The organism is Pseudomonas sp. dw_612 (assembly GCF_018449725.1).
Taxonomy (GTDB): Bacteria; Pseudomonadota; Gammaproteobacteria; order Pseudomonadales; family Pseudomonadaceae; genus Aquipseudomonas.
On record NZ_JAAVVC010000002.1, the window covers coordinates 401,686 to 458,188 of the forward strand.

Annotated in this window: 57 protein-coding genes (2 of these 57 running past the window's edge); 3 read left to right on the forward strand and 54 right to left on the reverse strand. The window is 59.6% G+C overall.

The annotated features are described in order from the left end of the window. The 30 genes from HB680_RS05035 to HB680_RS05180 all read right to left on the reverse strand — a co-directional run. Positions 1–492, reverse strand: partial view of a putative phage tail protein gene (locus HB680_RS05035; protein ID WP_213937500.1) — the 5' portion only. 108 nt of this gene lie to the left of the window's left edge; 492 of the gene's 600 nt are visible here — the first part of the coding sequence; the start codon lies at positions 490–492; its stop codon lies beyond the left edge, outside the window. Beyond that, positions 483–1,523: a baseplate J/gp47 family protein gene (locus HB680_RS05040; protein ID WP_213937501.1), complete on the reverse strand. Its 1,041-nt coding sequence runs from the start codon at positions 1,521–1,523 to the stop codon at positions 483–485. Before HB680_RS05040 ends, HB680_RS05035 begins: the two co-directional genes overlap by 10 nt. After that, on the reverse strand, positions 1,513–1,911 hold the full coding sequence (locus HB680_RS05045; protein WP_213937502.1) for a phage GP46 family protein: 399 nt from the start codon (positions 1,909–1,911) through the stop codon (positions 1,513–1,515). The genes HB680_RS05040 and HB680_RS05045 overlap by 11 nt, the downstream gene beginning before the upstream one ends. Beyond that, a complete protein-coding gene (locus tag HB680_RS05050) occupies positions 1,911–2,420 on the reverse strand; it encodes a phage baseplate assembly protein (protein ID WP_163908762.1) in 510 nt (169 codons plus the stop codon). The genes HB680_RS05045 and HB680_RS05050 overlap by 1 nt, the downstream gene beginning before the upstream one ends. Positions 2,421–2,841: 421 nt before the next feature. Next, positions 2,842–3,891 (reverse strand): phage baseplate assembly protein, encoded by a 1,050-nt coding sequence (locus HB680_RS05055; RefSeq protein ID WP_213937503.1) that lies wholly within the window; start codon positions 3,889–3,891, stop codon positions 2,842–2,844. Between the two features lie 3 nt (positions 3,892–3,894). Next, on the reverse strand, positions 3,895–5,130 hold the full coding sequence (locus HB680_RS05060) for a DNA circularization N-terminal domain-containing protein (RefSeq protein ID WP_213937504.1): 1,236 nt from the start codon (positions 5,128–5,130) through the stop codon (positions 3,895–3,897). Next, positions 5,117–6,889, reverse strand: a complete 1,773-nt coding sequence (locus HB680_RS05065; RefSeq protein ID WP_213937505.1) for a phage tail protein — start codon at positions 6,887–6,889, stop codon at positions 5,117–5,119. Before HB680_RS05065 ends, HB680_RS05060 begins: the two co-directional genes overlap by 14 nt. 130 nt (positions 6,890–7,019) lie before the next feature. Beyond that, entirely contained in the window at positions 7,020–7,316 is a 297-nt protein-coding gene (locus HB680_RS05070) for a phage tail assembly protein (RefSeq protein ID WP_213937506.1), read from the reverse strand. Then, a complete protein-coding gene (locus tag HB680_RS05075) occupies positions 7,313–7,660 on the reverse strand; it encodes a phage tail tube protein (RefSeq protein WP_123511965.1) in 348 nt (115 codons plus the stop codon). Before HB680_RS05075 ends, HB680_RS05070 begins: the two co-directional genes overlap by 4 nt. Before the next feature lie 67 nt (positions 7,661–7,727). Then, positions 7,728–9,224 carry a phage tail sheath subtilisin-like domain-containing protein gene (locus HB680_RS05080; protein ID WP_213937507.1) on the reverse strand — a complete coding sequence of 499 codons (1,497 nt, stop codon included), beginning with the start codon at positions 9,222–9,224 and terminating at the stop codon, positions 7,728–7,730. Beyond that, positions 9,224–9,406: a DUF2635 domain-containing protein gene (locus HB680_RS05085; protein ID WP_007907211.1), complete on the reverse strand. Its 183-nt coding sequence runs from the start codon at positions 9,404–9,406 to the stop codon at positions 9,224–9,226. Before HB680_RS05085 ends, HB680_RS05080 begins: the two co-directional genes overlap by 1 nt. Continuing rightward, the gene (locus HB680_RS05090; RefSeq protein ID WP_213937508.1) at positions 9,403–9,987 is read right to left on the reverse strand and encodes a hypothetical protein; all 585 of its coding nucleotides are present in this window, start codon (positions 9,985–9,987) and stop codon (positions 9,403–9,405) included. Before HB680_RS05090 ends, HB680_RS05085 begins: the two co-directional genes overlap by 4 nt. 429 nt (positions 9,988–10,416) lie before the next feature. Then, the gene (locus HB680_RS05095; RefSeq protein ID WP_213937509.1) at positions 10,417–11,445 is read right to left on the reverse strand and encodes a phage late control D family protein; all 1,029 of its coding nucleotides are present in this window, start codon (positions 11,443–11,445) and stop codon (positions 10,417–10,419) included. Positions 11,446–11,454: 9 nt separating this feature from the next. After that, on the reverse strand, positions 11,455–11,667 hold the full coding sequence (locus HB680_RS05100) for a tail protein X (protein ID WP_213937510.1): 213 nt from the start codon (positions 11,665–11,667) through the stop codon (positions 11,455–11,457). Further along, positions 11,660–12,043 carry a phage tail protein gene (locus tag HB680_RS05105; protein WP_213937511.1) on the reverse strand — a complete coding sequence of 128 codons (384 nt, stop codon included), beginning with the start codon at positions 12,041–12,043 and terminating at the stop codon, positions 11,660–11,662. The genes HB680_RS05100 and HB680_RS05105 overlap by 8 nt, the downstream gene beginning before the upstream one ends. Continuing rightward, positions 12,043–14,112: a phage tail tape measure protein gene (locus HB680_RS05110; protein WP_213937512.1), complete on the reverse strand. Its 2,070-nt coding sequence runs from the start codon at positions 14,110–14,112 to the stop codon at positions 12,043–12,045. The genes HB680_RS05105 and HB680_RS05110 overlap by 1 nt, the downstream gene beginning before the upstream one ends. A gap of 128 nt (positions 14,113–14,240) precedes the next feature. Next, on the reverse strand, positions 14,241–14,822 hold the full coding sequence (locus HB680_RS05115) for a phage tail assembly protein (RefSeq protein ID WP_213937513.1): 582 nt from the start codon (positions 14,820–14,822) through the stop codon (positions 14,241–14,243). A gap of 215 nt (positions 14,823–15,037) precedes the next feature. Continuing rightward, a complete protein-coding gene (locus HB680_RS05120) occupies positions 15,038–15,544 on the reverse strand; it encodes a phage major tail tube protein (protein WP_213937514.1) in 507 nt (168 codons plus the stop codon). Then, positions 15,544–16,710: a phage tail protein gene (locus HB680_RS05125; RefSeq protein ID WP_213937515.1), complete on the reverse strand. Its 1,167-nt coding sequence runs from the start codon at positions 16,708–16,710 to the stop codon at positions 15,544–15,546. Before HB680_RS05125 ends, HB680_RS05120 begins: the two co-directional genes overlap by 1 nt. 2 nt (positions 16,711–16,712) lie before the next feature. Then, positions 16,713–16,898, reverse strand: a complete 186-nt coding sequence (locus tag HB680_RS05130) for a hypothetical protein (RefSeq protein WP_213937516.1) — start codon at positions 16,896–16,898, stop codon at positions 16,713–16,715. A 98-nt stretch (positions 16,899–16,996) separates the two neighbouring features. Beyond that, positions 16,997–17,458 (reverse strand): phage tail assembly chaperone, encoded by a 462-nt coding sequence (locus tag HB680_RS05135; RefSeq protein ID WP_213937517.1) that lies wholly within the window; start codon positions 17,456–17,458, stop codon positions 16,997–16,999. 2 nt (positions 17,459–17,460) lie between these two features. Next, positions 17,461–19,389, reverse strand: a complete 1,929-nt coding sequence (locus HB680_RS05140) for a phage tail protein (RefSeq protein ID WP_213937518.1) — start codon at positions 19,387–19,389, stop codon at positions 17,461–17,463. Beyond that, positions 19,390–20,025 carry a phage tail protein I gene (locus tag HB680_RS05145; RefSeq protein WP_213937519.1) on the reverse strand — a complete coding sequence of 212 codons (636 nt, stop codon included), beginning with the start codon at positions 20,023–20,025 and terminating at the stop codon, positions 19,390–19,392. After that, a complete protein-coding gene (locus HB680_RS05150) occupies positions 20,022–21,017 on the reverse strand; it encodes a baseplate J/gp47 family protein (RefSeq protein WP_213937520.1) in 996 nt (331 codons plus the stop codon). Before HB680_RS05150 ends, HB680_RS05145 begins: the two co-directional genes overlap by 4 nt. Beyond that, positions 21,014–21,346 (reverse strand): phage baseplate protein, encoded by a 333-nt coding sequence (locus tag HB680_RS05155; RefSeq protein WP_213937521.1) that lies wholly within the window; start codon positions 21,344–21,346, stop codon positions 21,014–21,016. The genes HB680_RS05150 and HB680_RS05155 overlap by 4 nt, the downstream gene beginning before the upstream one ends. 10 nt (positions 21,347–21,356) lie before the next feature. Continuing rightward, positions 21,357–21,968 carry a phage baseplate assembly protein V gene (locus tag HB680_RS05160; RefSeq protein ID WP_213937522.1) on the reverse strand — a complete coding sequence of 204 codons (612 nt, stop codon included), beginning with the start codon at positions 21,966–21,968 and terminating at the stop codon, positions 21,357–21,359. Positions 21,969–21,971: 3 nt separating this feature from the next. Then, a complete protein-coding gene (locus tag HB680_RS05165) occupies positions 21,972–22,484 on the reverse strand; it encodes a hypothetical protein (RefSeq protein ID WP_213937523.1) in 513 nt (170 codons plus the stop codon). Between the two features lie 14 nt (positions 22,485–22,498). Next, entirely contained in the window at positions 22,499–22,849 is a 351-nt protein-coding gene (locus HB680_RS05170; protein ID WP_213937524.1) for a phage holin family protein, read from the reverse strand. Between the two features lie 153 nt (positions 22,850–23,002). Then, complete coding sequence (locus tag HB680_RS05175; protein WP_213937525.1) at positions 23,003–23,428, reverse strand: tail fiber assembly protein; 426 nt, start codon at positions 23,426–23,428, stop codon at positions 23,003–23,005. A 557-nt stretch (positions 23,429–23,985) separates the two neighbouring features. Beyond that, positions 23,986–24,720 carry an XRE family transcriptional regulator gene (locus tag HB680_RS05180; protein WP_213937600.1) on the reverse strand — a complete coding sequence of 245 codons (735 nt, stop codon included), beginning with the start codon at positions 24,718–24,720 and terminating at the stop codon, positions 23,986–23,988. A gap of 208 nt (positions 24,721–24,928) precedes the next feature. Here HB680_RS05180 and mutS point away from each other — a divergent pair, with 208 nt between their 5' ends. Further along, on the forward strand, positions 24,929–27,496 hold the full coding sequence (gene mutS, locus HB680_RS05185) for a DNA mismatch repair protein MutS (protein ID WP_213937601.1): 2,568 nt from the start codon (positions 24,929–24,931) through the stop codon (positions 27,494–27,496). 142 nt (positions 27,497–27,638) lie between these two features. Continuing rightward, a complete protein-coding gene (fdxA, locus tag HB680_RS05190; protein WP_054047139.1) occupies positions 27,639–27,962 on the forward strand; it encodes a ferredoxin FdxA in 324 nt (107 codons plus the stop codon). Between the two features lie 460 nt (positions 27,963–28,422). Here the strand turns inward: fdxA and rpoS are convergent, their stop codons facing one another. The 8 genes from rpoS to HB680_RS05230 form a co-directional block, all read right to left on the reverse strand. Then, on the reverse strand, positions 28,423–29,430 hold the full coding sequence (gene rpoS / locus HB680_RS05195; RefSeq protein ID WP_054047143.1) for an RNA polymerase sigma factor RpoS: 1,008 nt from the start codon (positions 29,428–29,430) through the stop codon (positions 28,423–28,425). A gap of 105 nt (positions 29,431–29,535) precedes the next feature. Further along, positions 29,536–30,393 carry a peptidoglycan DD-metalloendopeptidase family protein gene (locus HB680_RS05200; RefSeq protein ID WP_213937526.1) on the reverse strand — a complete coding sequence of 286 codons (858 nt, stop codon included), beginning with the start codon at positions 30,391–30,393 and terminating at the stop codon, positions 29,536–29,538. A gap of 211 nt (positions 30,394–30,604) precedes the next feature. Then, positions 30,605–31,240 (reverse strand): protein-L-isoaspartate(D-aspartate) O-methyltransferase, encoded by a 636-nt coding sequence (locus HB680_RS05205; RefSeq protein ID WP_173860469.1) that lies wholly within the window; start codon positions 31,238–31,240, stop codon positions 30,605–30,607. 41 nt (positions 31,241–31,281) lie between these two features. Then, positions 31,282–32,031 (reverse strand): 5'/3'-nucleotidase SurE, encoded by a 750-nt coding sequence (gene surE, locus HB680_RS05210; RefSeq protein ID WP_213937527.1) that lies wholly within the window; start codon positions 32,029–32,031, stop codon positions 31,282–31,284. After that, positions 32,019–33,077 (reverse strand): tRNA pseudouridine(13) synthase TruD, encoded by a 1,059-nt coding sequence (truD, locus tag HB680_RS05215; protein ID WP_213937528.1) that lies wholly within the window; start codon positions 33,075–33,077, stop codon positions 32,019–32,021. The genes surE and truD overlap by 13 nt, the downstream gene beginning before the upstream one ends. Continuing rightward, the gene (ispF, locus tag HB680_RS05220) at positions 33,074–33,547 is read right to left on the reverse strand and encodes a 2-C-methyl-D-erythritol 2,4-cyclodiphosphate synthase (RefSeq protein WP_010462780.1); all 474 of its coding nucleotides are present in this window, start codon (positions 33,545–33,547) and stop codon (positions 33,074–33,076) included. The genes truD and ispF overlap by 4 nt, the downstream gene beginning before the upstream one ends. A 43-nt stretch (positions 33,548–33,590) precedes the next feature. Then, on the reverse strand, positions 33,591–34,436 hold the full coding sequence (fghA, locus tag HB680_RS05225; RefSeq protein WP_213937529.1) for an S-formylglutathione hydrolase: 846 nt from the start codon (positions 34,434–34,436) through the stop codon (positions 33,591–33,593). Between the two features lie 8 nt (positions 34,437–34,444). Beyond that, on the reverse strand, positions 34,445–35,557 hold the full coding sequence (locus HB680_RS05230) for an S-(hydroxymethyl)glutathione dehydrogenase/class III alcohol dehydrogenase (protein ID WP_213937530.1): 1,113 nt from the start codon (positions 35,555–35,557) through the stop codon (positions 34,445–34,447). Positions 35,558–35,664: 107 nt separating this feature from the next. On the opposite strand from HB680_RS05230, the gene HB680_RS05235 reads away from it, so the two are divergent. Beyond that, positions 35,665–36,561, forward strand: coding sequence for a LysR substrate-binding domain-containing protein (locus HB680_RS05235; protein WP_213937531.1), 897 nt, complete (start codon positions 35,665–35,667; stop codon positions 36,559–36,561). A 112-nt stretch (positions 36,562–36,673) separates the two neighbouring features. Here the strand turns inward: HB680_RS05235 and ispD are convergent, their stop codons facing one another. The 16 genes from ispD to rseP form a co-directional block, all read right to left on the reverse strand. Then, positions 36,674–37,381, reverse strand: a complete 708-nt coding sequence (ispD, locus tag HB680_RS05240; RefSeq protein WP_213937532.1) for a 2-C-methyl-D-erythritol 4-phosphate cytidylyltransferase — start codon at positions 37,379–37,381, stop codon at positions 36,674–36,676. Further along, entirely contained in the window at positions 37,378–37,656 is a 279-nt protein-coding gene (gene ftsB, locus HB680_RS05245; RefSeq protein WP_008028992.1) for a cell division protein FtsB, read from the reverse strand. Before ftsB ends, ispD begins: the two co-directional genes overlap by 4 nt. A gap of 172 nt (positions 37,657–37,828) precedes the next feature. Next, positions 37,829–39,118: a phosphopyruvate hydratase gene (gene eno, locus HB680_RS05250; RefSeq protein ID WP_213937533.1), complete on the reverse strand. Its 1,290-nt coding sequence runs from the start codon at positions 39,116–39,118 to the stop codon at positions 37,829–37,831. A 156-nt stretch (positions 39,119–39,274) separates the two neighbouring features. Next, positions 39,275–40,120 carry a 3-deoxy-8-phosphooctulonate synthase gene (gene kdsA, locus HB680_RS05255; RefSeq protein WP_054047163.1) on the reverse strand — a complete coding sequence of 282 codons (846 nt, stop codon included), beginning with the start codon at positions 40,118–40,120 and terminating at the stop codon, positions 39,275–39,277. A gap of 5 nt (positions 40,121–40,125) precedes the next feature. Next, positions 40,126–41,757, reverse strand: a complete 1,632-nt coding sequence (locus HB680_RS05260; RefSeq protein WP_092272412.1) for a CTP synthase — start codon at positions 41,755–41,757, stop codon at positions 40,126–40,128. A 274-nt stretch (positions 41,758–42,031) separates the two neighbouring features. Next, the gene (gene tilS / locus HB680_RS05265) at positions 42,032–43,360 is read right to left on the reverse strand and encodes a tRNA lysidine(34) synthetase TilS (protein ID WP_213937534.1); all 1,329 of its coding nucleotides are present in this window, start codon (positions 43,358–43,360) and stop codon (positions 42,032–42,034) included. Between the two features lie 131 nt (positions 43,361–43,491). Further along, a complete protein-coding gene (locus HB680_RS05270; protein ID WP_213937535.1) occupies positions 43,492–44,439 on the reverse strand; it encodes an acetyl-CoA carboxylase carboxyltransferase subunit alpha in 948 nt (315 codons plus the stop codon). Between the two features lie 140 nt (positions 44,440–44,579). Next, positions 44,580–48,101, reverse strand: a complete 3,522-nt coding sequence (dnaE, locus tag HB680_RS05275; RefSeq protein ID WP_213937536.1) for a DNA polymerase III subunit alpha — start codon at positions 48,099–48,101, stop codon at positions 44,580–44,582. Between the two features lie 76 nt (positions 48,102–48,177). Next, positions 48,178–48,804 carry a ribonuclease HII gene (gene rnhB / locus HB680_RS05280; protein WP_054047172.1) on the reverse strand — a complete coding sequence of 209 codons (627 nt, stop codon included), beginning with the start codon at positions 48,802–48,804 and terminating at the stop codon, positions 48,178–48,180. 11 nt (positions 48,805–48,815) lie between these two features. Then, positions 48,816–49,946, reverse strand: a complete 1,131-nt coding sequence (gene lpxB, locus HB680_RS05285; RefSeq protein ID WP_213937537.1) for a lipid-A-disaccharide synthase — start codon at positions 49,944–49,946, stop codon at positions 48,816–48,818. Positions 49,947–49,948: 2 nt separating this feature from the next. Continuing rightward, a complete protein-coding gene (gene lpxA, locus HB680_RS05290; protein WP_213937538.1) occupies positions 49,949–50,725 on the reverse strand; it encodes an acyl-ACP--UDP-N-acetylglucosamine O-acyltransferase in 777 nt (258 codons plus the stop codon). Further along, complete coding sequence (gene fabZ / locus HB680_RS05295; protein WP_008154051.1) at positions 50,722–51,162, reverse strand: 3-hydroxyacyl-ACP dehydratase FabZ; 441 nt, start codon at positions 51,160–51,162, stop codon at positions 50,722–50,724. The genes lpxA and fabZ overlap by 4 nt, the downstream gene beginning before the upstream one ends. Before the next feature lie 108 nt (positions 51,163–51,270). Next, on the reverse strand, positions 51,271–52,326 hold the full coding sequence (gene lpxD, locus HB680_RS05300; RefSeq protein ID WP_213937539.1) for a UDP-3-O-(3-hydroxymyristoyl)glucosamine N-acyltransferase: 1,056 nt from the start codon (positions 52,324–52,326) through the stop codon (positions 51,271–51,273). 3 nt (positions 52,327–52,329) lie between these two features. Then, positions 52,330–52,833, reverse strand: a complete 504-nt coding sequence (locus HB680_RS05305; RefSeq protein ID WP_054047181.1) for an OmpH family outer membrane protein — start codon at positions 52,831–52,833, stop codon at positions 52,330–52,332. A 45-nt stretch (positions 52,834–52,878) separates the two neighbouring features. Continuing rightward, positions 52,879–55,254, reverse strand: coding sequence for an outer membrane protein assembly factor BamA (gene bamA, locus HB680_RS05310; protein ID WP_213937540.1), 2,376 nt, complete (start codon positions 55,252–55,254; stop codon positions 52,879–52,881). 74 nt (positions 55,255–55,328) lie between these two features. Continuing rightward, positions 55,329–56,503: the 3' portion of a sigma E protease regulator RseP gene (rseP, locus tag HB680_RS05315; RefSeq protein WP_213937541.1), read on the reverse strand. The gene runs 178 nt beyond the window's last position; 1,175 of the gene's 1,353 nt are visible here — the last part of the coding sequence; its start codon lies off the right edge, out of view — the gene reads right to left on this strand; its stop codon occupies positions 55,329–55,331.

Below are 56,503 nucleotides of genomic sequence, written 5' to 3' on the forward strand. Positions count from 1 at the left end.
GCCGAAACGCCGGCCCAGCAGCAATCGGCCGCCGGTGTTGAGCGTCCACATGAACTGCGCTTCCCAGGTGCCCCAGTGCGCCGCACCGAAACGCGAGCGGCCCATGCGCGGGGCTTCGAGTTCGATGATGGTGGCGTTCGGGTAGCCCTGGCTTTTGGCGATCTCAAGGTAGTAGCCGACCGCCTGGCTGCCGACCGCGAGCAAGCGACGGCGCACGGCGAGGCGGCGGTCATCGAATAGTGGTGTGGCGCCCAGGCATGGGTCGGGCAGGTCCATCACCCGCTCCCAGTCGGGCACCAATTCGCTGACGCCGGCCGGGTCCATTTCGTTGAGCAGGTCGGCGGCGCGGGCATCGAGGCGCGCCAGTTCCACGGCGATGCCTTGCAGCACGTCCTCCAGCTCCGGTACCCGCTCCGGGTCCCATGCGGGTCCGCTCGGTAGCAGGCTGCGCAACTGCGCGTGGTATTGCTCGGCGGTTCTGATCACCCCCATACGCAACCTCCGAAGGTCAGCAATTCACTTTTGTCGGCCGGCACATCGGCCAGGGGCGACTTGAGCGTGTGGTCATATTCACCGCCGGCGCTGCTGATGGCTTCGCGGATATGACTGACCAACAAAGCAACGCCCAGGTCGGCTTCACGGTTATGCAGATCACGCAGTTGCGCTTCTACGGCCGCGCGGACTGCCGTGGTGTCCGGGTTCACACTGAGGCGATAGACGACCGGCACCTGAATCGGCCGCTGCACATGCACCTCGGCAGTGACCGGGCGCAGCGGTTCGATGTAGGCCTGGACTTGCGCCAGTTGCTCGTCGTTCGGCACCGGTGGCAGATCGTCGTCGCGCATGATGAACACACTGACCGTCCCCGGCCCCAACAGGCCACCGCGGCACCAGGCACGGGTGACGCCCGGACATTCCAGCGCCCAGGTTTCATAGTCCTGCGCCGAACCGCCGTGTGGGATGACCCGATAGGAGCGGATCACCCGCGAGCGCAGCGACTCAAGGCTTTCGCGCGCCACGCCGCCACTGAGTCCCGGCGCCAGTACGACGAAGCTGTTGCCGACGATGCCGACAATCGGTTGCACCGGCGTCAACGCCAGCCCGGCCTCGGCATTGCCCAGGCTGCCGGCATCGAGCGCGACGATGGTGGTGCTGTTGAGGCCGCTAAGGGTGGTGCGTGAAGCGGTCACTTTGTAGCTGCGACCGTCGCTCGATTGCAGCAAGGTGTCGACGTCGAGCACCGCGCCGGCGCTGGCGTTAAAGCTGACGCTACCGCTGGCGGCTTGCGCGGTTTTGCGCGGCTGGTTCAGGCGCAGTGCGGCGATCCGTTCCAGGGTCGATTCGTCGGCCTTGTCCGGGAGGATCTGCTCGGCGATCCAGTCGAGGTAGCCATACAAGCCATACGCGGCGCCGCCGAGGGCGCGGGCCAGCACTTGCGCATCGGACTGGCGCAGCGAATCGCTGGCCAGGTCGCTTTGGGTGCGCTTGATCAGCACCGGCAGCGAAGGGGTTTCAAACGGCATAGATCACCTGCCAACTGTTATCAGGGTTAATGTCCAGACGTTCGCCGTCGGCCAGGGCCAGGACCGTGCGCAGGTTCAGGCGCTGGGCGTCGAGGCGTTCGCTGATAATGTCGATGGCGCTGCAGTGGCCGTCGTCGATCAGCCATTGCAGGGCTTCGCGGGCATAGAATTCGGCGTCCATCTGGGTTTGCCGGGTCAACTTGACCCGGCGCAGCAGCCACAGCCGCGAGCCGATGCGGTCGTCGGCGACGGTGGGAAACGTGTCGCCCCACCAGCCGAAACGTTCCTCGTCATCAAGGGCATCGTCATCGGCGGCGCGACGCCAGGTGAACAGGCTGATCAGCACCGAGCGGATCAGCGCGGCGTGGAGGTTCTGGCTGATAAACATCACTGACCTCCCGCCGGCACACCGGTCTGCCCGTTGCCGGCCTGAACGCCGACGTGCACGTGTTTGATCTGGCTGATGCCGCCGGCGATTTGATCGCCAGTGGAGACGATTTTTCCGGTCTGGTTGATGACGGGTGTATCGATGTTCACGGCGGTGCTGGCGCGGATGTTCAGGGTCGCGGTCTGGATGTCGATGATCCGCCCGCGTTTGAAGTGAATCTTGTCGCCTTCGTCGGTGTAGATCGCCACTTCGCCAGCGGCCAGAGACTGGAGACGATAGCGGCGGTCGGCGACCACCAGGACGATAGCGTGGGAACGATCACCGCCCAGAAACGTGGCGATCCCTTCCGCGCCGGCCAGCGGATTGCTGGTGAAACCGTAGGGTTCGAAGTGTTCCATGTCATCGTTCACTTCACCGGCGGTGAGGCGCATTTGCAGCGATTGCAGCTTGGATGCCGAGTTGGCGAGCACGACAGTGCCGCGCGCCAGGAGGCGTGTCAGTAGGCTCATTGGGTTTCCTTCAAGGATCAGGCTGAATGCGATCAAGTGTGAGAGCGGCGGTGCGACGACTCGACTTGCTCGCGAAAGCGGTGGGTCAGGCGACATCAATGGTGAATGTGAGGCCGTCTTCGCGAGCAAGCTCGCTCCCACAGTTGATCGGTGTCGTTCACAGCAGCTGCGTACGCAGGAGATTCCCTGTGGGAGCGGGCTTGCTCGCGAAAGCGGTGGGTCAGGCGACATCGATGGTGAATGTGAGGACTTCTTCGCGAGCAAGCCCGCTCCCACAGTTGATCGGTGTCGTTCACAGCAACTGCGTACGCAGGAGATTCCCTGTGGGAGCGAGCCTGCTCGCGAAAGCGGTGGGTCAGGCGACATCGATGGTGAATGTGAGGCCGTCTTCGCGAGCAAGCCCGCTCCCACAGGTTCGGCGTCAGGCGGAAGGTTTTTTTGGGGGGTGGGGATTGGCGTCGAAGGTGTGCGGTGGGGCGACTTGCAGGGTGGTGATCGAGCCTTGGGCCGACAGCGAGTACGTCACTTTGGAGATCAACATGTCGTCATCAAACCCGAGCACTGGATCCTTGACCCGCACCAGGGTGTTGTGACGCCACAAATCACCATTGGACTGCCGCCAGCCTTGCACTTGATAAGTGGTGCTCTGCGCCCTGCCCATCCGGGTGGCGCTTTCCCAGGTGGCCCGTTGTTGCGCCAGTTCGAACGTCAACTGCGTGCCTTCGTTGATCACAGTGGTACGCCGACGCTTGAAGCCAAGATCCGCCGCGACGGCTTCCACTTCGCTGACGGCCGTCCCGCTCTTCGTGTCCGTCCCTTTGTGCTGACCGATCACCCGATACTCGGAAAACACCTGGCTGTAATCCATCGGCGCGTTGGCCGACAGAATGTTCTTGCCCAGTTCCAGCACATCGCTGGCCCGTCCACCGCTGCCCGGCCGGGCCAGCACCAACCGCCCCTGGGCGTCATCGGTGGAAAACACCCGGAACAACGACAGCAAGCGGTCAATGGATTGAAACACCGTTTCCCCGGGAACGATGGTGTGACTGCTGAGCCGGGAGGTCTCGGGAATCTCACTGACCACGTACACGCTGTAGTTCATCGCCAGCGCTTCGACGATGCTCAGCAACGACTGTCCGTGCCACTGGTTCGGGCGGTTGGTTGCGGCGCAATCCACCAGGTCCTGAGTGTTGGAGCTGCCTTCGATGCTCAGGCTGATCTGTCGCCCGTCATAACTGATCGGCGCCTTGAACACATAACCGGTGAGCACCAGATCCTTGCCGATTCGCACCTCGCAACTGTCCCCGGCCTTGATCCGCTGATCCACAGTCTGCCCCGGCCATTGCCAGGTGATGTTGAGTTTAAACATGCGGAACTGGCGCTCCAGATCCGCCGTGATGTCCACGCTTTTCCAGCCACCGTAGTCCATCCCGCCGACGGTCAGCGTGACACGGCTATCCATCTCGTTCATGGCTCACTCCCCGGAGACTTTCACTTCGTTCGGCAAGAACCCCGGATGGGCAATACCGTTGCGCTGGGTCACTTCGGTCACCCGGGTCGCATCGGCAAACTGCTTGTAGGCCACGACCAGCGCCGGAAGGCTTTCCTGGAACGACTTGTTGACCTGTCGCACACCGGACGACGCCACGGCTTTGAGGTGCGCAATCAGCGCCTGCTTCACATCGTCGATGGCCTGGTAATGCGCGGGCCCGGCCTTGTCCAGCATCGGGTTGATTGCCTCGGCCAGAGCCTTTTGCAGCACTTGCAGATCGTTGGTGACCGGCACTTCCTGGCGGGTGACCGGTTGCATCGCCTGATGATCCAGCGACGGTGTCGACGGCGTCTTCACCGGGGCCGACGCCACCGGCATCGACGCCACCCATTGCGCCACTTTGACCAACAGCGTGTCCTGCACCAGATCGGCCATGGCTTGTGCCGCGGCGGTGGTGTCTTTACCCGTGGTGAGCTTTGGCGCATCGGCCTTGCGAATGGCTTCGAGCTGTTGGGAGACGTCGGCAATCACGCCACGATAACCTTCCTTCGCGAAGTCCTTGAGCGACTTGATGTCGCCGAGCAACCCCTTGAATTCCGCCGCCACTTCCTTGGGCAACTCCTTGACCGCTTTGACCAGCTCGGTGATCTGCCGGTACTGCTCGATCAACGGTTTGAGCTGCTCCTTGATCACCTCAAAAACGCCGGTCAGGCTGTTGCGCAGATTGGCGATGCCGATCCGCGCAGCCTTGATCAGCGTCATCGCCTGCTCGAAACGCGCCACCGCCGAGCCCAGCAACGTATCGGCTTTCGCCAGCAGCACCTTTTGCGTACTGACCGTCGCGGTCGGAAACGGCAGTGGCTGATCGGGATAAAACTTCAGGGCGAACGTCACCAGCCCGCCGTCCTGGCGGGTGTGGGTCATGTCGCATTCGCCGACCTTGACCTGCAACCGCCCCAGCCACGGATGCACCAGTTCACCACTACCCTGCTCCAGCGCCTTGAGCAGTTTGTCGCGCTGCTCCAGGCAATCCGGACCGACGATGAACGCCGTCAGATCGTGGGTCTTGGCCTGCTGGCCCAGGTCCTCGAAAAACGGCAGGTCACGTTGCGGGTATTCGTGCAACTGACCTTTACGACCGACCGGGGTTTTCGCCTGGTCGACCCAAAAACCGACACCCCGAAACGATGCCGGCAACAAGCGGTCACGCCAGTTCATTGGAACCTCCCACAGACAGCGAGCGATAGCCGATGCGCGACGAGAGCGCCAGGCCCGGTTGATTGGTTTGCGGCTGATCGGTACGCAGGCCGGCCGGCGCGTTTTCGAAGCGCACGGTCAGGCCGCCCTCGAGTTGCGTGCGGTTGTTGGCGGCGCTTTGCTGAATCAGGGCGCTGGAGTTTTGCGTCAACGAACCGCCCTGCAACGCACTGCTCGCCGCTGGCGCCGGGCTTGCACCAAAGAACGCTGGCGCCAGTTCACCTTTGCCTTCGGCATTGGTCTGGCGTTGCGCCTCGGCCAGGCCTTCGACTTTGCCGGTGACCTTCGCGACCAGCCCGGCGAAGCCGCCGTCGAACAATTCCTTGATCGGCGCAATCACGGTTTGCAGCTTCTGCCACAGCTCGCCGAACCACTCGGTGATCGGCTCCCAGTTCTTGATGATTTGCCCCAGCGGCGACCATTCGAACATCCCGTGCAGAAACTCCAGCACCGGCGCGGCCAAGGCTTGCACCACACCCCACAGCGCCGAAAACACTTCGCTGATCGGTTGCCAGTTCGCCGCAATCTGCGCCATCGGCGACCACTCGAACACACTGGCGAAGAAATCCTTGGCCACTTGCGCGGCGGCTTGCAGACCGGCCCACAACGGATCGAAAAACGCGCTGATGGCGCCCCAATTGTTGATGATCATCCCCAACGGCGAGTAGTCGAACACCGTGCCGAAGAAATCCTTGATGACCTGGGCGGCCGGTTGCAGGGCGGTCCAGATCGAACCGAAGAAACCGGTGATGGCCCCCCAGTTGTTGATGATCATGCCCAGCGGCGTCCAGTCGAACAGGCCTTTGAGGAAATCGATCACCGGCACCGTCAGGGCCTTGAGCAATTCCCAGATCGCCGAGAACAGACCGGTCAACCCGGCCCAGTTGTCGATGATCATCCCGTACGGTGTCCACGAAAAAGCCGTTTTCAGGAAGTCCACCACCGTCGCGGTCATGGCTTGGATGCCATCCCAGAGACCGGAGAAAAACCCGGTAATCGGCCCCCAATTGGCAATCAGCATGCCGAGCGGTGTCCAGCTAAAGACCGTGCTCAACACCGTCATGGCCTTCGCGGCGACATTCTTGATGCCGTCCCAAAGGTTGACGAAAAACGCTGAAATCGGCGTCCAGTTGGCAATGATCAAACCGGCGGCCAGCGCCACGCCCATCGCAATCAACATGATCGGATTGACCTTGAGCACCGAGCTCATCAGGTCAAAAACCTGAGTCGCCCCGGTGACCGCAGTTTGCATGGCCGAGAACGCGATGGCGGCCGTCGCCAGCGTCTCGACCAGTTTCGGGTTGTCGGCGACCAGGCGCCCTACCCCCGTCAACAAGGGTTCCAGCCCCACCACCAGCGTGGCGACCGCCGGTGCCAACGCGGCGTCGATGGAGGTCGACACCTTGGCCATCGACGCGCTGAAAATATTCATGCTTTGTGCGGCACTCTCGGGTGCGCTCGGCAAATCGACAGCCTTGGCCGATTCACTGACCTCGGCCAATTTGCCCTTGAACGCATCGGACGCCTTGATCCCGTCCACGAACGGCGTGATCACGCTACCGCCCTTGAACAGACCGCTGATATCCAGCTTGCCGAGGCCAGCCTGTTCGAGGTTTTTCCTGAAGCTGTCGACCTTGGAAACCAGGCCGGCCAGCTTGGGAGACAGTTCATCGATGCCGGTCAACAGCACCGATTTTTTGAGCGTTTCTGTGTCTGCCATCACTGCACCTGCTGCATCGCATTGATCCGTTGCGCGTGCTCCAGGGATTCCCGGAGCACATCCAGTGGCCTGGCCATCATCTGTTCGGGGTCAACCTTCCAGAACCAGGCCAGGTCATAGGCGACTGCGATCAGGTCGGTGATGGCTCCGACGCCGCACTCATGAAAAAACTCGCGACGGCCCAGCTCAGCGCGTTGAGGTCAGCCAGGTCCAACTGGTTGACCGACGACGGTGGAATGCCGGCGCAAACCGCGATGTATTTGGCCGCGACGTCCATGTCCAGGCTGACTTCTTCGCTCTTGTCGATCTTGTACGGCAGCGCCTTGATCGCCCGCACTTCCTGCACCGTCGGACGGCGCAGGGTGAGTTCGGTCAGAGGCTCGCCGTGGGCTTCGATCGCAACCTGAAGCTTCACGGCGCCGCTCATTGCCAGGTCCCCTTGACGCCGTTGAACACCAGCGAGATCGAGGCGTCATCGCCCTTGGACGCCGGCTCATCGACCAGGTAGGCGCCGGCCAGCACGTAGACTTTGCCGTTGCTGAATTCGCAGGTGACGGTCATGTCCACGCCCGCCACCAATTGCTTGAGCGGGAAATCCGGGGTGTGCAGCGCCGTCACTTTGAACGACGGCGCAATGTCGGTTTCCTTGTAGAAACCCGGTACGACGGTTTCGCGTTTGGTGGACATCAGTGGCGCTTCGCAGCCGCCATTGATGGTCAGTTGAGCGCCGTCCACTTTGACGTAGCAGGTGCCCGCAATCAGTTGACCCATGGTGTTTCTCCCTTCAAATAAAAAGCCCACGCGAGGTGGGCTGAAATCACACGTTCAAGCGCGGCTTTTAAGCGGCGTCGTCGTACTGCAAGCGGAACTGGTTGAGCAGTGCGAACACGCGCAGGCCGTTGATGTAATCCGGCGGGAACAGCACGTTGACCCGGCTCGGGTCCTGCACGTCGCGCTCGACAATCAGGTGCTCGGCGAACAGCTCGGCGTTTTCCACGTGGCCTTCGAGTTCGAGCTTGGCGTACTGGGCAATCAGCTCGCCGCGAATGGTGCTCGGGGTCACGATCGGCTGGCCGGCGCCGAAACGGGTGCCGTCGGAGGCCAGTTTGTGGCGCCCGTATTTGCTGGTGATCACGCTTTGCAGACGACGCACGATGAACGCCGACTGGTGCATGGTTTCGCTGTCCAGGTAGGAGTTGTCGGCCTGGCCGTAAGCGTTTTTCTGGTAGGTGGTGATCGAACGCTGGATGCGCACGTAGCCGCCTTCGTAGTACGCAGTGGCGATGCCGTAGTTGAGCAGCGACTGACGCTCGGTCAGGGTGAAACGCTCGCTGGCCGGCGCCGGGTCGAGACCTGGCAGGCTGCCGCTTTGGGTCGGACGGCTGGCGTCGGCGGAGATGAACACCGACGTGCGTGCGGCCAGTGCAGCGGCCTGGACCCAGAACGGTTGCGGTACGCCCGGTTCCAGGGCCTGGATGGTCATGTGTTGATCATTACGCGCCTGACCCGCAGCCACCAAGGTGCCGATGGTGCCGCGCTTGGCGCTGTAGACGTGACCGAACAATTGCTTGGCCCAGGACCAACGACCGGTGCTGTCATCCATGACGGCTTGCCAAGTGTTGAGGGTGCTCAGATCCGAAAACGGCATGCAGATGAACTCGAACGGTTCATCGCCCAGCGCTGCCACGGCAGCCACTTGATCCGGCACACCGGCGCCGCCGGTCATGGCGGTGACAGCAGCGGTCAGGCCGGCAGGGGTTTCTTCGCCGTTGCTCTTGCCCAGGCGATTGAATTGCAGGCTGATGTCGTTGCCGCTGTCGCCGGTCCATTTGGCGCTCAGGGTCACGATGCCTTCGACTGCGGCAGCGCTGACCGGCAGGTCCGCAGCGGCATTGATTTTCAGTGCCAGTGCAGTGGCGGCTTGAGCAGCGGTGGCGCCGTTGACGATGGCCGCTTGAACACGAACGCCGCCGACGTAGAGGTTGAGCACGCCGCTCTGGGTCGCGGTGCCGGTGAGGGTCAACACGCCTTTGGCAATGCTGCCTTCGGTGTTGTGCAACGGCAGGCACCAGAGCTCGCCGATCGGGTCGGTCTTGCGCCAGGTTTCGTACATCGAGGCCAGCATCGAACCTTGGCCGCCAATGCTTTTGGCCAGCGCAACGCTGGACACCAGCACCAGTTTGCCGGCGTCGGCCGGGGCGATGTTGTCGTTGACCTGAGCGACGATCAAACGGCGCATGGCCGACGACGCGCTATTGGCCGCCGAATTGTCCATCTCGGCGTAGAACAGCGGAACACGAATGTCCGCGGGGATGTTGCTGAATCCGATCGCCATTATTTGGCTCCCTGTGGTTTGGCCGCTTTCACGGCTTTGGTAGTGATATCGCCATCGGCCAGACGACGACGCCACCAGGCGTTGTCCGGCACTTCACGGCCCTCGAGGGGCAACAGATCGCCCGCTTCCGGGTCCGGCACGACACGGCCTGGGGCCGGCAGCACGGTGATGCGTTTGCTCATGGGGTTACATCTCCAGAGAAAGTCAGTTCCAGGCGCCCGTCGGGGCCTGGGCGTTGCAGGTTGGGGTCCGCCGGATCAATCGCATCGACCCGCACGGTGACCCCGGTAAAGGACGACAAACCGTCCAGTTCACGCTCGTGCCAGCTCTCTGCCGGTTGAGTGGGCAGATTGCGGCCGAGCTGGAATTCGGCGAAAAAGCGCAGGCGATACAACGCGCGGCTGGCGTTGATGGACAGCAACTCACCGCCGTCGTATTCAATGGCGTCGTAGTCCGCGCCAGGCTTGAAACCCACCAGCGCGCGCCAGAGTTCGGCACGCAGGTCGTGCAACAGATCCAGCGCTTTTGTCGCGTCCGTGGTGTCGAGCACCAGGGTCACTTCGAAGGTGTCGCGGATGGGTTGCAGGGCCAGGTTTTGCGCGAGGCTTTTGCTCGCCACATCCGTGAGGGGGACGACGTAGGCGCACGGGGTGGTGAGTGGGGTGTTGGCTTGTAACGTGGTGAGGTCGATGCCCGCCGCGATGCGATTGGCCAGGGTTGGGCATTGGTCACGCAGTTGCGTGAGGATCGGAGTGATCTTCATGAGGGCGCTCCAGGATTTATGAAAGACACGCCCCAGGTAGGAGCCGAGCTTGCTCGCGAAAGCGGTGGGTCAGGTGACATTGATGTTGAATGGGCCGCCGTCTTCGCGAGCAGGCTCGCTCCCACAGGGCATCTCGGTTGTGCGCAAGTGCTGTGCATGGCGCAGAGCAAACTGTGGGAGCGAGCCTGCTCGCGAAAGCGGTGGGTCAGGTGACATTGATGTTGAATGGGCCGCCGTCTTCGCGAGCAAGCCCGCTCCCACAGGGGATCTCGGTTGTGCGCAAGTGCTGTGCATGGCGCAGAGCAAACTGTGGGAGCGAGCCTGCTCGCGATAGCGGTGGGTCAGGTGACATCGATGGTGAATGTGAGGCCGTCTTCGCGAGCAGGCTCGTCCCACAGGGATCTACTGTGTACTCGCGACAGGTTTGGGTCAGACGATGGCTTCAGCGCCGGGATCGATGCAGGTCGCGTCGATCATGCAGCGATAGCTGCTGGTGCGATCGCCGCTGGCGGTGACTTTGTCGATCGACCAGCGACCGCGCATGAAATCCGGCCAGGTGTCATCCAGCAGGACCAGACCTTCAGCCGAGAAGTCGGGATTGCCCGGGCAGCTGATTTTCACCTTGAGCTTTTCACGGGCCATTTTGCGCACTTCACCTTCACCGACCGCCTGCGCTTCTTCGGCGTTCTGGCAGCTCAGGCGCAGGGTCTTGAACGGCGCGAACCCGGCTTCAATCACCTGCAGCAAACCGGTTGCAGCATCACTCCAACTGATCTTGCAGCCCTGGGTTTTGGCCTTGGCGCTGTCATCAAGGGTCGCGGTGATAAACCCATGGTCGCCGGGGCGGTTGTTGTGGGTAACCGACAGTCTGACGTCCGCCAATACCTTGCCCGACAACGATTTGAGTTGACCCGGCCGCGCCAGCACATACAGTTCATTAAACGGTTTGGCGATACCGCCGTACCGGGTCGCCACGCGTGAGATAAAACCCATGTCAGTTTCATTCGACTGGTCGATGTGCGCGATTTTTATCAACGACAATGACGGGTCCACCCTCGGCGAAAAACCGTATTTGGCCGTCAGTTCGCGAAACAAGGCGCCGAGGGTCGTCGGGCCATGACTGGCCGAGCGGCGCTGCTGGAATCCAATCTCGTCCGCCGCACTGAATGGCGCAGCGGTCGCCACCAGCGACACGCGAAACGGGAACAGCGTCGGCGTACGCCGTGCCACCACAAACTGGCCTTTATCCACCAGCCCGGATTCCAGATACCCCACGCACAAACCGATTTTTCCACCCAGGCTCGGCAGCCCTTCAAGACCTTCAAGGTCGAGCACCAACGTCAGTTGATCGGACTCGATACCGGCGGTATCGATGTGCTCCCAACTGATCAGGCGCTGATTGATCAGGGCCGCGTTGGCCCCGTAGATTTGTATCGCTGGCGTGAACCCGATGGCCATGTAGCCTCCTTAATCCCAAGCCGTGACCGGCGTTTTCGCTGCGGGCCTGGATTCAAGTTCCGGCAGCACCACCCAGACACCTGCGGGCAGTACCGGACCTTGCTCGGCCAGCGTCGGGTTGAGGCGCCACAACGCTTCTTCGGCTGCGTCGTCACAACGCTCGGTTTCGCGGTAGAGCAACAGATTCACCGAGTCACCGGCAATCGTTCGTACCTTACGCATTGACGTATTCCCCCAAGTTAATCGACCAATTGATCAACATCGCCGTGCCGTCATCAATCACACAGCTTTGGGTTTCCGTCACATCGTCGACCCGCCACAACCCCCAGTTGCGACCAATGCCATCAACCAGCGGCAGCGGGATTCGCAGCGCCTGCAAAGCGCGCAATTCATCGAGCCGGTCCATGGCCACCGCGTACATCGCCTTGCCGGTAATCGTCAGGGTTTGCAGGCCTTGGCCGGTCTGGCTGGACTTGGGCTTGCTGGTCAGGATATCGATCTTCACCCAGCCACCGTCGGACTTGCGCACCAGGCCGTCATAGGCGAAGTTGCTCGACAAGCCAAAAATGAACGTGCCGAGTGCCATTTGCTGCCTCATCAAGCCACCCCATCGGTCAGGGCCGTGTCACGTCGCACGGCGAGTTGATTGGTCGTTGTCATCAGGCCGAATTGCCCGGAAATATGCTGCACCACCAGGTTGGCCAGTTGAGCGGCGCTGGTTTGATCCTGACCGTTGATGTAGATATTGGCGGTGAGTGCGTTTTGCTGGCTGGTTGTCTGAGTGTTGGTCAGGTCTTTGCTGACCTGTTCCGGTGACAAGAGTCGATCAGCCCCGGTGTAAACAGACTCTCCCAGCGCTTCACCGCCCTTGCTGCCGAAGTAGGAACCCACCAGGCCACCCACCAAAGCCCCCACCGCAGTGCCCAGGACTGGCACGGGAATGAAGCTGCCAATCAAGGCGCCAGTTGCAGCGCCGGCATAACCTCCGGCGACTCCGCCAACACCCGAACCGACAGCGCCGGCAGCAGCTTTGTAATCGCCGACCATCAGAGCTTTAACCCCGTCATAACCTGCATTGGCCAACACCAGAGGCGCACCTAACCGGCCGGTGAAGGTCTTGGCCCTGGCCATGGTCGTGGCCAGTCGATTACGTATCGTAGGACTCGGAGGTGGCGGACCAGAAGCCCCCGGCGGCAGAAAGCCGGGGTCCGGTTTGAACAGTTCTGTGGCGGTGGAAGAGACCACCGATGTCAGTTTGTTCAGGATGGGTCCGCGCAACGGCGTTGCGACCGCAACGCCCAGCAAGGTCAACGCGGCGGTGGCTTTCGGCAAGGCCTCCACCACGGAGCTCACACCACTGATTACCGTGTCGGCGCCGAGCATCGCGAGCTCGGTAAACGGCGCCACTGCGTTTCCGATCGCCGTATCAAGTCGGGTCAAACTCGCGTCCAGCGCATTCCCGCGCCCTTGCGAGGTGTTCCCTCGGGCTTCGGCGGTTTGCGCCATCGAGCCCTTGTCACCGTCGCCCTTGTCGGAGGCCACTGACAAGGCAGTCTTCAGTTCCTGGGGCGACTTCAGCAATTTGCCGATGCCCTCGTCGCCCTCGAACAGCGTCTTGATCAACGAAGTCTGTTGCTCAGCCGGCTTGCTCTTCAGGGCCGCCAGCACATCGCTGATCGCCCCCGGTGCATCCGTGCGCATTCGGCTGGCGAGAGCCCCGGGTTCGATATCCAGTTGAACCCAGGCAGCACGTTGCTCTGGCGTGGCGTTGTCACCTTTGCCGAACGCGGTGCCAAGGGTTTTCAACGAGGCGCCAGCTTCTTCCTTGCCTACGGAAGCACTCAGCAGGGCCGCGGCGATCGCCGCCGCTTGTTCAGGTGCCATGCCGGCGGCCAAACCTGGCTCGCCGCCGCTCAGTACGACCGAACCAATATCTGCTGCTGACGCTTTCAAATCGAGACTGGCGCCGAGGCGGTTGGCCGCGTTGCCCAGGTCGAGGCTTTTCGCTCGATCAAGGTGTAACGATGTGCGCCAACCCGTCATGAGTGCGCCGGCGTCCTTGATATCGAGCTTGTACGCCGAGGCCATGATGGCGCTGTCGCGTGTGAGATCCGTCAGCGTCTGTTTTCGGTCCTGCGGTTGTACGTCCTTGAGGACCCGGGCATCAACCGCCGCCTGTTGCACCTGCACCAGTTGCACCCCTGTTGCGCCACTGGGGGCGGTGCGCTTTTCACCCGCTATCTTCTGGGTCTCATTGCCCAGTTCCTGAAGCTGATCCGGGGGCAACTGTAATTTTTGATTCAGGTCGACGAGGGCCGACTGCGCCGCCATTGCGGGCCTCAATTCCTCTGGCGGCGCACGCTGGTCAACTTCAGCCTTGAGCTTTGACTTTGTCTCACTGGCTGGTGCAGGCGCCGATGCATTGGCCTTGAGCAATGACTGCTGCGATGACAGTGCACCGTTCAACGACGCCAGGGTTTCACGGAGCTTTTCCTGCTCGACCACCAACAGACGGATATCGAGGCTGGCCATTGTCAGTGCCTGGTTCAGCCCCGCCAACGGGTCGTCGAAGCCGACAAGCCCCGGCGTTTCAGAGGCGCTGCCCAGTTGCGGCAGCTCAATGCGATTGAGGTCCGCACCGTGCAGCGAATAGTCACTCTCTGCCATCCCGCTCTACTCCTGTTTCACGCCAAGGCGAGTGATCGCGATGTCGTAGCGGCGCAATGCCTTGCCGGCGTCCCACTCCAGAATTTCCGCTTCACTTACGTGGTAAATGAGCGGCACGACATCGAGGATTACTTCGATGTCGCGCTCCGAAAGAAGTCCGCCGGTTTGTTTAAAAAATCGTCGATGCGTACCTGAAGCTGTGTCCAGTCGGGCACGGTCAGCAGGTCCAGATCGGGCAGCATCAGCCCGGTGCAATGGGCGGTGATGAACTCGGCGCGCTCCTTGGCGGTTTTCAGTTTTTTCATCGCCTTGGTGGCGCGCAGTACCGGCATTTCCAGGGTCAGCGCAGTCATGCTGCGGCCCGCTGCGGTGAGCGGTTGCAGCAGGTGCACTTGATCGGGGTCTGCCGATGGGGCGCCCTGCTCGTCCTGCTCCAGAAAGTACGAAGCCGGACGGGTCGACATTTCGTGCACGTACTGGGCGATGCTCACGTAGTCCGGGCGTTTGAGTTGGTCGAGTTCCTTGACCGACAACCCGGTGGCCAATTTCGCCAGTTCGAAAAACTGATCGTCCTCGTCGTCACCGGCACGGGCCAGGGCCTCTTTCTGTGCGGCGTAAAACAAGGGTTTGAGCTGAATCTGCTCGATCTGCGCCTGATTGTCGGCGGTGATCGGCGACAGCAAGACGTGAACAGGAGGCGTCCAGGACATGAATGAATTCCTTGGTGGATCGTGGGGAGGTGTTGCGTAATGCAGATTGGTGAATGCGAATATCAAGGCCAGTGAGCCTCCCCTGTGGGAGCGGGCTTGCTCGCGAAAGCGGTGGGTCAGCCAACGTTGATCTCGAAGCTGACGGCCTCTTCGCGAGCAAGCCCGCTCCCACAGGGACTGCATTCAACCGAGTGGCATAAGGGATGTTGCGGGGTTTACGGCAGCAACACCGCGCGGCGAGCGTCGCCGAGAATGTCGACGCCGTTAAGCATGAACTTCTGGGTGCGCACGTCGATGTCGATCACCGGGATGCCGTTTTCGAGGCGGTTGTAGGTGCGGCAAGTGAACTCAAGCGCGGTGGTCGGCTTATCCGGCATCTTGAGTGTTGTTTCAGTGAGGGACTTCAGCTTGCCGCCGATCGTGTGATAGGTGAACCAGGTGTTGCCGTCCTGATCCTGACCGGCTTCACGCACATTCAGCAGAATGTCCTCACCCAGCGTCACGCCGAGGGCCAGCATGACTTCCGGGCCCATGCCTTGCAGGGTCAGCGTAGCCGTCAGCACGGTGGCGCTTTTGGCCATGTCTTCACCGATAAAGCGCCCGCCCGTCATGGTTTCCATGTTGAAGTCGATCTTCGGCGGGGCGAAACTTTCCACAGTCGCCGACAACGGCAGGCCTTGCAGGGTGGCCGCGATGGCCTGTCTTACGCGGTTGGTAAACATTAGAGAACATCCTCCAGGAACTGCTCGATGATTTCATCGCGGGCGTTGAGTTGGTAAATCATGTGTTCGTTCGGCGCGTAGCGGCCGTAGTCGATGACGATGAACCAAGTGCCGTTCTTGTACTTCTCGACGCTGTTCAATTCCGGGTGCAGGTACACGCTGCCGCCGGGAATGGTTTCGTCGGCGACCAGGGTTTGCAGCCAGTCGTTGATGCGCTTGACCTCTTGGTCCATGAAGGACTTGGTCAGATTCTTGGCCATGGCTTTCTGGCCGGCCTTCACCAGCTTGCGGCTGATGGCATCTTCCAGGCCGACGTAGCTGATGAACTTGCCGGTGATCGAACGGTTACCCAGCAGCGAGAAGCCGCCGAGCACGGTGCGGGCGTAGTAGCTGATGCCGTAGCGGTTGAGCAGATCGCCTTCGGTGGAGGTGTCGAGGATGTTGTATTCCACGACCCGGGAAACGTCTTCGGCGTAGGTCACCTGGTTGCCCGGGCTTTCCCATTGCTTGACCTTGGCCAGTGCGGCAATTGCCAGGCTAGACGGCGAGAGGAACACGTTCTTCTTCGCCGCTTTGGAATAAACGGCCGGCATGTTGTGCACCACCAGGCAGCGGTCGAAACCGAGGTCCGCGCCGCCCAATTCCTGGCTGTAGGTCACTTGATCAGCGACTGCGGCGTCCTTGCCGTCGAGCACTACGCGGGCCTTGATGCGCTTGCCGAACGAAGCGAATTCGCTGGCCACAGCTTTGGTGCCGGTGAAGCCTGGGGCACCGATGATGGTCAGGTCTTCCGGCACACCGCTCAGCGCGGCAAGGCCCAGTTTGCGACCGGTCACCGGCTCGATGCCGCCGATCACATTGTTGATGGTGTCTGCCGGGGCGGTGCCCTCTTCGACGATCACCACGTAGACCGGCACCTTCACCACTTTGAGGATCTGGTACACCGCTTGAAACAGCGTGCCCGACTCGGTGCCGGTCGGATCGAGCAGCGCTTGAGTGGTGAAGCTGTTGATGCGAAACGGGGAGTTACGCGGAATCAGCGGATCGGCTTTCGGCGCGGTGCCGACCAGACCAATGACGTTGTCACCCAAGCCACCCATGGCCTCGGGGGATTCGGTGGCATTGACGGTAATGCCGTTGTGCTCGAAGTTCAAAACCTCAGCCATGGTTATTCAGCCTTCTTGGCAGCGGCCTTCAAGGCCTTGGTGGATGTGGATTTCAGCTCCAGGCGACCGGCGCTGAGCAGTGCATTGGCTTCGACGTCGAGCAGGTCGAGTTCCTGGCCGGCGGTCGACCAGTGACCACGCCCGACGGGGAACGGGACGAGGACGGTGTAGGTTTGGCGTTCTGCCATTTGGGTTTCTCCAGAGACGAAAAAGCCCCATTCGATTGGGGCTTTCGGGTTGTGTTGGGGTGTAGCGGATAAGAAAACGCCCCGGCGGTGCGGGGCGTTTATTGGAGCTGGCCTGAGAGCCAGGTGGGCGCAACGGGACGGTGATCCGCCAAGGGAAATTCTGTCCCTTGCGGCCAGTTGCGCAGCCCGCGCCGGTAGATTTGCAGCTCGGCATACTGCTCAGCCGCGAGAGTGGTCGCGACTCCCTCCCCCAGTTCGTCGCGATGGCGGGTTACCAAGCTGTCCGTTTCAGATAGACGCTGATCCCGCCAAGCCCGTTCAGTAGCAGCCACCTCATCATTGGTCGGCGGCAGCGGTTCAATCGCCATCGGATAACCGTCAGGGTCAGGAATAATCAACTTCCCGCCACTTTGAGCGGCCACTAACTCGGCGTGTTGTTCCTCCGTGATTTCCTTTGCGCCCTCTGGAATGGTGCAGCCAGGACTTCCAATTTCGCCATGGACGGCAGGATCAAAAAAGCCACCCCGAACATCATCGATACGACTGTAAAACTTGCTCATGCTTAATACCCGATAGCAATGTAATCAAAATAAAATGCGGCATTCGCCCCCCTGGAAACTGTGGCGCCGGACTTATCCCGCCCGTTATGTGAAAAGACAGCCCCAGAAGTTGACCACGGCGTAAACACTAAACCGACACAGGCATTCGGAAACGACACCGGAAATGTCAACGGGATGGTTGCTGCAGTCGAAGCGTTAGCGATATTCCCTACTTTGATCATCAGACCCGGCAGTTGCTGGCTGGCCGCAGCTGTTCCGACAACGGCGGCAAACTCGGAAGAGTATTTCAGCGAGGACATCCCGCCTTCCACGACCCATTGCCCGTTGCCTGCTGTAATAACGATGTTAGACACGGACTGGAGAGTCACCGACGCCAACCCCCAGCTGACGAAAGAGCTAATAATATCGGCACCTTGCCGAACAATGGTAATCACACCGGGGGACGCGTTGTAGATATAGAAATTGGCTCCGCTTGGCACAGAATTAATAGGTGGCAGGGTAAGAATCCCTGTGGCGTTGATTACGATACGGCTCCCGGCGGACGAAACATTCAGCGTCGCGGGCAGCGCCAGGATATCTACGCGACCAGCGAAGTTTCCTTGTGCACGTTGCACAAACTCCGTAGTTGCAAATGACTTGCCGTTATCGAATTGAGGCGGCGTAACCCAATAGGGTCCAGTCAATACGGGCGAGTACTTCAGCGAAGCATCTCCGCCCTCAAAACTCCATCCGCCGCCCAGCAGCAATCGACGAAACACCCCACGAGATCCCGCGAGCAATACAAACGGCCCGGGCGCCCCGAGTTGTGCATTTAGCGTTTCTAAGGCTTTGGCCTTGACCGTCACACCAGCAGTGCTGGTTATCGTGACCAACCCTCCGGGCGGAACGCTATCCCACGCCGGAAGTGTCGCAGTCAAAGACGCCTCGGTAAAAATCAACAGTTTCCCGACATCCGCAACCGTCAGTTCAGTGCTTACCGCGTAGTTCGTCTGCCCTGCATAATTGCCTAGAGCGCGTTGAACAAACTGAGTCGTCGCCACTGCATTATCATTGCTGAACACGTTCGCCGTCGGAGCAGTAGGATTACCCGAGAACACCGGGGAGTTGAGCGGTGCAAAACCTTGGGTGATGTTCTGAAACATCAACAGCGTCGTATCGAGGACTATCGCCCCGTCTGTCACCAGTTGCCAGATCGTGTCGGCCAGCGTCGTACCTTGTTCGACAGAAACGATTAGCCCGGGAGATACCCTCAAGCTGGAGTTAGCGTCTCTCGCTCGCAGCCAGGCACCGTTAGCCACCACGTACAATCCATTGTCCTTCGCCAGCGTCTGGTTTTTAACCAGCACTCGGTCACCCGCAACGACCGCGACACCATCAAGGGTTTGCGCAGAACTTAAAACGATATTGGCCGTAGTCGCGGCTCGTACAGATTGCTTTACATCGAGCTTCGACAGTTCGTCGGCAACATAACTCGTCACCCACGCACGCGTCGCCTTGACCACGGTGTCGTCAATCAGAAGCGTCACCAACGCCGCATTACCGGTCTCGAAAATCGAGCGAATGTAGAACTCTTTGCCCGACCCCGACGTCGCCAATACCGGTTTGAACGACTCCGGGTATTTAACGATGGCGTACAAAATCCCGGTATCAGTCCAGATCCCGGCCTCGCGCACATACCAACCGCCAACCTCAGGCGGGATGGTCACTTCTGCAAGCAACCAGCTTGGATTTTTCTCGTCCTGGAACAGAGCATTGAGCGGCCCGCGCCAGACTTCGCGCTTGAGCGCGGTGTCGGTGGCGGCCGGGTTGTAAACCGCGCCGCCGCCGTCACCGACGGACAGTTGAGACAACTTGATCGGCAGGCCCGCCGCTTTGCAGGCAGTTTCGTAGGCGATCCCCGCGTTGGTAAGCAGGGTGTAATAGTCGGCCATTTAGGACCCCTGAGGATAAATAGTGGAGGTTTCGACGGTGTAGAGCCCGGCGGCCATAAAGGCCTGGCCCGAGGCCTCGAGCCCTTCGATGACAATCGGATAAACCGTGGTCAGCTCGCCGCACACAGTGGCGGCGGCGATGACGTGATTGCCGAAGGCACTCAGGCCGACGGAGACCTTTAAGGTGTCACGCTCGCTTTTGGCATCCGCCAGGCGTCGATCAAGGCGCGCATCGATTGCTTCGCTGTAGGGCTGCTCGGAAAAAGCCCGGACGGAAAAACTGTAGGGTTGGCCGGGCGGCGATTGCTCGTACCAGGCGCGCACTACGGGTTGCAGTTGCAAGCCTTTGGCGGCGTTTTCCAGCGCTTTTCGAGTGCCGGCCTGCCGTGCGGTGGGCCAGGCGAGTTCGACTGTTAAACGCTTTTCCGCTTCGGGCGCTGCGGAGCTCCACTCGCTGACCCCGCGATCCGCGCCGAGGTAGGGCAAGAACGCCAGCGGTGTTTCGGTGGGGTTCATCAACTCCGGAAACGGCGGCGTGATGCGCTCGAGCAATCGGCCAAAACCTAGATCAAGCGCCCTTTCCAGCGGTGAACTGTTGGCCGGTAACAGGCTCGGCCGAGGTATGTCGTCACTCATAGCGTGTCCACCTCGACCTCGACACCCGTGCAATACGGGGCTTGGAACGCCGTCGTCACGATCGGCGCCAGCGGTTCGAGGATTTGCAGTTGAACCGCGCCGGCGCTGTGCAGCGTGTAGTCGATCCAGCTCGGGTCAACCCGCCCTTCGAGGCGATGACAGGAGTCGGCATACGCTTGTAACTGCTGTTGCGCGGCGACCTTGGTCAGCCCCGAATCAGGACCGGCGTTGATCTTCGCCACGACGCGAATTTTGTAGGTTTTGATCTGCGCGCCTTGCACGGTGACGAGGTCGGTTTCGGGGCGTACATCAGGCCGGGCGAAATGCTGGCGAACACCGTTGAGCAGGTCAGCGGACGCCGTGCCATCGCCCTCACGGGCCAGCACGGTGACCATCACTTCGCCAGGCGCGGTACGGCGTCCGTTGCCGTCCTTGACCTGCGCGGCATAACCGTCCGGGTCGAAGGTGTAAGTGACCGTCACCACACCCGCCGCCGCGGTTTCGACCTTCACCGCCGGCCGCTCACCCAGAGTGAACACCTCCCGGCGATACTGCATTCGTGAACCCGCCGCCGGGGCATGGGGCGCCAGGTAATAACGCAACCGGGCATCATCGTCGCTTTCAAACACCGGCGGGATCGGCGGGAACGCCGCCGGGTCGCCCGGGTCCAGCAACTGACGCTCAAGGCCCATGTCTGCCAGTCGCGCATCGAGGTTGCTGCCCGTCGCCCACCACGCCAGCATCTGTTTGATGCGGGCGTTGTATCTGCGCTCGTGGGTTTGCAGCCGCACACAAAAGGCCTCGAGGGCCAGGGTCAGCAGTTCGCTTTCATTGTCCAGACTGACTTTCAGCTTCGCCGCGCTCTCGGGAGAGCGGGCACCGACGTATTCAACGACAAAGGTCTTGAACTCGGCGAGCAAGTCCTCGAACGCTTCGACGGTGACAATCGCCGGCTCGGCCAATTGGTTCTGGCCGGGGATCAACATGCTCATGTCACCACCTCGAAGGTCTGTTGACGGTTTTTCCAGGTGCCGGCAAAACGCAGCAACAACCCCGCCCCTTGCCGGCTGGCCACAATGATCTGCGGCTCAAAATCGTCGATGCCGTTCTGCTTGTTGTAAAACGCCTGCGCTGCATGGCTCTGGGCCAGAATCAGCACATCGTCGCCGAGGTTCTGCCCCAACAATTCGGGGAGTGTGCTGCCATACAAAGGACGCTTCTGGCGGGTGCCCAACGGCGTGGTCAGCGCCCGGGTGGCGCGCTGCACAAACTGCAGCCAGTCGTCGACGGTGGCTCCGGTGTTTCTATCGATTCCGATCATGGGAAGCTCTTTATGCGGTACTGATGACGCGACCCTGGTGATCCACCAACGGGCCGCTCAGGTGCACACCGGCAGCGTCGATCAGCAAACCGACCGCCCCCAGTTGCAAGGTGATTGCCTGGGGTGTCATCGACAGCCGGGCCGCGCCGATACTCAATTCGAGCGACTCTCGGGAACCGATGAAGGCCGCCGGGCCGTTCTTCCAGTGCAGGACATGACTGGCATCGTCGTAGCCGTTTTCCGTTCCATCCTGATAGAGGCGACGGGTCAGCGACGCCAGTGTCGAGGCCGGCGGAAACCGGTCACCGTTAAGACCAAACAGCGCGACCGACTGGCTGCCACCTTCGCCGCCGCCATGATTGAGCAACAGGCATTGCTCGCCGACGGAGGGGATCCGCGACTCGCTCTGAGCCCCGGCGCTCGGGTTGAAAAAGCGGATGGCCGGGGTCAGCAATTCACCGTGGCGGACCTTGCAGGTATTGCTGGCGGCATCGACTTCCTGGCACACACCGATCCGACAAAAGCTGTCGGCGCGTCGATACAGGTCTTCAAGCTCGGTTTCCATCTGCGCCAGTCGTTCGATGATCGGACTCAGTTGCATCCGTAGCAGCGCATCAAACATGGGCTAGTCCTCAAGGGCGGTGTATTGATCCGGGTCGTCGATGTTCGACACCTCCCAGGTCCGGGCAAATTTCGGAATGCCTGTCGGGTCTTCCAACAGCAGCGGCCCGAGGTACAGGGTTTGGGTGAATGAAACCGTCCAGGCGTTGTATTCCCGTGTACCGCTGGGGGATAGGACCGGTAGACCATCGATGTCTTGCGGCAGGTCGCATTGCTCGGCTGGCAGTTTCCAGCGGTTGTCGGTGACGAGGTTTTTCAACTCGCTGGCCAGGTCGCATACTTCGGGGCCCGGTGCCGGCAACACGACTTGCAACGACACTGTCAGGACATGTGCGATGCGTCCGTTATTCGCACGGTTGCCCGGCGCATCATGGTCGATCGCAATCAGCACCCAAGTCGAATCGCCGAGGCTGTCGACGTCTTGATGGCTGCCGACCCTCAGGCCGGGCATGGCGATGTGCAACGCCTCGGTAATGGCGGTCACCAGTTGCGAAGGCTTTTCGAGAATGGCGGGCATTAATGGCCTCCGGTTTATTGTTGATCCGGGTGAGAGTCACGGGCCGGGACATCGCAGACGCCGATGCGCTTGGCTGCCCAGCGCTCGTACAGCCCAATCGCCACGTCCGCTCCAGCCATCGCCGTGAGGCAGCCAAACGCACACGCCGTCCAGATCGATACGCCAGCGGCGTACAGCAACATGATCGCGGAGACCCCGCAGATCACGCAGGCCCCGGAACGCAACGCCAGGCGCCGCAACAGCGCCCAGCCTCGGGCGCCTTCCTTGTCGGCGCGCCACATTTCGCCGGACACCCCGCCCACCAGGGCGAGGACGATGACAAGCCAGATCGGCATGTCCAGCAACGCTTGTTGCTCGTTTGTCATGTCACGCCTCCTGGGGTGATTGATAAGTAGTGTGTGTAGTTCAAACGATGTCTCTTGAAGTGCCTGACGTTAGGTAGGCATTCCAAAAAGCCCGGCACTTGCCGGGCTTTTCAGTAATGCGGTCCCGGTGTCGGGTCGGACTAGCGTGGTGAATTAAAAGGGAGCCACCGGCCAGTTGATCGTTTGTGGGTAGCCGGATTGGTTTTTCACTTCGCTGATAGCAACGTAGTACTGCTTATAAGCAAGCAGTGCAGCTTCATCAGCAGGCGTGGCGACACCCAGATCGACTTTGTATTGCAAGGGATTGAACATCAGCCAACTATTAGCAGCACTAAAGAGCTGATTCGTATTCCGTACGGCCAAATTGAGATAGTCCTGATAGGTCAGCTCAGAGAAGACCCACCCACCCACGTAATCAGCCTTCCATCCCACTTGAACGGTGGTATTGCCTGTTACATCAATCCATTGACCAAATAGGCCATCCGGGTAGGTAGTGGGCATTTCTTCAGCGTCCAGAATATGACTGACTCTGGGAAACGGACTTTGATATTCCGTTGGAACAAACACATAACGATTCATTAATTCGTCCTTATTGCTGGTGCTCTGCGAGAGCTGTTTTGATGTCTGCACGCCTGCCACTGCGCACGATTATTTTGTGCGCGGTAATGACTTCAGGTAGGCATTCCAAAAAGCCCGGCACTCGCCGGGCTTTTCAGTAATGCGGTCCTTCGCCTTCCTTTAATCCTGTGTGCAAAAAAGGAAGCTGACTTTTCGGCGCTACTGGCGCGGTACGAGTCCATTCAAATTGTTTTTCCGACCGCGGTCCCTGCCCGCCGGATAACTGCTTCTGGTGCTTTACGCTGCACACCCGGGTCAGTTGCCAACCCTCTGAACCGTTGAGGCCGGTTCATCGCTGCCTTTGTGGTGGAACTAAAGAGCTTGGTTTCGAGCCGCTTTGTTGAGCGGCTTGAGACAAAGAATATGCATGGATGCATATACAGTCAATGCGTAAATGCATTTATTTATGCACGACAAATGCACAGACGCATGAAAGCCCCGCCAGCAAAGGCATTGGTGGTTTTCGGCAGGCGAAAAAAAACCCGCTGGGTGGCGGGTTTTATCTGACAGGGTTGAGGTTAACGGGCGTACATGCCCCACCAGAAAACGTGGCCGAGGATGACGATCTGCTCTTCCTGGATTTCCTGGAAGGTGTAGTCCTCGTCCGGGTGTTCATCGCGATTGAAGCTGCGCAGGCGGATACCGGTCGGCAGGCGATAAAGCTGTTTCACCCGCAACTGACCGTTATGGTTGATCGCGTACAGATCACCGTCGACGATGTCGCCAATCCCGCATTTGCCGGCATTCACGCCAACGGTGGCACCATCGCGCAGGACCGGCAACATGCTGTTGCCGCGCACTGTCACGCACTTGGCCTGGTCGAACTGCACGCCGTTGTGACGCAGGCTGCGCTTGCCGAAGCGCAAGCTGGAGCGCTCGCTTTCTTCGATGACGAATCTTCCTGATCCAGCAGCCAATTCAACCTCGCGAAGAAAGGGGACCGACACCTCGTCGTCATCGACAGGAGTATCGTCGTCCCACAAGCTTATGTCCTTGAGTTCGGAATGTATGGGCTCGCGCCCGGCACCCGCGACTGGCGCAACATCCACGCGCCCGCGCAACTGATCGGTGCTCACGGCGAAGTACTCGGCGATCTTCGAGATGTGCTTATCCGAAGGATCGACGATCTTCCCGCTGAGAATGCGCGAGAGTGTGGATTGAGGCACGCCGGTGCGACGGTGAAGCTCCGTGGGGGAGATCCCGTGCTGATCGAGCAGCGCTCTTAAGACTGAAGAAACATTGCGTTTTTGCATAACGCGAATAGTGCTTGATCTTTTTGCGGAAAACAAATGCAGATATGCATAAAACGCAAAAAAGTTGCCATCAGCCACCAGCCCCAGAGGCCTGCGTCCGGCAGACCGCTCATGTTAACCTTGCGCCCATCGCGGAAAAGCCGGGCCGATGCCCCTCCTTTGCCCTACACCTTTCAACGAGTTTTCCTGATTTCCGATGAATAAAGCTATCTCCGATCTGTCCTCGCACACGCCGATGATGCAGCAATACTGGCGCCTGAAGAACCAGCACCCTGACCAGCTGATGTTCTACCGCATGGGTGACTTCTACGAGATCTTCTATGAAGACGCGAAGAAGGCCGCCAAGTTGCTGGACATCACCCTGACCGCCCGTGGGCAGTCGGCGGGCCAGGCGATTCCGATGTGTGGGATTCCTTACCACGCCGCGGAAGGTTACCTGGCGAAGCTGGTCAAGCTTGGCGAGTCGGTGGTGATCTGTGAGCAGGTCGGCGACCCGGCGACCAGCAAGGGGCCGGTGGACCGTCAGGTGGTACGGATCATCACGCCGGGGACGGTCAGTGATGAAGCGTTGCTGGATGAGCGTCGGGACAACCTGATCGCGGCGGTATTGGGCGACGAACGTCTGTTCGGTCTGGCGGTGCTGGACATCACCAGCGGCAACTTCACCGTGCTGGAAATCAAAGGCTGGGAGAACCTGCTGGCGGAACTGGAGCGGGTCAATCCGGTAGAGCTGATGATCCCGGACGATTGGCCGAAGGACCTGCCGGCGGAAAAACGCCGTGGGGTTCGTCGCCGTGCGCCGTGGGATTTCGAGCGCGATACCGCGCTGAAAAGTCTCTGCCAGCAGTTTTCCACCCAAGACCTTAAAGGCTTCGGCTGCGAGAACCTGACCCTGGCCATCGGTGCCGCCGGTTGCCTGCTCAGCTACGCCAAGGAAACCCAGCGCACTGCCCTGCCGCACTTGCGCAGCCTGCGTCATGAGCGCCTGGACGACACCGTGGTGCTGGATGGCGCGAGCCGTCGCAACCTGGAACTCGATACCAATCTGGCCGGCGGTCGCGAGAACACTCTGCAATCGGTGGTCGATCGCTGCCAGACCGCCATGGGCAGCCGTTTGCTGACCCGTTGGCTGAACCGTCCGCTGCGGGATTTGACCGTGTTGCTCGCGCGTCAGTCCTCGATCACTTGCCTGCTCGACGGCTACCGTTTCGAAAAGCTGCAACCGCAACTCAAGGAAATCGGCGACATCGAGCGGATTCTGGCGCGGATCGGCCTGCGTAACGCCCGTCCTCGTGACTTGGCCCGCCTGCGCGACGCTCTCGGCGCACTGCCCGAGCTGCAAGTGGCAATGACCGAGCTCGACGCTCCGCACATCATTCAACTGGCCGCGACCACCAGCACCTACCCGGAACTGGCGGCGCTGCTGGAAAAAGCCATTATCGACAACCCGCCCGCCGTCATCCGTGACGGCGGCGTGTTGAAAACCGGTTACGACGCCGAGCTGGATGATTTGCAATCGCTCAGCGAAAACGCCGGTCAGTTCCTGATCGACCTCGAAGCCCGAGAGAAAGCGCGCACCGGCCTGTCGCACCTGAAAGTCGGTTACAACCGCATTCACGGTTACTTCATCGAGTTGCCGAGCAAACAAGCCGAGTCGGCGCCAGCGGACTATATCCGCCGCCAGACACTCAAAGGCGCCGAGCGCTTTATCACGCCGGAGCTGAAAGCGTTCGAAGACAAGGCATTGTCGGCCAAGAGCCGGGCCCTGGCTCGCGAGAAGATGCTCTACGAAGCGCTGCTTGAAGACTTGATCGCCCAGTTGCCGCCGTTGCAGGACACCGCCGCCGCCCTGGCCGAACTCGACGTATTGAGCAACCTCGCGGAACGGGCGCTGAACCTTGACCTGAATTGCCCGCGTTTCGTCAGCGAGCCGTGCATGCGCATCAACCAGGGGCGTCACCCGGTGGTCGAGCAAGTGCTGAGCACGCCGTTCGTGGCCAACGACCTGAGCCTCGACGACAACACGCGCATGCTGGTGATTACCGGTCCGAACATGGGCGGTAAATCCACCTACATGCGTCAGACCGCGTTGATCGTGTTGTTGGCGCATATCGGCAGTTTTGTGCCGGCAGCTAGTTGCGAACTGTCCCTCGTGGACCGGATCTTCACCCGGATCGGTTCCAGCGATGACTTGGCCGGTGGCCGTTCGACCTTTATGGTCGAGATGAGCGAAACCGCGAACATCCTGCACAACGCCACCGAACGCAGCCTGGTGCTGATGGACGAAGTCGGTCGCGGCACCAGCACCTTCGACGGTCTGTCCCTGGCCTGGGCGGCGGCCGAGCGCCTGGCGCATCTGCGCGCCTACACGCTGTTCGCCACCCACTACTTCGAACTGACCGTGTTGCCGGAGGCCCAGCCGCTGGTGGCCAACGTGCATCTCAACGCGACCGAGCACAACGAACGCATCGTGTTCCTGCACCACGTATTGCCGGGGCCTGCCAGCCAGAGCTACGGCCTGGCCGTTGCGCAGTTGGCCGGTGTGCCGAGCGAAGTGATCGTGCGTGCCCGTGAGCACTTGGCCCGACTGGAAGCCACCGCCCTGCCCCACGAAGTTCCGAAGCCATCCAAAGGCAAACCGGCCGCGCCGCAGCAGAGCGATATGTTCGCCAGCCTGCCGCATCCGGTGCTGGATGAACTGGCCAAACTCGACCTGGACGATATGAGCCCGCGTCGCGCACTGGAAATGCTCTATACACTAAAGACACGGATCTAACGCACTTGCCTGCAAGCTGTTAGAATCTCGCGCGGTTTGGGATGCTGCTGGCTCATAGCCTGGCCAGCAGACTATCGCTCTCGAACCTGGCGACCCCAATGTTAAGGGGCTTCGCTGCCGCCGCCTGAGGAGAAAATTAGAAATGACCTTCGTCGTCACCGACAACTGCATCAAGTGCAAGTACACCGACTGCGTAGAAGTCTGTCCGGTGGACTGCTTTTACGAAGGCCCGAACTTCCTGGTGATTCACCCGGATGAGTGCATCGACTGCGCACTGTGCGAACCAGAATGCCCGGCCGTGGCCATCTTCTCCGAAGATGAAGTCCCGGAAGAGATGCAGGAATTCATTCAGCTGAACGTTGAGCTGGCCGAAATCTGGCCGAACATCACCGAGAAGAAAGAATCGATGCCCGATGCCGAAGAGTGGGATGGCGTCAAAGGCAAGATCAAAGACCTCGAACGCTGATTGACCCCGCGTTCTCGAAAAGGCCCCTTGCGGGCCTTTTTGCTTTTCTACAGGCAAAAAAAGGGGCGGTTTGACCCGCCCACATTTTTTCCCTATTCCCTGTATTCCTTTTCATCGTCCTGATGAACCGCGTCCTGCGATGTCCTTTCCCCTCTTCCTTGAAGGGCGTGTCGATCCGTCGGCACAACCCAGATACTAGAGAGTTCCCCGGCATGAGCAACCGCACTTCGCTGGCGAAACGCCCTGTCATATCTACTTAATAAAACAAAATATCCATATAAGTCAGCCACTTAATATGGAAACGTTTTGAAAATGGGCAACCACCAACCTGTAAAAATAACGAACACTTACGAAAGAGTAAGCAAAGTCTTACAACGCGAGACTACGAACCTGAGATTTCTCCCAGGCAACAAAAAGCCCCGAACCAGTCGAGGCTTTTTGCTGCCATTGAATGAATGCTTTATTGAAACAGCGACTCACTCGACAGGCCGTTCTTCTCGAGAATTTCTCGAAGGCGCTTAAGCCCTTCCACCTGGATTTGCCTGACCCGCTCCCGGGTAAGGCCGATTTCCAGGCCTACATCTTCAAGCGTGCTGCTCTCGTGACCGCGCAGGCCGAAGCGGCGTATGACCACCTCGCGTTGCTTGTCGGTCAGCTCCGAGAGCCACTGATCGATGCTCTGGGACAGGTCATCGTCCTGCAGCAGTTCGCATGGATCGGTTGGACGATCGTCGGTAAGGGTGTCCAGCAGGGTTTTATCCGAATCCGGACCCAGCGAGACGTCGACCGAAGAAACCCGTTCATTCAGGCCCAGCATGCGCTTGACCTCACCTACCGGTTTTTCCAGCAGGTTAGCGATTTCTTCGGGTGAAGGTTCGTGATCGAGCTTTTGAGTCAGCTCCCGTGCGGCCCTCAGGTACACGTTGAGCTCTTTGACCACATGGATCGGCAACCGGATGGTCCGGGTCTGATTCATGATCGCGCGCTCGATGGTCTGACGAATCCACCAGGTTGCGTAGGTCGAAAAGCGGAAGCCGCGCTCGGGGTCGAACTTTTCCACTGCCCGGATCAATCCGAGGTTGCCCTCTTCGATCAGGTCCAGCAGCGACAAACCACGATTGACGTAACGTCGGGCGATTTTCACCACCAGCCGCAGGTTGCTTTCAATCATGCGTTTGCGCCCGGCCGGATCGCCACTTTGCGACAAGCGCGCAAAATGAACTTCTTCTTCCGGAGAGAGCAGCGGGGAAAAGCCGATTTCATTGAGATACAACTGCGTGGCATCAAGTGCCCGCGTGTAGTCGATGTACTTGTGTTGCTTTAACGAAGCGGAGTGTTTGGATTTGGCACGAACGGAAGGTGGTGCTGCCCCTTCATCATTCGACATCGAATCCGTAGCGATGCCGGTCTCCATAAGGAGAACCTCATCGTCGATGTCAAACTCCGGCACTTCTTTACTGAGAGCCATTGTTATAGTCCTTTGGTGAGTTCGACCTCAAGCTCAAGCGGCGCCTTTATCCTTGGCAACGCTGGAGCCTGTTCCCTCTACGTGACGGAACAGGCTGACAACAAATCAACGACGTGGCAGGAATTGCAGCGGATCTACAGGCTTACCTTGTCGGCGAATCTCAAAATGCAGTTTCACCCGGTCTGTACCCGTTGACCCCATTTCGGCAATTGTCTGTCCGACTTTGACCTGCTGCCCCTCCCGAACCAACAGCCTGCGGTTATGTCCGTAGGCACTGACGTAGGTATCGCTGTGTTTGATGATGACTAATTCGCCGTAGCCCCTTAAGCCACTCCCGGCGTATACCACCGTCCCATCAGACGCAGCTAAAACAGGCTGTCCCAAATCTCCGGCGATATCAATTCCTTTATTCAAACTACCGTTTGAAGAGAATTTTCCAATTAATATGCCATTAGAAGGCCATCCCCAGCCGGTCGGGGCCGGACCTGCTGGAGGCAGTGGTGCGGGTGCTGGCTTGTTGGCGACGGACGGTGCAACCACCGCTGTGCTCGTGGTTGCGCCATTCGGTTGGCGCCGAATTACCGTTGTTTTCAGCGTCGAAGAAGGCGTTGAATTCGGTGCACTGGCGACCGCCGTCGGCGTTGAACCGGTGCGACCATCAAAGCGAATTGTCTGACCCGGATGGATCGTATACGGCGTAGGAATATTGTTCCGTGCTGCGAGGGCTTTGTAGTCCCAACCGTAGCGAAACGCGATCGAGAACAAGGTGTCTTTAGGTCGAACGACATATTGACCCGTGGTCACCGCCGGGCGCTGGGCGACGGCATTGTTGCGGTCCACCACGCCCACGGTGCTCGACTTGGTGCTGGAGCAACCGACCAGCAACGTGCTCAAGACAAGGCCAGTCACCAGGCGCTGAAAGCTTGTTGTACCCATACGCTGCGCAATGACTGTGAGACTCACCCGCCGCTCCCTTTGTGGTGGCTGAAAATGTGGTTTGCCGTGTTCCGGCACGAAATGTCGCAAGTATAACGGGCCGTACAGCCTTTACCTTTAATGAAGCGAATTCGCTCGGCGCACACGTTTGCTGCCTGACGATGAATACCGTTTAACCGATCGACGCCGCTGTAAGACATGGGCAATCGAAGAGAATTCAGCGCGCGAAAACAAATGCTCAGGCCAGTGGCCCGTTGAGCAATGGCACGAAGCGCACCGCCCCCAGAACGCGCCGGGAAAAGCCCTGTTCTTCACGGATGATCAGCATCAATTGCTGGACCTCGCCGGAGCCAACCGGAATCACCAGACGCCCGCCCGGCGCCAACTGATCGAGCAATGCCTGGGGCACATCGGTGGCGACAGCCGTGACAATAATGCCGTTATACGGAGCCAGGGCCGGCCAGCCTTCCCAACCATCGCCCCAGCGGAACACAACGTTGCGCAGGTTCAGCTCGACCAGGCGCTCCTTGGCCCGGTCCTGCAACACCTTGATGCGCTCCACCGAGAACACCCGTTCCACCAGTTGCGACAGCACGGCGGTCTGGTAGCCCGAGCCGGTGCCGATCTCCATCACCTTGTCCAGCGGACCGGCCTCCAACAGCAGCTCGCTCATGCGAGCCACCATATAAGGCTGGGAGATGGTCTGGTTATTACCGATCGGCAGCGCGGTATCTTCGTAGGCCCGGTGCGCCAGCGCCTCGTCGACAAACAGGTGACGCGGTGTACGGCGGATCACTTCCAGCACCTTGGCGTTGGAAATGCCCTCTTCATACAGCCGCTGAATGAGCCGCTCGCGGGTTCGCTGAGAGGTCATGCCGATGCCGCGACGCAGCATATCGTCTTGTTCACGAGACATTAACGCAGCCCCTCCAGCCAGCCATCGAGACTTCTGAAGGCATCATTGAAGGTGCGATCCAGTTGTAGTGGAGTGATTGAGACATAGCCCTGCATCACCGCATGAAAGTCAGTCCCCGGCCCGCCGTCCTCGGCGTCCCCGGAGGCCGCAATCCAGTAACCGGACTTGCCGCGCGGATCGACTACTTTTATCGGCGCCGCGGCGCGGGCGCGATGCCCGAGGCGGGTCAACTGAATACCGCGGATGTGGTCCAGCGGCAGGTTGGGAATATTCACGTTCAGCACCGTGCGCGGGGGCAGCTGGAGGTCAGCATGGGCTTCGACCAGTTTGCGCGCAAAGTAGGCGGCTGTGGGAAGGTTCTCTATTTGCCGTGAGACCAACGAAAAGGCAAACGAAGGACGCTCCAGGAAGCGACCTTCAAGGGCCGCCCCCACGGTGCCGGAATACAACACGTCATCCCCCAGGTTCGCACCCAGGTTGATACCGGAAACCACCATGTCCGGCTCGCGTTCCAGCAAGCCGTTAAGGCCCAGGTGCACGCAATCGGTGGGTGTGCCATTGAGGCTGATAAAGCCGTTGGCCAGGGTTTGCGGGTGCAACGGACGATCGAGCGTCAGCGAACTGCTGGCGCCGCTTTTGTCCTGGTCCGGGGCGATAACCACGCACTCGGTGTAATCCGCCAGCGCAGCATAAAGCGCGGCGAGACCGGGTGCGGTTACCCCATCGTCGTTAGAAATCAGAATACGCATGGGCTGTCCGTCTGCCCCACCGGCACCAGATCGACGAGTTCGCGCACCAATACGGTGGCGAAGCATCCGGCCGGGAGGACGAATTCCAGTTGCAGAATGTCAGGCTCGGGATAATGCCACGTCAACCCACCAATGGGCAGCCGCAGGATGCGACGTTCGTGGCTCATACCGGCGTTAATCAACCAATCGCGCAAGTCTGCTTCGCGGCTGGCGATTTCCTGCTCCAGTTCATGGACAGCGCCCGTGGCCGGCGAGTCACCTTCGCCCCACTGTGGGCCGGTCGGATGCAGGTCCAGAATCGCCAGGCGCGGGTCGCTGCACTCTGCTTCACCGGCCGGAAAAAAGCTGCGGCTGTCGGTGAAGGCCAGCAAATCACCGACCTGGGCACGCTGCCAGGTGCCATCGGCGACACGCGCCGCCAGCACTTGGTTGAATAGAAAGCTGCGCGCCGTGGAGAGCAGGCGCGAACGCACATTGCGCTGTTCCGGCAACGCCTTACGTGCAGCCCAGGCGCGCGCGTCAACGACGTTACCGCCGTCAAAGCCGAAGCGCTGGGAGCCGAAATAATTGGGAATGCCCTTTTGGGCGATCAACTGCAGACGTTCTTCGATTGCGACCTTGTCACCGGCAAATTGAGTCAGGCGCAAGGTGAAGCCATTGGCCGAGTGGGCGCCGCGCTGCAACTTGCGTTTGTGCCGACCGGTCTTGAGGATTTTCAGCGTGTCGTTTTCGGCCGCCGACAGATCAGGATCAGCCTTGCCCGGCAGTTGCACGCTGAACCACTGGCGAGTCAACGCCTGCCGGTCCTTGAGGCCCGCGTAACTCACGGTCCGCAACGGCACCCCCGCCGCCTTGGCGATCCGGCGTGCGGCTTCTTCGGTGTTCAGACCGCGCTTTTCCACCCAGATCCACAGATGCTCGCCATCACCACTGAGCGGGATATTGAGCACTTCATCGACTTGAAAATCTTCCGCCGTGGCTTTCAGTACCGCTGTGCCGAGGGCTTCGCCATAGGCCCGCGGGCCGAGCAATTGCAGTTCGTTCATGCGCGCAGCAACAAGGCAACGGAATGCACGGCAATGCCTTCTTCGCGACCGACAAAGCCGAGCTTTTCGGTGGTGGTAGCTTTCACGTTCACTTGATCCAACTCAACTTGAAGATCCGCGGCAATCAGCGCGCGCATCGATTCGATATGCGGGGCCATTTTTGGCGCCTGGGCGACGATGGTGTTATCGACGTTGCCGACTTTCCAGCCTTTGGCGTGGATCAGTGCGACGACGTGACGCAACAGCACACGGCTGTCGGCGCCCTTAAATGTCGGGTCGGTGTCCGGGAAGTGCTTGCCGATATCACCCAGCGCAGCGGCGCCGAGCAAGGCATCGCTCAAGGCGTGCAGCAGGACGTCACCGTCGGAGTGAGCGAGCAGCCCGAAGCCGTGTGCAATACGCACGCCGCCCAGAGTAATGAAATCGCCTTCAGCGAAACGGTGCACATCATAGCCGTGGCCAATACGCATAAAAAAACGCCCCGATTTTTGTCAGGGCGTGATTCTACCTGCATTACACGCCTAGGGCGCGTGCGTGATGCTGTAAGTGGTCGTCTATAAAACTGGCGATGAAGAAATAGCTGTGATCGTAGCCCGGTTGCAGACGCAACGTCAGCGGATGACCCGCCAGTTTGGCCGCTTGTTGCAAGGCTTCAGGCTTGAGCTGGGTGGCGAGGAAGTCGTCGCGATCCCCTTGATCGACCAGCAACGGCAATTGCTCATTGGCTTCGGCGATCAAGGCGCAGGCATCCCATTCGCGCCACTTCGAACGGTCTTCACCGAGGTAGCGGGAGAAAGCCTTCTGCCCCCACGGGCAATCCATCGGATTGTTGATCGGCGAAAACGCCGACACCGACTGATAACGGCCCGGGTTTCGCAGCGCACAGACCAACGCGCCGTGGCCGCCCATGGAATGACCGCTGATGCCGCGTTTGTCCGAGGCAGGGAAATGCGCTTCGACCAATGCCGGTAATTCCTGCACGACATAGTCATGCATCCGATAGTGCCGGGACCAGGGTTCCTGGGTGGCATTCAGATAGAAGCCGGCACCAAGGCCGAAGTCCCAGGCGCCGTCCGGATCACCCGGCACATCAGCACCGCGCGGGCTGGTGTCCGGCGCAACGATGATCAGCCCCAGCTCGGCTGCCATGCGCAGGGCGCCGGCCTTGTGCATGAAGTTCTCGTCGGTGCAGGTCAGGCCGGACAGCCAATACAGCACCGGCAACTTGCCGCCCTGCTCCGCTTGCGGCGGCAGGTACACGGCGAACACCATGTCGCAGCCGAGCACATCGGAGCGGTGCCGGTAGCGTTTGTGCCAGCCGCCGAAGCTTTTCTGGCAGGAGATATTTTCCAGGCTCATGTCCGACCTCAGAAATGGATGACGGAACGGATGCTCTTGCCTTCATGCATCAGGTCAAACGCCTTGTTGATATCCTCCAGACCCATGGTGTGGGTGATGAAGGTATCCAGCGGGATTTCGCCGGTTTCGGCCATTTCCACATAGCTTGGCAACTCGGTACGCCCGCGCACGCCGCCAAACGCCGAACCGCGCCAGACGCGACCGGTGACCAGTTGGAACGGACGGGTCGAGATTTCCTGGCCGGCACCGGCCACGCCGATGATCACCGACTCGCCCCAACCCTTGTGGCAGCACTCAAGGGCCGCACGCATCAATTGCACATTGCCGATGCACTCGAAGGAATAGTCGACGCCGCCGTCGGTCATGTCGACGATGACTTCCTGGATCGGACGATCGAAATCTTTCGGGTTCACGCAATCGGTTGCACCCAATTGCTTGGCGATCTCGAATTTGGCCGGGTTGATGTCGATGGCAATGATGCGTGCAGCCTTGGCTTTCACCGCGCCAATCACCGCCGACAAACCGATGCCGCCCAGGCCGAAAATGGCCACGGTGTCACCCGGTTTTACCTTGGCGGTATTGAGCACCGCGCCGATGCCGGTGGTGACGCCGCAGCCCAGCAGGCAGACTTTTTCCAGTGGCGCTTCTTTAGGAATCCTGGCGACGGAGATTTCCGGGAGCACGGTGTACTCGGAGAAAGTCGAGGTGCCCATGTAGTGGAAAATCGGCTGGCCCTTGTAGGAAAAGCGCGAAGTGCCATCCGGCATCAGGCCTTTGCCTTGGGTTGCGCGAATGGCCTGGCACAGGTTGGTTTTGCCCGATAGGCAAAATTTGCACTGACGACATTCCGGGGTGTACAGCGGGATCACGTGATCGCCGACCGCGACCGAGGTCACGCCTTCGCCGATGGCTTCAACGATGGCGCCACCTTCGTGACCGAGGATCGACGGAAAGATGCCTTCCGGGTCAGCGCCGGACAAGGTGTAGGCGTCGGTGTGACAAACACCGGACGCCACGACGCGCAGCAGGACTTCACCGGCCTTCGGCATGGCGACATCGACTTCAACGATTTCGAGGGGTTTCTTGGCCTCGAAGGCAACGGCGGCGCGCGACTTGATCATGCTGACTCTCCAGTGAATAAAAACGAGACAAGGAGTGTAATACACCGCCGTACGATGAATAATCAGGACAAATGCAAAATATTATTGCCGTACAGGGATAATCCTAAATGTCTGAAAACCGCTGGGAAGGGATCGACGAGTTTGTCGCCGTCGCCGAGTGCAGCCAATTCACTGCGGCGGCTGAACGTCTTGGGGTTTCTTCCTCCCATGTCAGCCGACAAATCGTACGTTTGGAAGAGCGCCTTCAGACGCGGCTGCTGTATCGCAGCACCCGCCGGGTCACCCTGACCGAGGCCGGGCAAACCTTCCTGCAACATTGCCAGCGTTTGCAGGATGGTCGCGAAGAAGCGCTACGCGCGGTCGGCGACCTGACCAGCGAACCCAAAGGCATGCTGCGCATGACCTGCGCCGTGGCTTACGGCGAGCGCTTCATCGTGCCGCTGGTAACCCGATTCATGGGACTTTACCCGCAGCTGCGGATCGACATTGAGCTAAGCAATCGCCAACTCGATCTGGTGCACGAAGGCCTGGACCTGGCGATCCGCCTCGGTCGCCTGCAAGACTCGCGGCTGGTGGCGACACGCCTGGCACCGCGACGCATGTACCTGTGCGCCTCACCGTCCTACCTGGAACGCTATGGTCGGCCACACAGCTTGTCGGAATTGAGCCGGCATAACTGCCTCATCGGCAGTTCGGACCTGTGGCAACTGGAACAGAACGGGCGGGAATTTTCGCAACGCGTGCAGGGAAACTGGCGTTGCAACAGTGGGCAAGCGGTATTGGATGCGGCGCTGCAAGGGGTGGGGCTGTGTCAGTTGCCGGACTATTACGTGCTGGAGCATTTGCACAGCGGCGCGTTGATTTCGCTGTTGGAGCCGCATCAACCGCCGAATACAGCGGTGTGGGCACTTTATCCACAGCAACGACATCTGTCGCCGAAGGTGCGCAAGTTGGTGGATTATTTGAAGGAAGGGTTGGCTGAGCGACCGGAGTATCGGGTTTGATGGTTTGAAGATCAAAAGATCGCAGCCTCGTTGCACTCGACAGCTCCTACAAGTGCCATACGGTGCACACGGGCAATGTAGGAGCTGTCGAGTGCAACGAGGCTGCGATCTTTTAGCGGCGGTTAGCCCAACGCTGGCGCAACCACTCCAGATCTTCAGGCCGAGTCACCTTGATGTTGTCGGACCGACCTTCGATCAAGCGTGGCGCCAAACCCGACCACTCCATCGCCGATGCTTCATCGGTAATCACAACATCCGCGACCAGACTATCCGCCAATGCCCGATGCAACGCACCGAGGCGAAACATCTGCGGCGTATAGGCTTGCCAGATCACACTACGATCCACGGTTTCGACGACACGTCCGTGCTTGTCGACCCGCTTAAGGGTGTCCCGCGCAGGCACCGCCAACAACCCGCCAACCGCATCATCCGCCAATTCGCTGAGCAACTTGTCGAGATCATCCCGGCCCAGATTTGGCCGTGCCGCATCGTGCACCAGCACCCAATCCTCATCATCAGCGCCCAACGCATGCAAATGCAGCAACGCATTGAGCACCGACCCGGAACGCTCGGCGCCACCCTCGACCCGTTGAATACGAGGATCGGAGGCACACGCCAGGTTCGGCCAATAAGGATCATCTATCGCAAGACTGACCACCAACCCCTTCAGGGCAGGATGATCAAGGAAACAGCCGAGGCTGTGTTCGAGAATAGTGCGCCCGCCCAGTTGCAAGTATTGCTTGGGACGGTCCGCGGCCATACGGGCACCGACGCCCGCGGCAGGAATCACGGCCCAGAAGGCCGGTAACGACTGGATCATTGAGCCAACTGGTAAAGGGTTTCACCGTCCTTGACCATGCCCAACTCATGACGAGCCCGCTCTTCAACGGTCTCCATGCCCTTTTTCAACTCACTGACTTCGGCGTCCATCACCCGGTTGCGTTCCAGCAACCCTTCGTTCTCGGCGTGTTGATCCGCAATCTGCTGAGTCAGTTCGGCGACTTGCGCCAGACTGCCATTTCCCACCCACAGGCGGTACTGCAGGCCAGCCAGCAGCAGGAGCAAGACGAGGAACAACCAATTGGGACTGCGCATCGAATATCAGGTATCCAGTGAAAAAAGACAGCCATGCCAAAACTATGAAGCTTCTGATAGCACGAAGCCTGGAAGACCCAGGCTTGTGCTCTTAAGGCATCAGATTAGTGGCAAAAACGTCGCTGTCGCGATTTTTCCGACACAATCCGGTGTCTTTTTTACCATGTACTACTTAACCGCGGAACTCGCTGCGGCCGTTGTACTTGGCTTTGCCGTTCAACTGCTCTTCGATACGCAGCAGTTGGTTGTACTTGGAAACGCGATCGGAACGGCACAGGGAGCCGGTCTTGATCTGGCCAGCCGCAGTGCCCACAGCCAGGTCGGCAATGGTCGAATCTTCGGTTTCGCCGGAGCGGTGCGAGATCACGGCGGTGTAACCAGCAGCCTTGGCCATCTGGATGGCTTCCAGGGTTTCGGTCAGGGTGCCGATCTGGTTGAACTTGATCAGGATCGAGTTGGCGATCTTCTTATCGATGCCTTCTTTCAGGATCTTGGTGTTGGTCACGAACAGGTCGTCGCCCACCAGTTGGATTTTCTCGCCGATCTTGTCGGTGAGAACTTTCCAGCCAGCCCAGTCGGACTCGTCCAGGCCATCTTCGATGGAGATGATCGGGTAACGCTCGGTCAGGCCTTTGAGGTAGTCAGCGAAACCTTCGGAGGTGAACACATGGCCTTCGCCGGACAGGTTGTATTTACCGTCTTCGTAGAATTCGCTGGCCGCGCAGTCCAGAGCCAGGGTCACGTCGGTGCCCAGGGTGTAACCGGCGTTGGCTACGGCTTCGGAGATCACTTTCAGAGCGTCTTCGTTGGAGGCCAGGTTCGGTGCGAAACCACCTTCGTCACCCACTGCGGTGCTCAGGCCACGGGCCTTCAGCACAGCTTTGAGGTGGTGGAAAATCTCGGTGCCCATGCGCAGACCTTCCGAGAAAGACTTGGCGCCAACCGGCTGAACCATGAATTCCTGGATGTCGACGTTGTTATCGGCGTGCTCGCCACCGTTGATGATGTTCATCATCGGAACCGGCATCGAGTAAACACCCGGGGTGCCGTTCAGGTTGGCGATGTGAGCGTACAGCGGCAGGTCCTGGTCCTGCGCTGCTGCCTTGGCCGCGGCAAGGGAAACGGCGAGGATCGCGTTGGCGCCCAGGGAGCCTTTGTTTTCAGTACCGTCGAGCTTGATCATCGCGTGATCGAGGGCTTTCTGGTCGCTTGGGTCTTTACCCAACAGCAGGTCGCGAATCGGACCGTTGATGTTGCCTACGGCTTTAAGCACGCCCTTGCCCAGGTAACGGCTCTTGTCGCCATCACGCAGCTCGAGTGCTTCACGCGAGCCAGTGGAAGCACCGGACGGCGCGCAAGCGCTACCGATGATGCCGTTATCGAGAAGCACGTCCGCTTCGACGGTGGGATTGCCACGGGAGTCGAGAACTTCACGACCTTTGATGTCGACGATTTTTGCCATTGTTGTAAACACTCCAAAGTTGACGAAAACGACGCAGCTAGAGGAAATCTTTTACCGTCGGCAAGTGGTGTGCAGCGGGCAGGCTTGCGGACGATAAGGCTCAGGCCCGGGGGCCTGAACATTAAATCGTGCGGTACTTTACCGGAGAAATGAGGTTTACGCGGTTTCTACCGTCGGAAAACTCTTAACCAGTTCGTCCAAAGCTTTGAGCTGGGCCAGGAATGGCTCCAGTTTGTCCAGACGCAAGGCGCAAGGGCCATCACATTTGGCGTTGTCCGGGTCCGGGTGAGCTTCGAGGAACAGGCCCGCCAGCGACTGGCTGATGCCGGCCTTGGCCAGGTCGGTGACCTGGGCGCGGCGACCGCCAGCGGAATCGGAACGACCACCCGGCATTTGCAGCGAGTGGGTCACGTCGAAGAATACCGGGTATTCGAACTGCTTCATGATGCCGAAGCCGAGCATGTCGACGACCAGGTTGTTGTAGCCAAAGCTCGAACCGCGTTCGCAGAGGATCAACTGATCGTTACCCGCTTCCACGCATTTGCTCAGGATGTGTTTCATTTCGTGCGGTGCAAGGAACTGGGCTTTCTTGATGTTGATCACCGCGCCGGTCTTGGCCATCGCGACCACAAGGTCGGTCTGGCGCGACAGGAAGGCCGGCAACTGGATGATGTCGCAGACTTCAGCGACGACCGCGGCCTGTTCAGGCTCGTGGACGTCGGTGATGATCGGCACGCCGAAGGCTTGTTTGATGTCCTGGAAGATCCGCATGCCCTCTTCCAGGCCGGGGCCACGGTAAGAGGTCACGGAAGACCGGTTAGCCTTGTCGAAACTGGCCTTGAACACGTAAGGGATACCGAGTTTCTCGGTGACCTTGACGTACTCTTCGCAGACCTGCATCGCCATGTCGCGGCTTTCCAGCACGTTCATGCCACCGAAAAGCACCATTGGCTTGTCGTTGGCAATCTCGATATCGCCTACACGGATGATCTTCTGCGCCATTGGTTTCACGCCTTCTTCTGGTGTTGAGTCAATGCTGCTTTGACGAAACCGGTGAACAACGGGTGACCGTCGCGCGGGGTAGAGGTGAACTCAGGGTGGAACTGGCAAGCCACGAACCAAGGATGATCCGGAGCTTCAACCACTTCAACCAGCGCGCCGTCACCGGAACGACCGGAGATTTTCAGGCCGGCTTCCATGATTTGCGGCAGCAGGTTGTTGTTCACTTCGTAGCGATGACGATGACGCTCGACGATCACATCTTTTGCGTAGCAATCGTGAACCAGCGAACCCGGTTCCAGCAGGCAATCCTGTGCGCCAAGGCGCATGGTGCCGCCCAGGTCGGACGCTTCGGTACGGGTTTCAACGGCGCCGGTGGCATCTTCCCACTCGGTGATCAGGCCCACGACCGGGTGGCCGCTTGCACGATCGAACTCGGTGGAGTTGGCGTCTTTCCAGCCCAGCACGTTACGAGCGAACTCGATCACGGCCACTTGCATGCCCAGGCAGATGCCCAGGTACGGAACCTTGTTTTCGCGAGCGTATTGAACAGCGGTGATCTTGCCTTCCACGCCACGCAGACCGAAGCCGCCCGGTACGAGGATCGCGTCGACACCTTCGAGCAGCGCGGTGCCCTGGTTTTCGATGTCTTCGGAATCGATGTAGCGCAGGTTGACCTTGGTACGGTTGCTGATGCCGGCGTGACTCATCGCTTCGATCAGCGACTTGTAGGCGTCCAGCAGTTCCATGTACTTGCCGACCATGGCGATGGTGACTTCGTGCTCAGGGTTGAGCTTGGCGTCGACCACGGCTTCCCACTCGGACAGATCAGCGCCGCCACATTGCAGGCCGAAACGCTCGACGACAAAATCATCCAGGCCCTGGGAGTGCAGGATGCCCGGGATCTTGTAGATGGTGTCGGCGTCTTCCAGCGCAATCACCGCACGTTCTTCAACGTTGGTGAACTGGGCGATCTTGCGACGGGACGAGATGTCGATCGGGTGATCGGAGCGGCACACCAGCACGTCAGGTTGCAGGCCGATGGAACGCAGTTCCTTGACCGAGTGCTGGGTTGGCTTGGTTTTGGTTTCGCCGGCGGTGGCGATGTACGGCACCAGCGTCAGGTGCATCAGCATCGCGCGCTTGGCGCCGACTTCGAAACGCAATTGGCGGATCGCTTCGAGGAACGGTTGCGACTCGATGTCACCCACGGTGCCACCGATCTCGACCATCGCCACGTCGGCATCGCCGGCGCCCTTGATGATCCGGCGCTTGATTTCGTCGGTGATGTGCGGGATCACCTGGATGGTGGCGCCCAGGTAATCACCACGGCGCTCTTTGCGCAGGACGTGTTCGTAGACACGGCCGGTGGTGAAGTTGTTGTTCTGGGTCATGGTCGTGCGGATGAACCGCTCGTAGTGGCCCAGGTCCAGGTCGGTCTCGGCGCCGTCGTGGGTGACGAACACTTCACCGTGCTGGAACGGGCTCATGGTGCCCGGATCAACGTTGATGTACGGGTCCAGCTTCAGCATGGTGACCTTAAGTCCCCGCGCCTCCAGGATGGCCGCCAATGAAGCCGAGGCAATGCCTTTCCCCAATGAAGAAACAACACCGCCCGTGACGAATATGTAGCGCGTCATGAAAAACCCTAGAAGTCTGCGTTAAAGCGGTCCGAGCCGCCGGGGAAAGCGAAGGAAGGCCGAAGCCCCCGATCACCTGCATTAATCACAGTGCATCTTTCAAAAAAACCGCCGCGTTGGGACAGACCGGGAGATGAAACACCGGTGCGTTGCTCGCTACACATTTTTTGGAATCGCCCAGCAAAGACTGCTTGGTAATCGGCAACTCCTGCAATTCAGGCGAATCCACAGAAGTTGTATCAAGAAGGGAGCGTAGTCTACCGGAAAGCCCCTTTCAGCTCAAACCTTGATCTTCGGTCGGCGGCTGCCAATGCAAATTCCAGCCGTCCCGCGCGCTGCCATTCAACCCCTGCAACCCCGCCACAGCCAGCAATTGCTCGCCGCGGTAGAGCAGCGGCAATCTGCCACGGGCAAACAACGGTATCCCTCTTTCATTAAGCAAACGCTTCAGGTCACGGTGACCGCGATCGGGCAGATGCATGATCTCGCCTCCTTCACGATAGCGGATATGCAACGGGCCATCGGGAATTTGGCCGATCAACGTGAGCCAGCCGTTATCGAGCAACGACAGCGGTAATGTGGGGTCGGCCCAGCGTCCGGCCTCCGGTGGCGTGCGCAACCAGGCACCGGACAACCACCAGATACGCCCGCTCGCCCGATGCAATTCACCGTCCGCCAGACGCCACACCGGCCGCGCATCACCAGTGGCATCGCGCAAATCTTGCCAACCCGACCAATGGTCGCTGTCCGGCAAACGAGTCCGGTTCGCCAGCCAGCAACTCAAGGCATTGCGTTGACGCGCGGCGGACAGCTTTTCCAGCGATGCCAGCTCCAGAGACGGCAAGCCGAGCCAATCGAAATCACTGCGGCTGCCCGCCTCGAGCAAATCAATTTGCGCCAACTCATCGAGCAACCCCTGGGCTTCGCGCAAATGCCCGGCGCTGCGGGCCATGGTCGTCTGCGCTTGCGGCCAGCGCTCGGTCAGCACCGGGAACACCTGATGCCGCAGGTAATTGCGCGAGAACTGTCGATCCTCATTCGAGGGATCTTCGATCCAGCTCAATTGATGCGCGACGGCATAGGCCTCAAGTTCCTCGCGGGTGACGTCCAGCAACGGCCGAAGCAGATGCCCCCGACCCAACGCACGCTCACTCGGCATCCCCGACAATCCACGCACCCCGGCCCCGCGCAACAGTCGAAACAGCAGGGTTTCAGCCTGATCGTCACGGTGCTGCGCGGTCAGCAGCACTTCATTAGTTTCAGTCGCCGCAATGAAGGCGCCATAACGCGCGTCCCGGGCGGCACGCTCAAGGCTGGCGCCCGGCTGGACCTGAACGCGGACAACCTCCAGCGGCACACCCAGCGCATCACAGACTGACTGACAGTGCGCCGGCCACACATCGGCCGCAGCCTGAAGGCCATGGTGAACATGGAAAGCGCTGAGTGTCGGCAGGGATTGGGTTTTGGCGAGGTGTGCGAGAAGGTGCAGCAGGACGGTGGAGTCGAGGCCGCCCGAGAAGGCGATGCGCCAGGTGGCGGCGGTGCGCCAGAGTTTCAGGTTCAGCAGAAGCCTGGTTGGCAGATCAATCATGGACGGGCTCATATCGATCACTTCACACAAAACAAATGTGGGAGCGGGCTTGCTCGCGAAGGCTGTTTAACACTCAACGCATGAGTTGAATGTTATACCGCTTTCGCGAGCAAGCCCGCTCCCACATTGAAGCCGAGGTCAGATCAGAGACCGTAGCTCATCAGTCGATCGTAACGACGCTTGAGCAGCGCTTCGTTGTCGAACTTCTTCAGCATCGCCAGTTGCGAGCTCAGCTCGGCACGGATCGAAGCAGCGGCAGCCGCCGGATCGCGATGAGCGCCGCCCAATGGCTCGCCGATCACTTTGTCGACGATGCCCAGACCTTTCAGGCGCTCGGCGGTGATGCCCATGGCTTCAGCGGCATCCGGTGCTTTCTCGGCGGTTTTCCACAGGATCGACGCGCAACCTTCCGGCGAAATCACCGCGTAGGTCGAGTACTGCAGCATGTTCAACTGATCGCAGACACCGATGGCCAACGCACCACCGGAACCACCTTCACCGATTACGGTGGCGATGATCGGGGTTTTCAGGCGGGCCATGACACGCAGGTTCCAGGCAATCGCTTCGCTCTGGTTGCGCTCTTCGGCGTCGATGCCTGGGTAAGCACCCGGGGTGTCGATGAAGGTCAGGATCGGCATTTTGAAACGTTCGGCCATTTCCATCAGACGGCAGGCCTTGCGGTAGCCTTCCGGACGCGGCATGCCGAAGTTGCGGCGAACCTTCTCGCGCACTTCACGGCCTTTCTGGTGCCCGATGATCATCACTGGCTCATCGTCCAGACGGGCAATGCCGCCAACGATGGCAGCGTCGTCGGAGAAGTGACGGTCGCCATGCAGTTCGTCGAACTCGGTGAAGATGTGCTCGATGTAGTCCAGGGTGTATGGACGTTTCGGGTGACGCGCCAGACGCGCGATCTGCCAGCTGGTCAGCTTGCCGAAGATGTCTTCGGTCAGCGTGCTGCTTTTGTCCTGCAGGCGGGAGATCTCATCGCCGATATTCAGCGAATTGTCATTACCGACCAAGCGCAACTCTTCGATCTTGGCTTGCAGGTCGGCGATCGGCTGTTCGAAATCTAGAAAATTCGGGTTCATAGGCGTCCGTCTTGGGTCGACATCCAAGAGAGCTTGGGCCGGCCGGTTGTCTATTCGCGCCCTACCTTAAGGGAGAGGCGCGTTCAGGTCGAGATTAAAAATTCAGGTCGAGATCAGGCCCTGAGAATAGAGCCTGACCGTCAACGGTATTGGAGGAAGACGTTGTCTCGCCCGAACTGGTCACGCAGGGCTTGAATCAAGGCATCCGCCGGGTCGATCCGCCAGGTCTCGCCGAACTGCAACAAGGCCTTCGCATCAGGGCTGGTGTACTCCATGGTGATCGGGCATGCGCCGCGGTGACGCTTGAACAGCTCACCGAGCCAGCGTAGCTGATCGCCTTTCAGATCCTGCGTGTGCAGCTTCAGGCGCAGGCTTTCGGCCAGGTTGGTGCGCGCATCTTCCATGCTCATCACCCGCTTGACCCGCAAGCGCAAGCCACCGGAGAAGTCGTCGTTGCTGACTTCGCCTTCGACCACCACCATCGCGTCGGTCTGCAACAGCGACTGCGCAGAGTGAAACGCCTCGGCAAACAGCGACGCTTCGATCCGGCCCGAGCGGTCGTCGAGGGTGATGAAACCCATCTTGTCGCCCTTTTTGTTCTTCATCACCCGCAACGCGATGATCATGCCTGCGACCGTCTGCGTATCCCGCGCTGGTTTCAGGTCGATGATGCGTTGACGGGCGAAGCGGCGGATCTCGCCTTCGTACTCGTCGATCGGGTGACCGGTCAGGTACAGGCCCAAGGTGTCTTTCTCGCCTTTCAGCCGTTCCTTGAGGGTCAGTTCCTTGGCCTTGCGGTGATTGGCGTAGACATCGGCGTCTTCTTCGACGAACAGGCCGCCAAAAAGATCAACGTGACCGCTGTCTTTGGTACGCAGGGTCTGTTCGGCGGCTTTGATCGCCCCTTCCATGGCGTTCAGCAGGACCGCACGATTGCGGTCAATGTTGGCCTGATAGGCTTTCTGCTCGTCATGGAAGTACGGACCGAGACGGTCCAGCGCGCCGCTGCGGATCAAGCCGTCCAGGGTGCGTTTGTTGATACGCTTGAGGTCGACACGGGCGCAGAAGTCGAACAGATCCTTGAACGGACCGGCCTGACGCGCCTCAGTGATGGCTTCCACCGGACCTTCGCCCACACCTTTGATCGCGCCGAGGCCGTAGATAATCCGGCCTTCGTCATTCACCGTGAACTTGAACTCCGAGGTATTCACATCCGGCGCGTCGAGACGCAGCTTCATGGTGCGAATTTCTTCGATCAAGGTCACGACCTTGTCGGTGTTGTGCATATCCGCCGACAGTACCGCGGCCATGAACGGCGCCGGGTAGTGGGTTTTCAGCCATGCGGTCTGGTAGGACACCAGACCGTAAGCGGCGGAGTGAGACTTGTTGAAGCCGTAACCGGCGAATTTCTCTACCAGGTCGAAAATGTTACCGGCGAGGTCGGCGTCGATATTGTTGGTGGCGCAACCTTCAATGAAACCGCCGCGCTGCTTGGCCATTTCTTCGGGTTTTTTCTTACCCATCGCCCGACGCAGCATGTCCGCACCGCCGAGGGTGTAACCGGCCATGACCTGGGCAATCTGCATCACCTGTTCCTGATACAGGATGATGCCGTAAGTCGGCGCCAATACGGGCTTGAGGCCTTCGTACTGGTAGTCCGAGTGCGGGTACGCCAGTTCGGCGCGACCGTGCTTACGGTTGATGAAGTCGTCCACCATGCCCGATTGCAATGGGCCCGGACGGAACAGGGCCACCAGTGCGATCAAGTCTTCCAGGCAGTCGGGTTTGAGCTTTTTGATCAGCTCCTTCATACCCCGGGACTCGAGCTGGAACACCGCGGTGGTTTCAGCTTTTTGTAGCAGCGTGTAAGTCGGTTTGTCGTCCAGCGGGATAAACGCGATGTCCAGCGGCGGCTGATCGACCTTGGCGCGATCACGGTTGATGGTTTTCAGCGCCCAGTCGATGACCGTCAGGGTTCGCAGACCGAGGAAGTCGAACTTCACCAGGCCGGCGGCCTCAACGTCGTCCTTGTCGAACTGGGTTACCAGGCCATCACCGGCCTCGTCGCAATAGATCGGCGAGAAGTCAGTCAACTTGGTCGGGGCAATAACTACACCACCAGCGTGCTTACCGACGTTCCGCACAACGCCTTCCAGCTTGCGCGCCATTTCCCAGATTTCGGCAGCTTCTTCATCGACCTTGATAAAGTCGCGCAGGATTTCTTCCTGCTCGTAGGCTTTTTCCAGGGTCATGCCGACTTCGAACGGGATCATCTTCGACAGACGATCCGCCAAACCGTAGGACTTGCCCTGCACCCGCGCCACGTCGCGGACCACAGCCTTTGCGGCCATGGAACCGAAGGTGATGATCTGGCTTACCGCGTTGCGACCGTATTTTTCGGCCACGTATTCAATTACCCGGTCGCGCCCGTCCATGCAGAAGTCGACGTCGAAATCGGGCATCGATACCCGTTCCGGGTTAAGGAACCGTTCGAACAGCAGGTCATATTCCAGCGGATCGAGGTCGGTGATCTTCTGCACGTAGGCCACCAGCGACCCGGCACCCGACCCCCGGCCCGGACCTACCGGCACGCCGTTGCTTTTGGCCCACTGGATAAAGTCCATAACGATCAGGAAGTAGCCGGGGAAACCCATCTGGATAATGATATCCAGCTCGAAATTCAGCCGGTCGACGTAAACCTGGCGCTTGGCTTCGTAGTCTTCGGTGGTGTCCTTGGGCAGCAGGACGCTGAGGCGATCTTCCAGGCCATCGAAGGACACCTTGCGGAAATACTCGTCGATGGTCATGCCATCGGGGATCGGGAAGTTGGGCAGAAAGTGCTTGCCCAGCTTCACTTCGATATTGCAGCGCTTGGCAATCTCGACGGTGTTTTCCAGCGCCTCGGGAATGTCGCTGAACAGCTCGGCCATTTCCTCGGCGCTTTTGAGGTATTGCTGATCGCTGTAGTTTTTCGAACGCCGCGGATCGTCGAGGGCGCGACCCTCACCGATGCAAACGCGGGTTTCGTGGGCTTCGAAGTCTTCCTGCTTGATGAAGCGCACGTCGTTGGTGGCCACCAGCGGCGCGCCGATCTTCTCGGCCAGGGCCACGGCGCCGTGCAATTGCTCTTCGTCATTGGGACGGTTGGTGCGCTGGATTTCCAGATAGAAGCGATCAGGGAACACCGCCATCCACTCGCGCGCCAGGGTTTCCGCTTCCGCCGGGTTGCCGCCGAGCATGGCCAGGCCAATCTCGCCCTCTTTCGCCGCCGACAGCATGATCAAGCCTTCGCTGGCTTCGGCCACCCACTCGCGCTCGATGATGATCGAGCCATTACGCTGACCGTCGATAAAGCCGCGGGAGATCAGTTCGGTGAGGTTGCGATAACCCACGGCGTTCATCGCCAGCAGGCTGATCCGGCTCAACGGGTTGTCCGGATCTTTGTTCGACAGCCACAGGTCGGCGCCGCAGATCGGCTTGATGCCGGCGCCCATGGACGCTTTATAGAATTTGACCAGGGAACACATGTTGTTCTGGTCAGTGACCGCCACGGCAGGCATGTTCATGCCGACCAGGGTCTTGACCAGCGGTTTGATCCGCACCAGACCGTCGACCAGGGAATATTCAGTGTGCAGGCGTAGGTGAACGAATGAAGCCGGCATAGTGATCCTGTCTGTAAACGTGAAGACAACAAGGCCCGGATTGTACCGGGCCTTGAAAAAAACATCAGCCTTGCGACTAACTCTCGATCAGGTTTTCCCGCGCCTCGTAGGCCAGGCGCACCGGGGCGAACGAGCGGCGGTGAATCGGCGTTGGCCCCAAGCGGGCCAGGGCTTCCAGATGAACGGGGGTCGGGTAGCCTTTGTGGCCGCCGATGCCGTAACCCGGGTAGATCAATTCGAAAGCAGCCATTTCACGGTCGCGACTGACCTTGGCCAGAATCGAGGCGGCAGCGATGGCCGGCACCTTGCCGTCGCCCTGCACCACCGCTTCGGCGCGCATGGACAGTTTCGGGCAGCGGTTGCCGTCGATCATCGCCAGTTTCGGCTGAATGTGCAGGCCCTCGATGGCGCGCTGCATGGCCAGCATGGTGGCATGCAGAATATTCAGCTCGTCGATTTCTTCGACTTCGGCCCGGGCGATGTGCCAGCTCAGGGCCTTCTCGCAGATTTCGTCGTAGAGCTTTTCGCGGCGGGCTTCGGTGAGCTTCTTCGAATCGTTCAGGCCCAGGATCGGCCGATTCGGATCGAGAATCACCGCAGCCGTGACCACGGCGCCGCAGAGCGGGCCGCGACCGACTTCATCGACGCCGGCAACCAAGTCTTCCACTTCAGCGACCAAGGTGAAATCCAGCCCCATTTGCATGCTTGTCTTACTCATTGTACTTGGCCGATCAGTTTCAGCACGGCGTCCGCCGCCTGGTTGGAGGCATCCAGACGCAAGGTCCGGTGGATTTCATCGAAGCCGCGGGTCTGTTCTTCACCGCCCTCGATCAGCGGCGACAAGGTTTGGGCCAGGGCCTCAACCGTCGCATCGTCTTGCAGCAACTCGGGCACCAGCAGGCGCTGGGCCAGCAGGTTGGGCAGCGAGACGTAAGGGCTTTTCACCATGCGTTTGAGGATCCAGAACGTCAGCGGCGCCAGTCGATAAGCAACCACCATCGGCCGCTTGTACAACAACGCTTCAAGCGTAGCGGTTCCGGAGGCGATCAACACGGCGTCGCAGGCCGCAAGGGCCAAATGGGATTTGCCATCGAGCAACGTCAGCGGCAGATCGCGGCCGGCCAGCAACTCTTCGAGTTGGGCGCGGCGTTCGGGGCTGGCACAGGGCATGACAAATCGCACGCCGGGGCGCAGGGCCCGTAAACGCTGGGCGGTATCGAGGAACAACGCGCCGAGACGCCCTACTTCGCCGCCACGGCTGCCCGGCATCAGCGCCACCAGCGGGCCGTCAGGCAAACCGAGTTCGGCCCGCGCCGCAGCGCGATCGGCTTGCAACGGAATCGCATCGGCCAAGGAGTGCCCGACGAACCGAACCGGTACGCCTTTCTCTTCGTAGAATTTTGCTTCGAACGGGAACAGCGTCAGCATCAGGTCGCAGCCTTCACGAATCTTCAGCACGCGCTTCTGTCGCCAGGCCCAGACCGACGGGCTGACGTAATGCACGGTCTTGATCCCGGCCTGACGCAGCTTGAGTTCGATATTGAGGTTGAAGTCCGGGGCATCGATGCCGATGAACGCGTCGGGCTTCTCGGCGATCAGGTCGGCGATCAGCTTCTTGCGCCGGGCCATCAACTCTCGCAATCGACCCAGCACTTCCACCAGCCCCATGACCGAAAGTCGTTCCATCGGGAAGTAGGAGGTCAGGCCTTCGGCCTGCATCAACGGACCGCCAACGCCAATAAATTCGATCGTCGGATGTTGTGCCTTGAGCGCACGCATCAAACCGGCGCCCAGAATGTCACCGGAAGCCTCACCCGCTACCAGCGCGATACGCAGATTAGCCATGATTAACGGGTGATGCCGCGAGTCGAAGACTGGATGGAATCACGGAATACCGCGACTTCCGGGAACTGTACCGACGGTTCGACCAGTTCGGCGAGCGCCTGCTCGACCGTCAGGCCCTGGCGATAAACCACCTTGTAGGCGCGACGCAGGGCGTGGATCGCGTCTTCGCTGAAACCGCGACGGCGCATGCCTTCGAAGTTCATGCTGCGGGCCTCGGCGGGGTTGCCGAATACCGTGACGTATGCCGGAACGTCCTTGCCGATGGCGGTCCCCATGCCGGAAAAGCTGTGGGCGCCGATGTGGCAATACTGGTGAACCAGGGTGAAGCCGGACAGGATCGCCCAATCTTCAACGTGCACATGGCCGGCCAACGCGGTGTTGTTGACCAGAATGCAGTGGTTGCCAATAACGCTGTCATGCCCGATGTGGGCATAGGCCATGATCAGGTTGTGATCGCCCAGGGTGGTTTCCGAACGGTCCTGCACGGTGCCACGGTGAATCGTTACGCCTTCACGGATGACGTTGTGGTCACCGATGACCAGGCGGGTTTCTTCGCCCTTGTATTTCAGGTCGGGCGTGTCCTCACCTACCGAGGAAAACTGGTAGATGCGGTTGTGCTTACCGATTCGGGTCGGGCCTTTGAGAATCACATGCGGCCCGATCACTGTTCCCTCGCCGATTTCCACACCTGCGCCGACGATCGACCAAGGGCCGACCTCGACGTCGTCAGCCAGAATGGCCGACGGATCGATGATTGCGCGAGGGTCAATCAAACTCATAGTTTGCGTTCCGCGCAGATGATTTCAGCGGAGCAGACTGGCTTGCCGTCAACGGAAGCCTGGCACTCGAACTTCCATATCTGACGCTTGCAGCTGATGAAGCGGGCTTCGAGGATCAACTGATCGCCTGGGGTGACTGGCTGGCGAAAACGCAGCTTGTCGGAGCCGACGAAGTAGTAGAGCGTGCCATCGGCAGGCTTCACATCGAGCATTTTGAAGCCAAGGATGCCGGCAGCCTGAGCCATCGCTTCGATGATCAATACGCCCGGCATGATTGGATGCGCGGGGAAGTGACCATTGAAGAACGGTTCGTTGATGCTGACATTCTTGTAGGCGCGAATGCGCTTGCCTTCCACATCCAGATCCACGACCCGGTCCACCAGCAGGAACGGGTAACGGTGAGGCAGGTATTCGCGAATCTCGTTGATGTCCATCATTTCGGGGGGAAGCCTATGTAAAGATTGGGAGCGCGCGACTGAAGCGCACCCCTCTAGCAAATCAAGGAGGCAGTCTAGCGGCTGTGCACACTTGATATGGAAATGGTATCAGCCATCTGATGAAGCATTACCGCCAGGGGTCACTTCCCCTACTCGCTTTTCCAGTTGTCGCAGACGCCGCGCGATGTCATCGAGCTGACGGATGCGTGCCGCGCTTTTGCGCCACTCGGCAGCCGGTTGCATGGCTGTTCCGGATGAATAGGAACCCGGCTCGGTAATCGAGTGGGTCACCATGGTCATGCCGGTCAGGAAAACGTTGTCGCAAATCTCGATATGCCCCACCAGCCCTACACCGCCGGCGAGCATGCAATGCTTGCCGATCTTGGTGCTGCCGGAAATCCCCACGCACGCTGCCATGGCGGTGTGATCACCAACCTGGACGTTATGGGCGATCTGAATCTGATTGTCGAGCTTCACACCATTGCCGAGGATGGTATCGGCCAGCGCCCCACGGTCGATGGCGGTATTCACGCCAATCTCCACATCGTCACCGACCAGAACGCCACCAATCTGGGCGATCTTCTGCCAGACACCTTTCTCGTTGGCAAAACCGAAGCCTTCACCACCGAGTACGGCACCCGACTGAATCACGACTCGTTTACCAATACGTACATCGTGGTACAGCGTGACCCGCGGAGCCAGCCAACCGCCCTCGCCAATCTCACAGCGCGCACCGATGAAGCAATGAGCCCCCACGGTTACACCCGCAGCGATACGCGCTGCGCTTTCGATCACCACAAAGGCACCAATGCTTGCCGCTGGATCGACCACCGCGTCCGCCGCAATCACCGCTGTCGGATGAATACCCGCAGCCGCTTTTGGCTTGGGGTCGAACAGATGGGAAACACGGGCGTAAGCCAGGTACGGATCCGGCACGACCAGCGCATTACCGGCAAAACCTTCAGCGTCAGCGGCCTTCAGCAACAAGGCTGCGGCTTTGCTGTCCGGCAGGTATTTACGGTATTGAGGGTTTGCCAGAAAGCTCAACTGAGCTGGGCCAGCCTCTTGCAAAGTGGCTAGCCCAGTAATTTCTTTCTCCGGGTCGCCACGTAGGGTGGCGCCGAGGAACTCGGCCAATTGGCCGAGCTTTATAGTCGCTGTCATGGATTACTTCAGCTGATTCATGCGCTCGATAACCTGGCGAGTGATGTCGTACTGAGGTTTGACATCAATCACTGCGCCACGCTCGAAGACCAGGTCAAAAGCACCTTTCTTGATGACTTCTTCCACAGCGCTGTCCAGTTTCGGCTTGAGCTGCTTCAGCATTTCACGGTCAGCAACGGCTTTGGCTTCGTTCAATTCCTTGGACTGGAACTGGAAGTCACGCGCCTTTTGCTTGAATTCAAGCTCCAGACGTTCGCGTTCGCCTTGCTGCATCTTGTCGCCACCGGCTACCAGACGGTCCTGGATACCTTTGGCACTGCTTTCCAGGGTTTTCAGCTTGGTCAGTTGCGGACCGAACTTCTTCTCGGCATCCACGGCGTACTTCTTGGCCGCGTCGGATTCCAGCAGAGCCATCTGATAGTTCAGGACGGCGATTTTCATGTCGGCAAAAGCCGGACCTGCTACCAGTACGGTCGCCAGGAGAACCAATTGAGTCAACTTACGCACGATGCACTCCTACAAAATCCATTGTCGTTATCTTGGGTCAGACACTTAGAACGTCTGGCCGAGGGAGAATTGGAACACTTGAGTCTCAGCGTCATCCGGTTTCTTGATCGGCATGGCCAACGCGAAGCTCAGAGGACCCAGTGCGGTGACCCAGGTCACGCCGACACCGACGGAACTGGCCATGTTGCTCAGGCTGATGTCGTTGCACTGCGTACTGGCTTTCGAACCATCGGCGTTCGTTGGCGATTTGCACTGCGAGTCGAACACGTTACCCACGTCCCAGAATACCGAAGTACGCAGGGAACGCTGATCTTTGACGAACGGCAGAGGGAACAGGACTTCCACACCACCCTGAATCAGGACGTTGCCACCGAACGGCAGTGGATCCTGGTCCGGATCGACTGCAGTGCCCGGGTTCTTGCCGGTACTTGGTGTACTGCGAGGACCCAGGGTGCTGTCCTTGAAGCCACGTACCGAGTTGAAACCACCAGCATAGTAGTTTTCATAGAACGGCAAGCCGTCGGTCGAACCATAACCATCGCCATAACCCAGCTCGGTGTGCAGGCGCATGGTGTAGTTTTCGCTCAGTGGCTGGAACAACTGGCCACGGTAGTCGAGCTTGAAGAACGACAGGTCGCTGCCCGGTGTCGTGGTTTCCAGCGTCAAACTTTGGGAATGACCGCGGGTTGCCAGCACACCTTTGTTCAAGGTCGACTCGGACCAACCGGCCGATGCCTTGAAGTTCAGGTAGTTGTCGCCTTCCTTGTTAACGAAGTCAAAAATCTCGTCAACGGTGTATACGCCCGTCTTGATCTTGTCTTGTTGCGCAGTCAGGCCGAAGGTCAGACGCGACGTTTCGCTGATCGGGTAACCGACGCTTACGCCAGCACCGAGGCTGTCTACTGCGTAGCTTGCAACATCGACGTCGAGATCTTTGTAGTCAGTGGTGCGATAGAAAGCGTTGTAACCCAGGCTCACACCGTCAGCAGTCCAGTACGGGTCGACATAACCGAAGTTATAACGGCTCTGGTATTCGCTTCGGGTCAGACCGATGCTGACTTTGTTACCGGTACCCAGGAAGTTGTTCTGGGTGATCGAACCACCGAGGATCAGACCGGCACTCTGGGCGAAACCGACACTGGCGGTAATCGAACCGGAAGCCTGTTCTTCAACGCTGTAGTTCACGTCAACCTGGTCGTCCACACCCGGTACGGCCGGGGTTTCAACGTTCACTTCCTTGAAGAAGCCCAGACGCTCAAGACGGGTCTTGGATTGGTCGATCAGGTAGGTCGAAGCCCAGCCACCTTCCATCTGACGCATTTCACGACGCAGCACTTCGTCTTCGGACTTGGTGTTGCCGCGGAAATTGATACGGTTCACGTAAGCACGCTTGCCTGGATCAACGGCGAACGTGATATCCACGGTGTGGTCGTCATCGTGAGGCTGAGGCACGCCGTTGACGTTGGCGAAGGTGTAACCCTCGTTACCGAGACGACGGGTGATCAGTTCGGAAGTCGTGGTCATCAGCTTGCGCGAGAACACCTGGCCCTTCTGGACCAGCAGCAGGGACTTGACCTGGTCTTCAGGTACTTTCAGGTCGCCGCTGAGCTTCACGTCACGAACGGTGTACTTCTCGCCTTCGTTGACGTTGACCGTGATGTAGACGTGCTTCTTGTCCGGGGTGATGGACACCTGGGTCGAAGCGATATCCATGTTGATATAGCCGCGGTCCAGGTAGTAGGAGCGCAGACGCTCCAGGTCACCGGAGAGTTTCTCACGAGCGTACTTGTCATCGTTCTTGAAGAACGACAGCCAGTTGGTGGTCTTGAGTTCGAACAGGTCGATCAGGTCGTCATCGGCGAAGACCGTGTTACCCACCACGTTGATGTGCTGGATAGCAGCGACGGTGCCTTCATTGATGTTGACCTTCAACGCAACGCGGTTACGCGGCTGCGGCACCACTTCGGTATCGACGGTCGCCGAGTAACGGCCCTGAGCGACATACTGGCGCTGCAGCTCGTTACGCACACCTTCGAGGGTGGCGCGCTGGAAGATCTCGCCTTCGGACAGGCCGGATTGCTTGAGGCCCTTCATCAGGTCTTCAGTGGAGATGGCCTTGTTACCCTCGATCTCGATACTGGCGACCGACGGACGCTCGACTACCGTGATAACGAGGACATTGCCTTCGCGACCCAGCTGGATATCTTGAAAGAACCCGGTTTTGAACAACGCACGAGTGGATTCCACCAGGCGACGATCATCCGCCTGTTCACCGACGTTCAACGGCAAGGCACCAAAGACACTACCCGCGGAGACCCGCTGGAGGCCATTGACGCGAATATCAGAGATAGTGAAGGACTCGGCGTGAACTTCGGCGATCATCAATACGGTGAGAACCGCAGTTAGCAGCAGACGTTTCATGAAGTCCTTTCTTATTCCAACTGGCAATAAACAAACTGCCGCAAAATGCGGCAGATTCGCAATTCAGCGAAGCGTTACAGTCGACCCAGATCATTGACCAGAGCAAGCAACATCACCCCGACCACCAAACTGATACCGATCTGTATCCCCCAACCCTGCACCCGATCCGACAAGGGGCGACCACGCACCCACTCGATCAGATAAAACAACAAATGCCCCCCATCCAGTACAGGAATGGGCAACAAATTCAGAACACCCAAGCTAATACTCAGATAAGCAAGGAAATTCAGGAAATCAGCGACACCCGACTGGGCAGAAGCGCCCGCCACTTTAGCAATGGTTATCGGTCCACTCAAGTTTTTTACCGAGAGCTCGCCGAACAACATTTTCTTGAGCGAATCAAGGGTCAGTACACTCATGGTCCAGGTGCGTCGGGCACCCTCCCCAATCGCGGCCACTGGACCGTAACTGACCTCGCGAATCATCTCTGGTGGCCAGTCGACTGCTTTCACTCCGGCACCCAGGTAACCCGTTGGAGCTTTGCTGCCACCACGAGCCGCCAGCGTCACAGGGACGTCGATTTGAGCACCATCGCGCTCGACGCGCAGCATGATTTTGGTATCCGGATGAATACGTACGGTATCGACGACTTGCTGCCAGTCATCCAGCGCCTTGCCGTCAAGGGCCAACAACCGATCACCGGTTTTCAGGCCCGCGGCTTGCGCCGGCCCTTTCGAATCGAGTTCCGCCAGGATCGGCGGCAATGCAGGACGCCACGGGCGAATACCCAGCGAGCGAATCGGGTCCGGTTCATCGGCACCCTTGAGCCAATGATCCAGCGCCAGCTCACGAGGCGACTCAGCCGTAGAGCCCTGTTCGCGCACCAGCAACTGCAAAGTACCGCTCTCGCCCAGGCGACGGACCAGTTGCAGGTTGACGGCCGCCCATCCGGAAGTCGGCTCGCCATCGATGGCAACGATTTCCTGATTCGCGCTCAAACCGGCCTTGGCCGCGATGCTGCCTGACTCGACGGCACCGATGACCGGACGCACCTGTTCGCTGCCGAGCATGGCCAGCACCCAGAAAAACACCATGGCCAGCAGAAAGTTGGCGATCGGGCCGGCGGCAACGATGGCAATACGCTGGCGAACTGACTTGCGGTTGAAAGATTGATCGATCTGGTCGGCCGGCACTTCGCCTTCGCGCTCGTCGAGCATCTTCACGTAGCCGCCCAGCGGAATCGCGGCCA

What these genes read in the sequence shown, in the direction of transcription:
- fghA (WP_213937529.1), bottom strand. Translation starts at nt 34,436, where the DNA reads ATGAGCCTGGAAAATATCTCCTGCCAGAAAAGCTTCGGCGGCTGGCAC.
- lpxD (WP_213937539.1), bottom strand. Translation starts at nt 52,326, where the DNA reads ATGACAGCGACTATAAAGCTCGGCCAATTGGCCGAGTTCCTCGGCGCC.
- HB680_RS05075 (WP_123511965.1), bottom strand. Translation starts at nt 7,660, where the DNA reads ATGGGTCAACTGATTGCGGGCACCTGCTACGTCAAAGTGGACGGCGCT.
- HB680_RS05205 (WP_173860469.1), bottom strand. Translation starts at nt 31,240, where the DNA reads ATGACCTCTCAGCGAACCCGCGAGCGGCTCATTCAGCGGCTGTATGAA.
- HB680_RS05055 (WP_213937503.1), bottom strand. Translation starts at nt 3,891, where the DNA reads ATGAACGAGATGGATAGCCGTGTCACGCTGACCGTCGGCGGGATGGAC.
- tilS (WP_213937534.1), bottom strand. Translation starts at nt 43,360, where the DNA reads ATGAGCCCGTCCATGATTGATCTGCCAACCAGGCTTCTGCTGAACCTG.
- HB680_RS05045 (WP_213937502.1), bottom strand. Translation starts at nt 1,911, where the DNA reads ATGTTTATCAGCCAGAACCTCCACGCCGCGCTGATCCGCTCGGTGCTG.
- HB680_RS05040 (WP_213937501.1), bottom strand. Translation starts at nt 1,523, where the DNA reads ATGCCGTTTGAAACCCCTTCGCTGCCGGTGCTGATCAAGCGCACCCAA.
- HB680_RS05155 (WP_213937521.1), bottom strand. Translation starts at nt 21,346, where the DNA reads ATGATCGGAATCGATAGAAACACCGGAGCCACCGTCGACGACTGGCTG.
- lpxA (WP_213937538.1), bottom strand. Translation starts at nt 50,725, where the DNA reads ATGAGTTTGATTGACCCTCGCGCAATCATCGATCCGTCGGCCATTCTG.
- HB680_RS05105 (WP_213937511.1), bottom strand. Translation starts at nt 12,043, where the DNA reads ATGAGGCAGCAAATGGCACTCGGCACGTTCATTTTTGGCTTGTCGAGC.
- HB680_RS05260 (WP_092272412.1), bottom strand. Translation starts at nt 41,757, where the DNA reads ATGACGCGCTACATATTCGTCACGGGCGGTGTTGTTTCTTCATTGGGG.
- rnhB (WP_054047172.1), bottom strand. Translation starts at nt 48,804, where the DNA reads ATGCAAATGGGGCTGGATTTCACCTTGGTCGCTGAAGTGGAAGACTTG.
- HB680_RS05160 (WP_213937522.1), bottom strand. Translation starts at nt 21,968, where the DNA reads ATGTTTGATGCGCTGCTACGGATGCAACTGAGTCCGATCATCGAACGA.
- HB680_RS05135 (WP_213937517.1), bottom strand. Translation starts at nt 17,458, where the DNA reads ATGAGCAAGTTTTACAGTCGTATCGATGATGTTCGGGGTGGCTTTTTT.
- HB680_RS05170 (WP_213937524.1), bottom strand. Translation starts at nt 22,849, where the DNA reads ATGACAAACGAGCAACAAGCGTTGCTGGACATGCCGATCTGGCTTGTC.
- HB680_RS05115 (WP_213937513.1), bottom strand. Translation starts at nt 14,822, where the DNA reads ATGTCCTGGACGCCTCCTGTTCACGTCTTGCTGTCGCCGATCACCGCC.
- HB680_RS05070 (WP_213937506.1), bottom strand. Translation starts at nt 7,316, where the DNA reads ATGAGCGGCGCCGTGAAGCTTCAGGTTGCGATCGAAGCCCACGGCGAG.
- HB680_RS05110 (WP_213937512.1), bottom strand. Translation starts at nt 14,112, where the DNA reads ATGGCAGAGAGTGACTATTCGCTGCACGGTGCGGACCTCAATCGCATT.
- HB680_RS05050 (WP_163908762.1), bottom strand. Translation starts at nt 2,420, where the DNA reads ATGAGCCTACTGACACGCCTCCTGGCGCGCGGCACTGTCGTGCTCGCC.
- HB680_RS05165 (WP_213937523.1), bottom strand. Translation starts at nt 22,484, where the DNA reads ATGCCCGCCATTCTCGAAAAGCCTTCGCAACTGGTGACCGCCATTACC.
- HB680_RS05175 (WP_213937525.1), bottom strand. Translation starts at nt 23,428, where the DNA reads ATGAATCGTTATGTGTTTGTTCCAACGGAATATCAAAGTCCGTTTCCC.
- HB680_RS05080 (WP_213937507.1), bottom strand. Translation starts at nt 9,224, where the DNA reads ATGGCGATCGGATTCAGCAACATCCCCGCGGACATTCGTGTTCCGCTG.
- lpxB (WP_213937537.1), bottom strand. Translation starts at nt 49,946, where the DNA reads ATGGCTAATCTGCGTATCGCGCTGGTAGCGGGTGAGGCTTCCGGTGAC.
- HB680_RS05100 (WP_213937510.1), bottom strand. Translation starts at nt 11,667, where the DNA reads ATGCGTAAGGTACGAACGATTGCCGGTGACTCGGTGAATCTGTTGCTC.
- HB680_RS05235 (WP_213937531.1), top strand. Translation starts at nt 35,665, where the DNA reads ATGTCTGAAAACCGCTGGGAAGGGATCGACGAGTTTGTCGCCGTCGCC.
- dnaE (WP_213937536.1), bottom strand. Translation starts at nt 48,101, where the DNA reads ATGCCGGCTTCATTCGTTCACCTACGCCTGCACACTGAATATTCCCTG.
- HB680_RS05230 (WP_213937530.1), bottom strand. Translation starts at nt 35,557, where the DNA reads ATGATCAAGTCGCGCGCCGCCGTTGCCTTCGAGGCCAAGAAACCCCTC.
- fdxA (WP_054047139.1), top strand. Translation starts at nt 27,639, where the DNA reads ATGACCTTCGTCGTCACCGACAACTGCATCAAGTGCAAGTACACCGAC.
- ftsB (WP_008028992.1), bottom strand. Translation starts at nt 37,656, where the DNA reads ATGCGCAGTCCCAATTGGTTGTTCCTCGTCTTGCTCCTGCTGCTGGCT.
- bamA (WP_213937540.1), bottom strand. Translation starts at nt 55,254, where the DNA reads ATGAAACGTCTGCTGCTAACTGCGGTTCTCACCGTATTGATGATCGCC.
- HB680_RS05120 (WP_213937514.1), bottom strand. Translation starts at nt 15,544, where the DNA reads ATGTTTACCAACCGCGTAAGACAGGCCATCGCGGCCACCCTGCAAGGC.
- eno (WP_213937533.1), bottom strand. Translation starts at nt 39,118, where the DNA reads ATGGCAAAAATCGTCGACATCAAAGGTCGTGAAGTTCTCGACTCCCGT.
- HB680_RS05140 (WP_213937518.1), bottom strand. Translation starts at nt 19,389, where the DNA reads ATGGCCGACTATTACACCCTGCTTACCAACGCGGGGATCGCCTACGAA.
- HB680_RS05090 (WP_213937508.1), bottom strand. Translation starts at nt 9,987, where the DNA reads ATGAAGATCACTCCGATCCTCACGCAACTGCGTGACCAATGCCCAACC.
- HB680_RS05060 (WP_213937504.1), bottom strand. Translation starts at nt 5,130, where the DNA reads ATGAACTGGCGTGACCGCTTGTTGCCGGCATCGTTTCGGGGTGTCGGT.
- rpoS (WP_054047143.1), bottom strand. Translation starts at nt 29,430, where the DNA reads ATGGCTCTCAGTAAAGAAGTGCCGGAGTTTGACATCGACGATGAGGTT.
- fabZ (WP_008154051.1), bottom strand. Translation starts at nt 51,162, where the DNA reads ATGATGGACATCAACGAGATTCGCGAATACCTGCCTCACCGTTACCCG.
- HB680_RS05065 (WP_213937505.1), bottom strand. Translation starts at nt 6,889, where the DNA reads ATGGCAGACACAGAAACGCTCAAAAAATCGGTGCTGTTGACCGGCATC.
- kdsA (WP_054047163.1), bottom strand. Translation starts at nt 40,120, where the DNA reads ATGGCGCAGAAGATCATCCGTGTAGGCGATATCGAGATTGCCAACGAC.
- HB680_RS05130 (WP_213937516.1), bottom strand. Translation starts at nt 16,898, where the DNA reads ATGGCAGAACGCCAAACCTACACCGTCCTCGTCCCGTTCCCCGTCGGG.
- ispF (WP_010462780.1), bottom strand. Translation starts at nt 33,547, where the DNA reads ATGCGTATTGGCCACGGCTATGATGTGCACCGTTTCGCTGAAGGCGAT.
- HB680_RS05180 (WP_213937600.1), bottom strand. Translation starts at nt 24,720, where the DNA reads ATGCAAAAACGCAATGTTTCTTCAGTCTTAAGAGCGCTGCTCGATCAG.
- HB680_RS05270 (WP_213937535.1), bottom strand. Translation starts at nt 44,439, where the DNA reads ATGAACCCGAATTTTCTAGATTTCGAACAGCCGATCGCCGACCTGCAA.
- surE (WP_213937527.1), bottom strand. Translation starts at nt 32,031, where the DNA reads ATGCGTATTCTGATTTCTAACGACGATGGGGTAACCGCACCCGGTCTC.
- HB680_RS05125 (WP_213937515.1), bottom strand. Translation starts at nt 16,710, where the DNA reads ATGGCTGAGGTTTTGAACTTCGAGCACAACGGCATTACCGTCAATGCC.
- HB680_RS05145 (WP_213937519.1), bottom strand. Translation starts at nt 20,025, where the DNA reads ATGAGTGACGACATACCTCGGCCGAGCCTGTTACCGGCCAACAGTTCA.
- HB680_RS05085 (WP_007907211.1), bottom strand. Translation starts at nt 9,406, where the DNA reads ATGAGCAAACGCATCACCGTGCTGCCGGCCCCAGGCCGTGTCGTGCCG.
- HB680_RS05095 (WP_213937509.1), bottom strand. Translation starts at nt 11,445, where the DNA reads ATGGCCATCGGGTTCACGCCAGCGATACAAATCTACGGGGCCAACGCG.
- ispD (WP_213937532.1), bottom strand. Translation starts at nt 37,381, where the DNA reads ATGATCCAGTCGTTACCGGCCTTCTGGGCCGTGATTCCTGCCGCGGGC.
- truD (WP_213937528.1), bottom strand. Translation starts at nt 33,077, where the DNA reads ATGAACGAACTGCAATTGCTCGGCCCGCGGGCCTATGGCGAAGCCCTC.
- HB680_RS05150 (WP_213937520.1), bottom strand. Translation starts at nt 21,017, where the DNA reads ATGAGCATGTTGATCCCCGGCCAGAACCAATTGGCCGAGCCGGCGATT.